At 51.7% G+C, this 57671-nt stretch carries 55 protein-coding genes, 1 other RNA gene, 1 pseudogene and 1 other annotated feature (2 of these 58 cut by a window edge); of the genes and pseudogenes, 26 read left to right on the top strand and 31 right to left on the bottom strand.

The genetic code is table 11. From position 1 onward, the window contains the following. The 3 genes from AACS05_RS05030 to amtB form a co-directional block, all read left to right on the top strand. Positions 1-658: the end of a SmdB family multidrug efflux ABC transporter permease/ATP-binding protein gene (locus tag AACS05_RS05030; protein WP_045440582.1), read on the top strand. 1121 nt of this gene lie to the left of the window's left edge; 658 of the gene's 1779 nt are visible here — the last part of the coding sequence; the start codon falls outside the window, past its left edge; the stop codon is at positions 656-658. A 244-nt stretch (positions 659-902) separates the two neighbouring features. Continuing rightward, positions 903-1241, top strand: a complete 339-nt coding sequence (gene glnK, locus AACS05_RS05035; protein WP_002891893.1) for a P-II family nitrogen regulator — start codon at positions 903-905, stop codon at positions 1239-1241. A 31-nt stretch (positions 1242-1272) separates the two neighbouring features. Continuing rightward, entirely contained in the window at positions 1273-2559 is a 1287-nt protein-coding gene (gene amtB / locus AACS05_RS05040) for an ammonium transporter AmtB (RefSeq protein WP_045440589.1), read from the top strand. A 60-nt stretch (positions 2560-2619) separates the two neighbouring features. Here the strand turns inward: amtB and tesB are convergent, their stop codons facing one another. Next, complete coding sequence (tesB, locus tag AACS05_RS05045) at positions 2620-3480, bottom strand: acyl-CoA thioesterase II (RefSeq protein ID WP_045440591.1); 861 nt, start codon at positions 3478-3480, stop codon at positions 2620-2622. Positions 3481-3692: 212 nt separating this feature from the next. On the opposite strand from tesB, the gene AACS05_RS05050 reads away from it, so the two are divergent. Beyond that, positions 3693-4262: a YbaY family lipoprotein gene (locus tag AACS05_RS05050; RefSeq protein WP_045440593.1), complete on the top strand. Its 570-nt coding sequence runs from the start codon at positions 3693-3695 to the stop codon at positions 4260-4262. A 32-nt stretch (positions 4263-4294) separates the two neighbouring features. Here the strand turns inward: AACS05_RS05050 and AACS05_RS05055 are convergent. After that, positions 4295-4684 (bottom strand): annotated as a pseudogene (locus tag AACS05_RS05055) (MGMT family protein). A gap of 84 nt (positions 4685-4768) precedes the next feature. Between AACS05_RS05055 and ffs the strand changes: the two are divergent. From ffs to AACS05_RS05070, 3 genes are all read left to right on the top strand, one after another. Then, an RNA gene (gene ffs / locus AACS05_RS05060) (signal recognition particle sRNA small type) lies at positions 4769-4865 on the top strand. A gap of 198 nt (positions 4866-5063) precedes the next feature. Then, on the top strand, positions 5064-5315 hold the full coding sequence (locus AACS05_RS05065) for a hypothetical protein (RefSeq protein ID WP_045440598.1): 252 nt from the start codon (positions 5064-5066) through the stop codon (positions 5313-5315). After that, positions 5312-5530: a hypothetical protein gene (locus AACS05_RS05070; protein WP_045440600.1), complete on the top strand. Its 219-nt coding sequence runs from the start codon at positions 5312-5314 to the stop codon at positions 5528-5530. Before AACS05_RS05065 ends, AACS05_RS05070 begins: the two co-directional genes overlap by 4 nt. Positions 5531-5583: 53 nt before the next feature. Here the strand turns inward: AACS05_RS05070 and yczR are convergent, their stop codons facing one another. Beyond that, complete coding sequence (gene yczR, locus AACS05_RS05075) at positions 5584-7011, bottom strand: MocR-like transcription factor YczR (RefSeq protein WP_045440602.1); 1428 nt, start codon at positions 7009-7011, stop codon at positions 5584-5586. 88 nt (positions 7012-7099) lie between these two features. Between yczR and yczE the strand changes: the two genes are divergently transcribed. Continuing rightward, the gene (yczE, locus tag AACS05_RS05080) at positions 7100-7711 is read left to right on the top strand and encodes a membrane protein YczE (protein WP_045440605.1); all 612 of its coding nucleotides are present in this window, start codon (positions 7100-7102) and stop codon (positions 7709-7711) included. 82 nt (positions 7712-7793) lie between these two features. Next, positions 7794-8147, top strand: a complete 354-nt coding sequence (locus AACS05_RS05085; RefSeq protein ID WP_045440607.1) for a DUF1428 domain-containing protein — start codon at positions 7794-7796, stop codon at positions 8145-8147. 82 nt (positions 8148-8229) lie between these two features. Here AACS05_RS05085 and AACS05_RS05090 read toward each other — a convergent pair whose 3' ends face one another. After that, positions 8230-9783, bottom strand: coding sequence for an EAL domain-containing protein (locus tag AACS05_RS05090; protein WP_045440617.1), 1554 nt, complete (start codon positions 9781-9783; stop codon positions 8230-8232). A 187-nt stretch (positions 9784-9970) separates the two neighbouring features. Between AACS05_RS05090 and AACS05_RS05095 the strand changes: the two genes are divergently transcribed. Both AACS05_RS05095 and ykgO read left to right on the top strand, forming a co-directional pair. Beyond that, the gene (locus tag AACS05_RS05095; RefSeq protein ID WP_045440619.1) at positions 9971-10231 is read left to right on the top strand and encodes a type B 50S ribosomal protein L31; all 261 of its coding nucleotides are present in this window, start codon (positions 9971-9973) and stop codon (positions 10229-10231) included. Between the two features lies 1 nt (position 10232). Next, positions 10233-10373: a type B 50S ribosomal protein L36 gene (gene ykgO / locus AACS05_RS05100; RefSeq protein WP_005125190.1), complete on the top strand. Its 141-nt coding sequence runs from the start codon at positions 10233-10235 to the stop codon at positions 10371-10373. Between the two features lie 66 nt (positions 10374-10439). Here the strand turns inward: ykgO and AACS05_RS05105 are convergent, their stop codons facing one another. The 6 genes from AACS05_RS05105 to acrA all read right to left on the bottom strand — a co-directional run bounded on the left by AACS05_RS05105 (position 10440) and on the right by acrA (position 17238). Next, positions 10440-10910: a YlaC family protein gene (locus AACS05_RS05105; RefSeq protein WP_045440622.1), complete on the bottom strand. Its 471-nt coding sequence runs from the start codon at positions 10908-10910 to the stop codon at positions 10440-10442. Positions 10911-11026: 116 nt separating this feature from the next. Beyond that, positions 11027-11578, bottom strand: a complete 552-nt coding sequence (gene maa / locus AACS05_RS05110; protein ID WP_045440624.1) for a maltose O-acetyltransferase — start codon at positions 11576-11578, stop codon at positions 11027-11029. Between the two features lie 187 nt (positions 11579-11765). Beyond that, positions 11766-11984: an HHA domain-containing protein gene (locus tag AACS05_RS05115; protein WP_002892050.1), complete on the bottom strand. Its 219-nt coding sequence runs from the start codon at positions 11982-11984 to the stop codon at positions 11766-11768. Positions 11985-12011: 27 nt separating this feature from the next. Continuing rightward, positions 12012-12386 carry an Hha toxicity modulator TomB gene (tomB, locus tag AACS05_RS05120; RefSeq protein ID WP_003021733.1) on the bottom strand — a complete coding sequence of 125 codons (375 nt, stop codon included), beginning with the start codon at positions 12384-12386 and terminating at the stop codon, positions 12012-12014. A 486-nt stretch (positions 12387-12872) separates the two neighbouring features. Continuing rightward, the gene (acrB, locus tag AACS05_RS05125; RefSeq protein ID WP_045440626.1) at positions 12873-16022 is read right to left on the bottom strand and encodes an efflux RND transporter permease AcrB; all 3150 of its coding nucleotides are present in this window, start codon (positions 16020-16022) and stop codon (positions 12873-12875) included. A gap of 22 nt (positions 16023-16044) precedes the next feature. Next, entirely contained in the window at positions 16045-17238 is a 1194-nt protein-coding gene (acrA, locus tag AACS05_RS05130) for a multidrug efflux RND transporter periplasmic adaptor subunit AcrA (RefSeq protein ID WP_045440628.1), read from the bottom strand. Positions 17239-17379: 141 nt separating this feature from the next. Here acrA and acrR point away from each other — a divergent pair, with 141 nt between their 5' ends. Together acrR and mscK are read left to right on the top strand one after the other, a co-directional pair. Beyond that, positions 17380-18024 (top strand): multidrug efflux transporter transcriptional repressor AcrR, encoded by a 645-nt coding sequence (gene acrR / locus AACS05_RS05135; RefSeq protein ID WP_045440631.1) that lies wholly within the window; start codon positions 17380-17382, stop codon positions 18022-18024. Between the two features lie 125 nt (positions 18025-18149). Further along, on the top strand, positions 18150-21512 hold the full coding sequence (gene mscK / locus AACS05_RS05140) for a mechanosensitive channel MscK (RefSeq protein ID WP_045440633.1): 3363 nt from the start codon (positions 18150-18152) through the stop codon (positions 21510-21512). Positions 21513-21589: 77 nt separating this feature from the next. Here the strand turns inward: mscK and rsmS are convergent, their stop codons facing one another. Beyond that, positions 21590-21745 (bottom strand): pleiotropic regulatory protein RsmS, encoded by a 156-nt coding sequence (gene rsmS / locus AACS05_RS05145; protein ID WP_071828900.1) that lies wholly within the window; start codon positions 21743-21745, stop codon positions 21590-21592. Between the two features lie 13 nt (positions 21746-21758). Continuing rightward, positions 21759-22286 (bottom strand): primosomal replication protein N'', encoded by a 528-nt coding sequence (priC, locus tag AACS05_RS05150; protein ID WP_045440636.1) that lies wholly within the window; start codon positions 22284-22286, stop codon positions 21759-21761. A 69-nt stretch (positions 22287-22355) separates the two neighbouring features. Here priC and AACS05_RS05155 point away from each other — a divergent pair, with 69 nt between their 5' ends. The 8 genes from AACS05_RS05155 to hemH all read left to right on the top strand — a co-directional run bounded on the left by AACS05_RS05155 (position 22356) and on the right by hemH (position 30609). Then, positions 22356-22733 carry a DUF454 family protein gene (locus tag AACS05_RS05155; RefSeq protein WP_045440638.1) on the top strand — a complete coding sequence of 126 codons (378 nt, stop codon included), beginning with the start codon at positions 22356-22358 and terminating at the stop codon, positions 22731-22733. Between the two features lie 276 nt (positions 22734-23009). After that, a complete protein-coding gene (gene apt / locus AACS05_RS05160) occupies positions 23010-23561 on the top strand; it encodes an adenine phosphoribosyltransferase (protein ID WP_045440640.1) in 552 nt (183 codons plus the stop codon). 119 nt (positions 23562-23680) lie between these two features. After that, entirely contained in the window at positions 23681-25606 is a 1926-nt protein-coding gene (gene dnaX / locus AACS05_RS05165) for a DNA polymerase III subunit gamma/tau (protein ID WP_045440644.1), read from the top strand. Continuing rightward, positions 24939-25003: a sequence feature (DnaX frameshifting element), on the top strand. It overlaps the preceding gene by 65 nt. Before the next feature lie 62 nt (positions 25607-25668). Then, positions 25669-25998, top strand: a complete 330-nt coding sequence (locus AACS05_RS05170; protein ID WP_003021764.1) for a YbaB/EbfC family nucleoid-associated protein — start codon at positions 25669-25671, stop codon at positions 25996-25998. Then, on the top strand, positions 25998-26603 hold the full coding sequence (recR, locus tag AACS05_RS05175; RefSeq protein ID WP_045440647.1) for a recombination mediator RecR: 606 nt from the start codon (positions 25998-26000) through the stop codon (positions 26601-26603). Before AACS05_RS05170 ends, recR begins: the two co-directional genes overlap by 1 nt. A gap of 107 nt (positions 26604-26710) precedes the next feature. Continuing rightward, a complete protein-coding gene (gene htpG, locus AACS05_RS05180; RefSeq protein WP_045440650.1) occupies positions 26711-28585 on the top strand; it encodes a molecular chaperone HtpG in 1875 nt (624 codons plus the stop codon). Positions 28586-28820: 235 nt separating this feature from the next. Continuing rightward, entirely contained in the window at positions 28821-29465 is a 645-nt protein-coding gene (gene adk, locus AACS05_RS05185) for an adenylate kinase (RefSeq protein ID WP_045440652.1), read from the top strand. Between the two features lie 181 nt (positions 29466-29646). Then, entirely contained in the window at positions 29647-30609 is a 963-nt protein-coding gene (hemH, locus tag AACS05_RS05190) for a ferrochelatase (RefSeq protein ID WP_045440655.1), read from the top strand. On the opposite strand, the gene aes is transcribed toward hemH, so the two are convergent. Then, positions 30606-31565 carry an acetyl esterase gene (gene aes / locus AACS05_RS05195; protein ID WP_045440657.1) on the bottom strand — a complete coding sequence of 320 codons (960 nt, stop codon included), beginning with the start codon at positions 31563-31565 and terminating at the stop codon, positions 30606-30608. The genes hemH and aes overlap by 4 nt on opposite strands. Before the next feature lie 152 nt (positions 31566-31717). On the opposite strand from aes, the gene AACS05_RS05200 reads away from it, so the two are divergent. Beyond that, positions 31718-33022, top strand: a complete 1305-nt coding sequence (locus AACS05_RS05200; protein ID WP_045440663.1) for an inosine/guanosine kinase — start codon at positions 31718-31720, stop codon at positions 33020-33022. Positions 33023-33086: 64 nt separating this feature from the next. Here the strand turns inward: AACS05_RS05200 and ybaL are convergent, their stop codons facing one another. Together ybaL and AACS05_RS05210 are read right to left on the bottom strand one after the other, a co-directional pair. After that, a complete protein-coding gene (gene ybaL, locus AACS05_RS05205; RefSeq protein WP_045440666.1) occupies positions 33087-34763 on the bottom strand; it encodes a YbaL family putative K(+) efflux transporter in 1677 nt (558 codons plus the stop codon). A gap of 226 nt (positions 34764-34989) precedes the next feature. Then, positions 34990-36210: an MFS transporter gene (locus AACS05_RS05210; protein WP_045440668.1), complete on the bottom strand. Its 1221-nt coding sequence runs from the start codon at positions 36208-36210 to the stop codon at positions 34990-34992. Between the two features lie 161 nt (positions 36211-36371). On the opposite strand from AACS05_RS05210, the gene ushA reads away from it, so the two are divergent. Then, positions 36372-38024, top strand: a complete 1653-nt coding sequence (gene ushA, locus AACS05_RS05215) for a bifunctional UDP-sugar hydrolase/5'-nucleotidase UshA (protein WP_045440670.1) — start codon at positions 36372-36374, stop codon at positions 38022-38024. Positions 38025-38139: 115 nt separating this feature from the next. On the opposite strand, the gene ybaK is transcribed toward ushA, so the two are convergent. The 10 genes from ybaK to AACS05_RS05265 all read right to left on the bottom strand — a co-directional run bounded on the left by ybaK (position 38140) and on the right by AACS05_RS05265 (position 49625). Continuing rightward, positions 38140-38619 (bottom strand): Cys-tRNA(Pro)/Cys-tRNA(Cys) deacylase YbaK, encoded by a 480-nt coding sequence (gene ybaK, locus AACS05_RS05220; protein WP_045440673.1) that lies wholly within the window; start codon positions 38617-38619, stop codon positions 38140-38142. Between the two features lie 201 nt (positions 38620-38820). Next, positions 38821-39615, bottom strand: a complete 795-nt coding sequence (locus AACS05_RS05225) for a TraB/GumN family protein (RefSeq protein ID WP_045440675.1) — start codon at positions 39613-39615, stop codon at positions 38821-38823. A 99-nt stretch (positions 39616-39714) separates the two neighbouring features. Then, positions 39715-42216, bottom strand: a complete 2502-nt coding sequence (gene copA / locus AACS05_RS05230) for a copper-exporting P-type ATPase CopA (protein ID WP_045440677.1) — start codon at positions 42214-42216, stop codon at positions 39715-39717. 137 nt (positions 42217-42353) lie between these two features. Continuing rightward, positions 42354-43124 carry a heme ABC transporter ATP-binding protein gene (locus AACS05_RS05235; RefSeq protein WP_045440679.1) on the bottom strand — a complete coding sequence of 257 codons (771 nt, stop codon included), beginning with the start codon at positions 43122-43124 and terminating at the stop codon, positions 42354-42356. Beyond that, a complete protein-coding gene (locus AACS05_RS05240; RefSeq protein WP_045440681.1) occupies positions 43121-44113 on the bottom strand; it encodes a FecCD family ABC transporter permease in 993 nt (330 codons plus the stop codon). Before AACS05_RS05240 ends, AACS05_RS05235 begins: the two co-directional genes overlap by 4 nt. A gap of 51 nt (positions 44114-44164) precedes the next feature. Further along, complete coding sequence (gene chuY, locus AACS05_RS05245) at positions 44165-44788, bottom strand: anaerobilin reductase (RefSeq protein ID WP_045440683.1); 624 nt, start codon at positions 44786-44788, stop codon at positions 44165-44167. Continuing rightward, positions 44788-45282, bottom strand: a complete 495-nt coding sequence (gene hutX, locus AACS05_RS05250; protein WP_045440686.1) for a heme utilization cystosolic carrier protein HutX — start codon at positions 45280-45282, stop codon at positions 44788-44790. Before hutX ends, chuY begins: the two co-directional genes overlap by 1 nt. A gap of 12 nt (positions 45283-45294) precedes the next feature. Continuing rightward, the gene (gene hutW, locus AACS05_RS05255; RefSeq protein WP_045440687.1) at positions 45295-46632 is read right to left on the bottom strand and encodes a heme anaerobic degradation radical SAM methyltransferase ChuW/HutW; all 1338 of its coding nucleotides are present in this window, start codon (positions 46630-46632) and stop codon (positions 45295-45297) included. A gap of 6 nt (positions 46633-46638) precedes the next feature. After that, positions 46639-47475 carry a heme/hemin ABC transporter substrate-binding protein gene (locus AACS05_RS05260; RefSeq protein WP_045440690.1) on the bottom strand — a complete coding sequence of 279 codons (837 nt, stop codon included), beginning with the start codon at positions 47473-47475 and terminating at the stop codon, positions 46639-46641. Between the two features lie 2 nt (positions 47476-47477). Further along, the gene (locus AACS05_RS05265; RefSeq protein WP_045440692.1) at positions 47478-49625 is read right to left on the bottom strand and encodes a TonB-dependent receptor plug domain-containing protein; all 2148 of its coding nucleotides are present in this window, start codon (positions 49623-49625) and stop codon (positions 47478-47480) included. Between the two features lie 292 nt (positions 49626-49917). Here AACS05_RS05265 and cueR point away from each other — a divergent pair, with 292 nt between their 5' ends. Continuing rightward, positions 49918-50328 carry a Cu(I)-responsive transcriptional regulator gene (gene cueR / locus AACS05_RS05270; protein ID WP_045449474.1) on the top strand — a complete coding sequence of 137 codons (411 nt, stop codon included), beginning with the start codon at positions 49918-49920 and terminating at the stop codon, positions 50326-50328. Here cueR and AACS05_RS05275 read toward each other — a convergent pair. From AACS05_RS05275 to AACS05_RS05290, 4 genes are read right to left on the bottom strand one after another with little or no spacing between them, the layout of a single operon-like run. Next, complete coding sequence (locus tag AACS05_RS05275; RefSeq protein ID WP_045440694.1) at positions 50325-51041, bottom strand: DUF3142 domain-containing protein; 717 nt, start codon at positions 51039-51041, stop codon at positions 50325-50327. The two genes, cueR and AACS05_RS05275, sit on opposite strands and share 4 nt — an antisense overlap. Beyond that, the gene (locus AACS05_RS05280) at positions 51011-53155 is read right to left on the bottom strand and encodes a hypothetical protein (protein WP_045440697.1); all 2145 of its coding nucleotides are present in this window, start codon (positions 53153-53155) and stop codon (positions 51011-51013) included. Before AACS05_RS05280 ends, AACS05_RS05275 begins: the two co-directional genes overlap by 31 nt. Positions 53156-53175: 20 nt before the next feature. Next, positions 53176-53634 (bottom strand): NfeD family protein, encoded by a 459-nt coding sequence (locus AACS05_RS05285; protein ID WP_045440699.1) that lies wholly within the window; start codon positions 53632-53634, stop codon positions 53176-53178. Beyond that, positions 53631-54548 (bottom strand): SPFH domain-containing protein, encoded by a 918-nt coding sequence (locus tag AACS05_RS05290; RefSeq protein ID WP_045440701.1) that lies wholly within the window; start codon positions 54546-54548, stop codon positions 53631-53633. Before AACS05_RS05290 ends, AACS05_RS05285 begins: the two co-directional genes overlap by 4 nt. Before the next feature lie 227 nt (positions 54549-54775). On the opposite strand from AACS05_RS05290, the gene fetA reads away from it, so the two are divergent. Together fetA and fetB are read left to right on the top strand one after the other, a co-directional pair. Further along, positions 54776-55453, top strand: a complete 678-nt coding sequence (gene fetA, locus AACS05_RS05295) for an iron efflux ABC transporter ATP-binding subunit FetA (protein WP_045440710.1) — start codon at positions 54776-54778, stop codon at positions 55451-55453. Next, complete coding sequence (gene fetB, locus AACS05_RS05300; protein ID WP_045440713.1) at positions 55440-56219, top strand: iron efflux ABC transporter permease subunit FetB; 780 nt, start codon at positions 55440-55442, stop codon at positions 56217-56219. Before fetA ends, fetB begins: the two co-directional genes overlap by 14 nt. 66 nt (positions 56220-56285) lie before the next feature. Here the strand turns inward: fetB and AACS05_RS05305 are convergent, their stop codons facing one another. Both AACS05_RS05305 and AACS05_RS05310 read right to left on the bottom strand, forming a co-directional pair. Further along, positions 56286-57140, bottom strand: a complete 855-nt coding sequence (locus AACS05_RS05305) for a co-chaperone YbbN (RefSeq protein WP_045440715.1) — start codon at positions 57138-57140, stop codon at positions 56286-56288. Between the two features lie 59 nt (positions 57141-57199). After that, positions 57200-57671, bottom strand: the 3' portion of a protein-coding gene (locus AACS05_RS05310; RefSeq protein WP_045440718.1) for an SDR family oxidoreductase. The gene runs 299 nt beyond the window's last position; only the last 472 of its 771 coding nucleotides appear in the window; its start codon lies off the right edge, out of view; its stop codon occupies positions 57200-57202.

Consider the following 57671-nt stretch of genomic DNA (forward strand, 5'->3'; position numbering starts at 1 on the left):
ACATACCGGAAGCGGCAAGAGTACGCTCGCCAGCCTGCTGATGGGCTACTACCCGCTGACTCAAGGGGAAATCCGTCTTGATGGACGGCCTCTCTCCTCATTGAGTCATGACGTCCTGCGTCAGGGTGTAGCGATGGTGCAACAGGATCCGGTGGTGATGGCAGATACCTTTCTGGCTAACGTCACGCTGGGGCGTGATATTTCAGAAGATAGGGTCTGGCAGGCACTTGAGACCGTGCAACTGGCGGAACTGGCTCGTGGCCTGAGTGATGGCATTCACACCCGACTGGGTGAGCAAGGGAATAATTTGTCCGTCGGGCAGAAACAGCTGTTAGCGCTGGCGCGGGTACTGGTTGAAACGCCGCAGGTACTGATCCTGGATGAAGCCACCGCCAGTATTGACTCGGGAACGGAACAGGCAATTCAGCAGGCGCTGGCGGCGGTACGTGAACACACTACGCTGGTGGTGATTGCGCACCGGTTATCAACGATTGTGGATGCAGACACTATTCTGGTGCTGCACCGTGGTCAGGCCGTTGAACGCGGTACGCATCAGCAATTACTGGCGGCGCAAGGGCGATACTGGCAGATGTATCAACTGCAGTTAGCCGGTGAAGAGCTGGCGGCCAGCGCGCAAGAGGACTCGCTTATCGCCTGATGCACCAGCTTCGCTGTAGCCAACGCTGTTGGTGCAAAAAAATAACGCATCATGCACTGTCATGGTGCGTTTTTCTTTCCATTTATTGTTTCTGATGTACATCACGTTTCAGCCTTTCAACTCGATCCCCTGTTTTCTGCACTAAATAACGGTCCATTTCTGTTTTTTCGATTCCTGGCACACCCCTTGCAATATTCATCCCGTGTATCTGCAGCCACTACTGAATTCTGACTGGAGGGGATCTATGAAGCTGGTTACCGTGGTAATCAAACCGTTCAAACTGGAAGACGTCCGTGAAGCACTGTCGTCTATTGGTATTCAGGGGCTGACCGTCACCGAAGTGAAGGGCTTTGGACGACAGAAAGGCCATGCCGAGTTGTACCGGGGGGCCGAATACAGCGTCAATTTTTTACCGAAGGTGAAGATTGATGTGGCAATTGCCGACGACCAGCTTGATGAAGTTATTGATGTCATCAGTAAGGCGGCCTACACCGGAAAAATTGGCGACGGCAAAATATTCGTCGCCGAGCTGCAACGTGTGATTCGCATTCGTACCGGCGAAGCCGACGAAGCCGCACTGTAACTTCTGGCACACAGTGATAGGAAACCAAAAAATGAAGATAGCAACGATGAAAACGGGTATTGCTTCACTGGCGTTGCTGCCGGGGCTGGCGATGGCGGCACCGGCAGTCGCAGATAAAGCCGATAATGCCTTTATGATGATTTGCACCGCATTGGTGCTGTTTATGACCATTCCGGGCATCGCGCTGTTCTACGGCGGTTTGATTCGCGGTAAGAACGTCTTATCGATGCTGACTCAGGTCACAGTGACGTTCGCGCTGGTCTGCATTTTATGGGTTGTTTATGGCTACTCGCTGGCTTTTGGCGAGGGGAATAATTTCTTCGGTAACTTCAACTGGGTAATGCTGAAAAGCATCGCGCTGACGGCGGTTACGGGGAGTTTCTATCAGTATATCCACGTTGCTTTCCAGGGCTCGTTCGCCTGCATTACCGTTGGGCTTATCGTTGGTGCACTGGCTGAACGAATCCGCTTCTCTGCGGTACTTATTTTTGTGGTGGTGTGGCTAACGCTTTCCTACATCCCTATCGCGCATATGGTATGGGGCGGTGGACTGCTGGCTTCCCATGGCGCTCTGGATTTTGCTGGCGGAACGGTTGTACATATTAACGCGGCGATTGCCGGTTTAGTTGGGGCTTATCTGATTGGCAAACGTGTTGGGTTTGGCAAAGAAGCCTTTAAACCGCATAACCTGCCAATGGTCTTTACCGGTACCGCTATCCTCTATATCGGCTGGTTTGGTTTTAATGCCGGTTCTGCAGGAACGGCAAATGAAATCGCTGCGCTGGCATTTGTGAATACCGTTGTTGCCACTGCTGCTGCCATCCTGGGGTGGATCTTCGGTGAGTGGGCATTGCGTGGCAAACCATCTTTATTAGGTGCATGCTCCGGTGCTATTGCAGGTCTGGTTGGCGTGACGCCTGCCTGTGGCTATATCGGAGTTGGTGGTGCGCTGATCATCGGAGTCATTGCCGGTCTGGCTGGCTTGTGGGGGGTGACGATGCTGAAACGTTTTCTGCGTGTCGATGACCCCTGTGACGTGTTCGGTGTCCACGGTGTCTGCGGCATTGTTGGCTGTATCCTGACCGGGGTATTTGCAGCCAGCTCGCTGGGGGGAGTGGGCTTTGTTGAAGGCGTTACAATGGGGCATCAGCTACTGGTTCAACTGGAAAGTGTAGCGATTACCATCGTCTGGTCCGGCGTGGTAGCGTTCATCGGTTATAAGCTGGCAGATATGACCGTGGGGCTGCGTGTACCGGAAGAGCAGGAGCGTGAAGGGCTGGATGTTAACAGCCACGGTGAAAACGCCTACAACGCGTGATCCCTCGACTGCTGGTTTCGGCCTACAAAGAGTATGCTTGTAGGCCGAAACCGGCATTTATTAATTACGGTTACGCATGACCCCTTCCTGTACGGTAGAAGCTACCAGCACGCCGTCCTGAGTATAAAACTCCCCACGAACAAAGCCCCTGGCTCCGGAGGCGGAAGTGCTCTCCACGTTATACAGCAACCATTCATTGATATTGAAAGGACGATGGAACCACATCGAATGGTCGATAGTGGCTATTTGAATACCTTTCTCCAGGAAACCAATACCGTACGGTTGCAGCGCAACGGGCAGGAAATTCAGATCAGAAGCGTAGCCAAGGAGGTATTGATGTACGCGCAAATCGTCCTGCAGCGTGCCGTTGGCACGGATCCACACCTGACGGGTTGGTTCGGCAACATGACCTTTTAACGGGTTATGAAACTCTACTGGACGAACCTCCAGCGGACGGTCGTTGATAAACTTTTCTTTCAACAGCGGCGGCAGCAGATGAGCCACAGAGCGGGCAATTTCCGTTTCCGATTTCAGCTCTTCTGGGCCCGGTGCGGCAGGCATGGTTTTTTGATGTTCAAACCCCTCTTCCGGCGCCTGAAAAGAGGCGGTCATATAAAAAATGGGTTTCCCGTTCTGAATAGCGGCAATGCGGCGAGCGCTGAAGCTGTTACCATCGCGCAGAACTTCTACATCGTAGATTATCGGTTTTTGGCTATCTCCCGGGCGTAAAAAGTAGCTATGGAAAGAGTGCACCAGACGTTCTTCCGGCACGGTCTCTTTTGCGGCGTACAGCGCCTGGCCGACGACCTGTCCCCCAAAAACCTGACGCAACCCTAAGTCTTCACTTTGGCCCCGAAAGAGTCCTTCTTCAATTTTTTCCAGATTCAACAATGTCAGCAAATTTTTCAGTGCCAGACTCATACGTGCTCTCCAGGTGATATCGATGTCGCAGCGAGGTAGGCAGAGTATAACGCAATTTTGAAAGTGGTCCGATGGGTGCAATTGTCTGAATAACAGGTCTATTACAGGCAAAAATAGCTGATTTGTGCCACACTTAGTCACGTTATGTTTTTGTTAACCACTCTTCTGGCGGGGAAAGTTCTCGCTGGTGCATAGATGATAAGGAGAATTTAATGAAACTCGTGCACATGGTAAGTGGTTTAGCGGTTGCGGTCGCGCTGGCGGCCTGTGCTGATAAAAGTGCAGATATTCAGACACCTGCGCCAAGCCCTAATACGTCAATTGCTGACACACAGTCAAAAATTCAACAGCCGAATGTTTCTGGTACAGTTTGGATCCGCCAGAAAGTCGCTTTGCCACCGGATGCTGTGCTGACCGTCACGCTGTCGGATGCTTCACTGGCCGATGCTCCGTCAAAAGTGCTGTCACAAAAAGCGGTTCGAACCGAGGGCAAGCAAGCGCCATTCAGCTTCGTGCTCCCGTTTAACCCGGCAGATATTCAGCCCAATGCACGCATCCTGCTGAGTGCGGCTATCATGGTGAATGATAAGCTGGTCTTTATTACCGATACTGTTCAACCAGTCATCAATCAGGGCGGAACTAAAGCCGATCTGACGCTGGTTCCTGTTCAGCATACGGAAGTACCGGTGCAGGCAGGTGGCGGGGCAGCGACTACGGTTCCTTCGACTTCTCCGACCCAGGTGAATCCTTCTTCTGCCGTTCCTGCTCCCACGCAGTATTAATGCAGTTTATAACCCTCTCCGTCAGGAGAGGGTTAATACACCCAGCGATACCGTTGCAAATCGATTTGCCCGCTACCTGAAACCACCACACCTTCCGCCAGCAATGCCTGACGCTGTCGTTGTAGATCGGGACCGGTCAGGGATATTGCGCCATGGCGATTGACAACTCGATACCAGGGCAGGGTGCTGCCTTCCGGGAGTCTCTTTAGCACACCTCCCACCTGGCGCGCTGCTCGCGGTGAACCGGCGAGCCGGGCGACATCACCATAAGTGGTGACAAATCCTTCCGGGATTGAGGCGACGATTTGCCAGACGCGTTGGGGGAAAGAGTCTTGTATATCCATCATTTATTCCTGCAATAATCTTCCAGCATAATCCGGAATGGCGAGGGAGTGAAGCCTCATTGAGCAAGAAAACAGCATCCGATGCTGGATGGGTTGCAATTACAGGGTGCAGCAGTGATAATGCGCCTGCGCGTTGGTTAACAACGCTCTCAATGGGGGCTCTGTTGGTTCTCCCGCAACACTACTCTGTTTACCAGGTCAGGTCCGGAAGGAAGCAGCCAAGGCAGATGACGTGTGTGCCGGGATGTAGCTGGCAGGGCCCCCACCCAATTCTGCTTTACTGCAATCTCCTTCTCTTAATCTTCTCTTTCTTGTCATCGTAATGTCATTTTATTGTCATCAAATGCTGTCACTGTGTTTCAGGGATGTTATTTGATGTTTTTACTGCCTCAATCTCGCCGGAAAGATATGGGTCTTGTACCCGCTATGCTTTGGCTGACCACAAGGATTTATTACGATGCCTACCACAGTATTGAACGTCAAAATTGAAGAAGCGCTAAAAGAAAAACTTCGCCATTACGCTGAAGTGAATAATGAAAATTTAAGTATATCAACGGAAAAGCTGCTGCTTATTGCATTTTCCGCAGTAGAAGAGGCGGGAGTCTCCGCGGATGATATTGACAGCCAGCATACGGAAGAATCCGTGGTTGATGCACTGACTCCTAAAGAAATCAAAGCATTGCGCAGATTACTGAAGAAGAAAAAATGAAACAACAACCGCTCTCAAGCGCCTGTAATTATGGCGAAGCCTGTGAATTGCTGCGTTCCGGTTATGTGAAGCATGTTCGCCTGAGCTGGAATGTCGGCAGTGATGAATTTTTCCGTATCGCTTCTGACTGGTGTGATGCCGGGGCAAAGATTAAAAAAGACGGCGATAATTTTATTATCTCCCTGAAAGGCTTCCCGGTTCCCCGCCAACAGTAATGTTGTCTGCCTCTAATGGGCAATGGCAAGTAACGAGCCTTTAGGCTCGTTACTTAGATTATTTTGCGTAGTTTTCCACTACTGGCCTGTAAGCGCAGGTCATCCCAAATTGGTTGTAACGTCTTAAAGGCTGAACGCATTGTGTCATCCGGTAGCGCGAAAGGCATGCGTAAGAAGCGATCGAATGCGCCAGCCAGACCGAAACGCGTTCCGATACCAAGCTGAATGCCTGCATTTTCTGCACGAGTGGCAAATAATGTCGCCAGCGTGTCAGGTAATTCGACCCAGAAAGATAATCCTCCCTCTGGGTGGGTAAAACGCCACTCCGGGAAATGCGAGCTCATCAGAGCGCGGCACAAATCACGTCTTGTCGTGAGCAACTGTCTTCTGTCGGGAAGAAAAGAGGTTGCGTTATCCAACAGCCAGCCGGTGGCGAGTTGCTCAAGAACGGGTGAACCCAGATCAAATGTATCGCGGGTCTGTACCAGCGCGGCAATAGTACGTGACGATGCGCGAACCCAGCCCAGACGTAGTCCTCCCCAGAAGCTCTTACCCGCGGAACCCAGCAGAATGATGGGGGCGTCGCGATTGTATGCGGCGAGCGGAGGTGGCGGTGGTGCGTCGTACCACAGGTTGACCATGGTTTCGTCTACCACCAGTGTTGTATGTGTTCTGGCAGCGATATCGGCCACGACCTGGCGAGTTGCAGCATCCATACAGCGTCCGGTTGGATTGTGAAAATCTGGCATCAGGTAGGCCATTCTCGGGGCAGTTTGCGCGATAGTGGCGACCAGACCGGCTGTATCCCAGCCGTGTTCAGGCAGTGACACACCGACGGGGCGGCAGGATGCACCCTGAATCGCAGCAATGGCAAGCGGATACGTGGGATGATCAACCAGTACGCGATCGCCTGGCCCCGTGAGCAATCGCAGGATCAACGCCAATCCGCTGACCGCACCATTCACTACCATTATCTCATCAGCCTGCGTGGGTAATCCGCGTTCGCAATAATGTTGGGCGATGGATTCACGCAAAGAAGGTAATCCCTGCGGCAGATAGCCCGAACTCAGCAGGTGTTGCGGCATAGCAAACAGCGCCTGCTGGTAAGCCTGATGAATTTCCGGACCGGCGCTGAGCGCCGCGGTAGAGAGATCGAGCGCTGTACTGGTGTGCATCCTTGTTGGGACCAGGCGAATATGTTCCGGTAGGATCACCCTTGAACCACTACCGTGGCGGCTTTCGAGATACCCTTCTTCACGTAGCTGCGCCAGGGCGCTGGCGATGGTTGTCCGGCTCACTTCCAAAACGGCAGCGAGTTCGCGTTCGCCGGGCAATCGACTATCCAGTGCCAGCCGACCATCGAGTATCAGTAGACGCAGTGCTTCTGCCAGCTGCCGCCAGAGAGGCATCCGCGAAGGGACTTCCTGCCAGTGACCAAGCAGGCGTTGAAGAGACTGACTTCCGTAGCGGCGAGATGACATAGCAGTCCACTTTTTGAAAACTGGACATTAATCATAGTGCCAATTGCAGCGAAGATGAAGGTTATCTGAGCGGAGACAGGGGAAAAGTATGCTGCGTCGTTTACTTCAACTGTATATAGGGCTGGCGCTTTATGGTGTGTCGACAGCCATGTTTGTGCGTGCGGATTTAGGGGCCGACCCCTGGAACGTTTTCCACCTTGGTGTGGCGAATTTACTGAAGATGAATATCGGTGTGGTGATCATTGCCGTTGGAGTTCTGGTGCTCCTGCTGTGGATACCACTGCGTCAGCGCCCGGGGTTTGGCACACTGAGTAATGTCATTATGATCGGACTGGCTGCAGATGTGGCGCTGATGGTTATTCCGCAATTTGAATCTCTTCTTACGCGCAGCGGGTTGTTAGTTTCCGCAGTGATACTGAATGCGCTGGCGACCAGCCTGTATATTGGCGCTGGTTTTGGTGCTGGGCCGCGTGATGGTCTGATGACGGGTATTCATGCGCGTACTGGCTGGTCAGTCCGAACCATTCGTACCGCAATCGAAGTGTCGGTTTTGCTCACAGGCTGGCTACTCGGTGGGACCGTGGGGATAGGGACGGTATTGTATGCGCTGGCTATTGGTCCGTTAATTCAGCTTTGCCTGCCGTGGTTTCGGCATCAACCGCAATCACGTATTCGGGTTCGCGATGAGCCTGCGGCATGATCCCTCGTGGGCGACTAAACTTAACCTCTACTGACGCGGTCGGAATCGGCTTGCCGCGCAGTACACTTCGGAGGTTTTTCTCATGAAGTATGTCGATGGTTTTGTTGTTGCCGTACCCGCTGAAAACAAGGAGGCGTATATCGCGATGGCGGCAAAAGCTGCTCCGCTTTTCAAGGAGTTCGGTGCATTGCGCGTTGTGGAGTGCTGGGCGGATGATGTCCCCGACGGCAAGTTGACCGATTTTCGCATGGCAGTGCAAGCGCAGGATCATGAAGAAGTGGTATTTAGCTGGATTGAATATCCTTCAAAAGAGGTGCGTGACGCGGCGAATCAGAAGATGATGTCCGATCCCCGTATGAAGGAGTTCGGTGAGTCCATGCCATTTGATGGCAAACGCATGATCTACGGTGGATTCTCGCCCATTATGGATGACTGACGTGACTGACGTGACTGACGTGACTGACGTGACTGGCTGTGCGGCGTGCCGCCAGCCATCTCAACCGCTTATCAGCGCCACGCTAAAGCCGCTTTTCTGCCCACAATATAAATTCTTGTTTCACCAGAGCTTTGCTGTAAAGCCAGCCCTGACCGTACTGCACGCCATGATCACGTAACCAGCTTTCCTGATTTGCGGTCTCAATACCTTCCGCCACCATTTCCAGCTTCAGCGTTTTGGCTATCTCGATAATATGCGGAGTCACGTTATTGTATTCCAGTGCATCCACGAACGATTTGTCTATCTTCAGAATATCCACATCCAGATCTTGTAAATAACTTAGGCTGGAGTAGCCGGTGCCAAAGTCATCAATGTAAATAGAATGCCCCGCCTGGCGGTATCTGGCGATAAACGGTGCACTGGTTTTCGGATCGGCAAATGCGCGTTCGGTCAGTTCCAGGGCGATTTGCGAAGGTTTGATCTGCCAGTGATTTACCTTCTGGCTTAACAGGGTTGGGAGGGTTTCTGATGTCAGGTTGTCTGACTCAAGATTGATGGATATATGCTGTTCTGGATGCTGGTGTAGCCATTTACCCAAATCGTCGAATACGCTTTCAATAATCAACTGAGTAAGTTGCTTTGACAGCCCGGTTTGCTCCGCCAGTCCGACGAAAATCTCCGGTGAGAGGAAACTCCCGTCAGCCTGTGGCCAACGGGCCAGCGCCTCGGCTCCGACCACTTTTCCGGTCCTGAGCGAAATAATCGGCTGATAATAAACTTTAATATCCCGATGACGGATAGCTTCCTGCAGCTGGTGACGAGGGGACTGTAAGCGACGAAAAATGCTCAGAATAAATGCGGCAGTTAACAGACCAATAATAATCCCCGCCGGGAGCCAGATAAGCGCCTGTCTGTGCCATATTTTTTGCAGAGGCAGTGTCGATGCCCAGCTTACGATAGTGATGCCTAATTCGGGGAAGGGGCGGGCATTATAGATAACGCCATTTTTTTCTAAGTGCGTAATGGCATTATCTATTTGAAGGTTATGCAAGATGTCTGGTGGGAGATTATCGCTACTGGCGACGACCGTTTTGCGCGTGGTGCCAATTATGGCGACATCAATCGGCCATGAGCCAAACGGAATGACGTCAATGAAGGAATTGGGATCGATCATCACAACATAATGCTCGCTGCCTAATGCCGCCATAAAACGCTGGATGCCCAAATCGTTTTGGGTGGTTAACCATGCCTGGTAACCATCACGCGTGATTTTCATTGCCGGTGGGAATGCGGCAGCCCGACTCCTTTTCTCCAGGGAAGAGCATTGTGGAACGTTGTTCTTGAGATACAGCACTTCCTGAATATAACGGTAGCTGTATGACAATCGACGCATTTCCAGCAAATGTTCTTCTCCGCAAGGTACTCCCTGAAAAGTTTCAATTTTGCGTAATGCTTTTTTCGCCTGATCGCCGACTCTTTCCGTACGTAAAGCGACCCTGTTGGTGAAGGAGTCAAGTTCATCAATGAATTTCGTTTCGACCTGACGATGCGCCAGCCACAGGCTTAAACCAACAGGCGCAAGGATGGACAGAATAAGCACACCTGTCATCAGACCTATCAGATATCGTGTTGTCACAGTGATGTCCTTATTAACACAGCGTATGGAAAGTATATCTGAAAGCCAAAAAACCTATTCGATGGGTATCATATATTTAGGGCCATTTATCATCTTGTTAATTACCCATAGTACAAATCAGGTTGAGATATGTGCGGGAGTGGTGTATTTTGTCAGTTATGTTATAACGTAACAATTTGAGGTAATCATGAAACCGGATATCCATCCTTTTTATCGTACCGTGGTGTTTCACGACACCAGTGCCAATGAGTACTTTAAGGTTGGTTCGACCATTAAAACAGAACGTGAGATTGAGTTTGAGGGCCAGGTGTACCCATACGTTACCCTTGATATCTCTTCTAAGTCTCACCCGTACTATACCGGAAAACAAAAAACCTTCGATAACGAAGGTAGCGCGGCGCGTTTCCAGAAACGTTTTGGCCATTTCATTGGTGCTAAGCGAGGTTAAGATGCAGGTACTCAATTCACTTCGTAGCGCAAAACAACGACATCCTGACTGCCAGATTGTCAAACGCAAAGGGCGCTTGTACGTCATCTGCAAAACGAATCCGCGATTTAAAGCGGTACAGGGTCGGAAGAAAAGACGTTAGTTATTTTGCCAACATCACTGGGACTCAAGTGCGTGCCATTCGGGTACGCACTTTTTTTATCAGCGATTACTGACTGGTCTGTGCACGGGTCAGGGTGAAGATGTCGTAGAAAGAGAGTTCGCCTTTACGTGTCATCATTTTTTGCAGTTGTGCTTTATGCTCACTATCTACCCGAGGAGAGTGCAGTATGGTATCGATGAGTGAGGATGGAACAAAACGTGTGTTGTACCATTCGCCGTTATAGCAGACTCTGAAATCCAGTACGTCAATATCCTCAAAGCGATAACGCGGTGCCACGTCAAAAAAGAAAAAACCATTCAGTATTACGAACAGTACCACCAGCAACCATACTGAATCGACCAGTGTTTCTGATTGCAGCATAACCGCCAGCGTAGCAAACCAGGCAATATACATGCCGATAAATAACCCAGGATGTTTGCGAATGAAGCTGATGCTAAAGCGCGGTCTGTTGTCGCGCTTCTCGCGAATATTTAAGTCGTCGATTGTTTCGGTAAGCAGGCGCTGTATTTCTGTCATTTCTTGCCTTCGTGATGTCTTCAATAATCAGGAGGGATCGGCCTATTTTAAGAGGGGATCCTGTCTGAAAAAAGTAACAGATTAACCACAATTTAGCATAACAGTTACATTTCTGTTCACAGCGTTTTGATGACCCGCGCAGGATTACCCCCAACTACGGTATTTGCCGGGACGCTTTTGGTTACTACGGCACCTGATGCAACAACGACGTTGTCACCCAGAGTTACGCCAGGATTTATCACGGCTCGCCCACCTATCCAGACGTTATTCCCGATAGTCACCGGTTTTCCCAGTTCCTTACCACTGTTGCGCTCATCGGCATCCAGCGGGTGGGTTGCGGTATAGATATGGACTCCTGGTGCAAGCATACAGTTATTGCCAATATGGATCGGGCAGACATCAAGCATGACGCAGTCGAAATTGGCATAGAATTCTTTGCCGAGGTAGATGTTATAGCCGTAATCGCAACGAAATGTAGGTTCGATATAAGCTCCCTCGCTTTGACCCAACAGGTCATGCAGAATAGCCTGCCGCTCATGTTGTTCATCGGGGGCGGTGAAATTATATCGATGGATCAGTTGGCGTGCGCGAAGCCGATCTTTGCGTAAAGTATCGTCTGCCGGGCGATACAATTCGCCGGCGATCATCTTTTGCTTTTCCTCACTCATTGCGCATTTTCCTGTTTGCTGATGGTTAATCTCAGTACACTAAAACGCAATGCAATTAAGGGGAACGTTCCCGACACTTCTGTGTGATCACTGTCACATGATTAGAGTTAAGTAATAGTTAGAAACGAGAAAACGGTCAGTCAGACAAACAAATGTACCGCTATACCTGACTTAACCTCGTGAGCAATTAGCGAATGAATTTCCAAACGGAAGTTGGGATCTTGTCGTACAGCTTATTCATGGTCAATTCAGCAAGACGATGATCTGCTGCTGAGTAAAATACAGCCAGTTCATTGTCAGACAATTCATATTTATTTTTCTCAATAACGCGTTCAAGTGTGTCTATTGTCTGGCAGCGTCGCAGGCGCATCAAATAATCAGTTTTAGTTAATGGTTTATCGGACATAACTCTTACCTATGATTGTAATAATTTTTAACAAGACAAACTTACAGGATTAGCCCTGGTGGCATTGACAAAACAGCGAAACAACCGATTACCGGACTTTCGCCATTTCTGTAGATCCTGCGTATTAATACCATAACTGCTGAACAACATAAAAGTGTCATCCAGGTATTCATCAATCTGAGCGATCAGCTTATTGTCCTCATTGTACTTAATTTTATAATTAAGTGCGAAGGTTGCAATATGCTCTATCAGTTCATTGAGCTGCAAGCTGGTTGCTGAAGTCGGGTCATTAACCCAACCATGGTTGCTTTGTTCAAGGTTTGCAAGACAGTCATGATACAGGGTTTCACAGAGAAATTTAAGCTGTGCGATATCATGTCTTTTGGGTGAGTATTCATCCATAACGCATCCCCTTCTTAGAGGCTTAACTAACCGAACACCTTTCGGGATGGATACAACAAACTACCTGGAACTTGCCCGCGACTCCTGATGGTTTAACTATAATCTACTCTAAAAAAGATTTCATCGTCGTATCACGAAAAATTACATTTACGGCAAATTATGATGCAGTTCCATTTTTACACTTTAACTGATAAATACAGGTATTCGAAATGGAACAATTTCTTTATTGTTCGGGCAATCATCAGGTTATCTTGTTTAGGTTTAGCAACAAAAGGCAACAGTCTACAATGCAATGAGTGACTAGGATTAATCTTAATATTTATTAAAGTAAATAAGAAACCTCAGGATTCTTTAAGAATAGCCTTTAAGCCTACAGGGATTATATCGCTTATTTACCTTACAGAAAATAAACGAAATCACAATAAGCTCAATTTATGATTTTTTCAAAAAAAAGGCCGCTTGCGCGGCCTTATCTTTAGCAATGAATCAATGATGATCAACCGGGTGGCTGTGTTCAACATCTTCATTCTTGCGGCTAAAGCGGCGGCGGACCACCACAAAGAACACCGGAACGAAGAAGATAGCCAACACGGTTGCAGTGACCATCCCGCCCATTACACCTGTACCAACGGCGTTCTGCGCGCCACTACCCGCGCCAGAGCTGATAACCAGCGGCATAACACCCAGAATAAAGGCCAGTGACGTCATCAGGATCGGACGTAAACGCATACGAACAGCATCCAGCGTCGCCTCAACCAGACCTTTACCCTCTTTATCCATCAAGTCTTTGGCGAATTCGACGATAAGTATCGCGTTCTTCGCCGACAACCCAATGGTTGTGAGCAGGCCTACCTGGAAGTAAACGTCGTTGGTTAAGCCGCGCAAAGTCGCTGCCAGCAACGCACCGATAACCCCCAGTGGAACCACCAGCATAACAGAGAACGGAATTGACCAGCTCTCATACAGCGCCGCCAGACACAGGAAGACGACAATCAGTGAAATGGCATACAGGGCAGGGGCCTGGTTGCCAGACAGTCGTTCCTGGTAGGACATACCAGTCCAGTCATAACCGATACCGGATGGTAATTTGCTGGCCAGTTGCTCCATCATCGCCATAGCTTCACCCGTACTTTTACCTGGTGCGGCCTGGCCCAGAATTTCCATGGAAGGCAGACCGTTATAGCGTTCCAGACGCGGCGAGCCATATTCCCAACGCGAGGAAGAGAACGCGGAGAACGGTACCATTTGTCCATCGCTACCGCGGACATACCAGTTTCCAATATCTTCCGGCAACATACGGTATTTGGCTTCAGACATGACGTAAACTTTCTTCACACGACCACGGTCGATGAAGTCATTCACGTAGCTTCCGCCCCATGCTGCACCCAGTGTTGTATTAATATCACTAATGGAAACACCCAGAGCCTGCGCTTTTTCCTGATCGATATCGATCTTGAATTGCGGAGTATCTTCCAGACCGTTAGGACGTACGCCAACTAACAGATCAGGATGTTTCGCCACTTCACCGAACAGCTGGTTACGAGCCTGGGTCAGTTTTTCATGGCCCAGTCCGGCCTGGTCAATTAACTGGAAGTCAAAGCCTGTTGCTGTACCCAGCTCAACAATCGCCGGCAGGTTAAAGGCAAAGACCATTGCGTCTTGAATCTTCGAGAATGCCGCCATCGCACGACTTGTAATCGCTTCGACCTTATTCTCTTCGCCTGGACGTTCACTCCAGTCTTTCAATGACACGAACGCAATACCGGTGTTCTGACCACGTCCCGCAAAACCGAAGCCGTTAACGGCAAAGACCGATTCAACGTTCGCTTTTTCTTTGGTCAGATAGTAATCCGTCATTTCGTCCAGCACTTTCTGGGTACGCTCTTGCGTTGCACCCGCAGGCAACTGAGCCATGGACAGGAATACCCCCTGGTCTTCATCCGGCAAGAAGGAGCTTGGCAGACGAACGAACAGATAGGCCATGCCCACCACGATGATCAGATACAGCGCCAGATAACGACCCGTGCTGCGCAGAATGCCGCCTACGCTGTCGGTATAGTGGTTCGTGCTCTTGTCGAACATGCGGTTGAACCAACCGAAGAAACCTTTCTTGCCTTCTCCGTGATCGCCCTTAGCAATCGGTTTGAGCATGGTTGCGCAAAGAGCAGGGGTCAGGATCAGTGCCACCAGTACCGACAACGCCATTGCAGAAACAATGGTGATGGAGAACTGACGGTAAATCGCCCCGGTAGAGCCACCGAAGAATGCCATCGGAATAAATACCGCTGACAGCACCATCGCGATACCCACCAGTGCGCCCTGAATCTGGCCCATTGATTTACGCGTCGCTTCTTTTGGCGGTAGTCCTTCCTCGGACATGACACGTTCAACGTTCTCGACCACAACGATGGCATCATCCACCAGCAGGCCGATGGCGAGCACCATCCCGAACATCGTCAGGGTATTTATCGAGAAGCCGAAAATGGCAAGGACCGCAAAGGTACCCAACAATACGACCGGTACGGCAATAGTCGGAATCAACGTCGCGCGGAAGTTCTGCAGGAACAGATACATAACCAGGAACACGAGGATGATTGCTTCTGCCAGTGTTTTCACTACTTCGTGAATAGAGATTTTTACGAACGGTGTAGTGTCATACGGGTAAACAATTTTCAGGCCTGATGGGAAGAACGGTTCCATCTTCACCAGTTCAGCGCGAATAGCCGCAGCAGTATCCAGAGCGTTCGCACCGGTTGCCAGTTTGATACCCAAACCAGACGCAGGTTTACCGTTGAACTTCGCAATGATGTCGTAGTTTTCACCGCCCAGCTCAATCTTCGCTACATCGCGCAGACGAACCTGGGAACCGTCCTGGTTCACTTTCAGCAGAATTTTGCCAAACTCATCGGTAGAGGTCAGACGCGTTTGAGCAATAATAGAGGCGTTCAGTTGCTGGCCTTTCACCGGTGGCGTACCACCAAGCTGACCGGCTGCAACCTGGGCGTTCTGTGCTTTAATCGCGGTAATCACATCAACCGGCGTAAGCTGGTATTTGTTCAGCTCAGTCGGATCCATCCAGATACGCATTGCGTACTGAGAACCGAACAGCTGTACGTCACCAACACCCGAGGTGCGGCTGATAGCGTCTTTCATGTTAGCGGCGACGTAATCCGAAATATCTTCCTGCGTCATCGTGCCGTTGGTGTTGATAACACCAACAACCATCAGGAAGCTACTGGATGACTTCTCAACGCTAACCCCTTGCTGTTGTACTTCCTGAGGCAGCAACGGCATCGCCAACTGCAGTTTGTTCTGCACCTGTACCTGTGCGATATCCGCATCAGTACCAGACTGGAAGGTGAGGGTGATCTGCACGGTACCCGTGGAGTCACTGTTTGAGGACATGTACATCAGGTTATCGATACCGTTCATGTTCTGTTCGATAACCTGCGTAACAGTATCCTGTACTGTTTTTGCATCAGCGCCAGGGTAGGTCGCGGAGATCGTCACTGCAGGTGGTGCAATAGTAGGATATTGCGCCACCGGCAATTTGAGGATCGCGAGCCCCCCTGCCAACATGATGATTATGGCGATCACCCACGCAAATATGGGGCGATCGATAAAGAAATTAGGCATGTCTTAACGGCTCCTGTTTAAGTTAAGACTTGGACTGTTCAGGCTGGTTACCGCTTGCGGCTTGCTGGTTATTATCAGCGGTGACTTCCTGCGCTTTTACCTGTGCGCCAGGACGTACTTTTTGCAGCCCACTTACAATCACGCGGTCGCCCGGCTTAAGTCCTTCAGTGACCAGCCATTTATTGCCAATCGCTTGTGCTGCCACAATTTGGCGGGTTTCCACTTTGTCATCCGCACCGATAACTAATGCGCTGGCATCACCACGCGGCGTACGGGTAACGCCCTGCTGAGGTACAAGTAATGCGGTCGGATTGGTCCCTTCTTCCAGACGTGCACGGACAAACATACCCGGCAGTAAGGTGTGATCCGGGTTAGGGAAGATTGCGCGTAACGTAATTGACCCGGTGGTTTGATCAACCGTCACGTCAGAAAACTCCAGCGTACCGGACTGCGGGAATTTAATTCCGTCGCTGGTGACCAGTTCGACTTTTGCTTTACCGTTCTCTTGTTTCAGCGTGCCATTCGCCAGCTCTTGTTTCAGGCGCAGGAAATCGTTGCTTGACTGCGTCACGTCGACATAGATTGGATCCAACTGCTGAACGGTTGCCAGTGCGGTCGCCTGACCGTTTTGCACCAGAGCACCTTCAGTGACCGATGACTTACCAATGCGGCCGCTGATTGGCGATGTGACTTTGGTATAGGCCAGATTGATACGAGCAGTTTCTACTGCCGCTTTAGCTGCAACAACGGCGGCATTCGCCTGTTGTGCATCTGCCTGCGCGCTATCGTAATCCTGTTGACTGATGTACTTGGTACCCAACAATTTCTGATAACGTTTAACCGTCAGCTGAGCGATATTTGCCGCTGCTTGTGCTTTGGCCAGATCGCCTTTTGCGCTTTCATACGCGGCCTGGTAAGTAGCAGGATCAATCTGATAGAGAGACACACCCGCTTCGATATCACCACCTTCTGTGAAATTACGCTTCAGGATAATGCCGCTGACCTGAGGGCGAACTTCCGCAATGCGGTAAGCACTGGTGCGACCCGGGAGTTCAGTTGTGATCTGTAGAGGTTCAGTTTTGAGCGTCACAACTCCAACTTCTGGCATCTGCTGGCCCCCTTGTTGGGCCTGTTTGTCGTCACATCCTGTTAGCGCTAAGCTGCCTGAGAGCATCAGAACGACTGCCAGAGGCGTTAACCCTCTGTTTTTGTTCATATGTAAACCTCGAGTGTCCGATTTCAAATTGATCAATGGCTTAAAGCCCATAAACCCATTGCTGCGTTTATATTATCGTCGTGCTATGGTACATACATTCACAAATGTATGTAAATCTAACGCCTGTAAATTCACCGACATATGGCACGAAAAACCAAACAACAAGCGCAGGAAACACGTCAGCACATTCTGGATGTCGCTCTGCGTCTGTTTTCGCAACAAGGGGTATCATCCACCTCGCTCGCGGAGATCGCAAAAGCTGCTGGCGTCACTCGCGGTGCAATCTATTGGCATTTCAAAAACAAGTCGGATTTATTCAGTGAAATCTGGGATCTGGCAAAACCCAATATTGATGAACTAGAGACTGAGTATCAGGCAAAATTCCCCGACGATCCACTATCAGTATTAAGAGAAATTTTAGTTTACGTTCTTGAAGCTACCGTGACAGAAGAACGCCGGCGTTTATTGATGGAGATTATATTCCACAAATGCGAATTTGTCGGGGAAATAGCTGCTTTTCAAATGGCGCAACGCAGCCTGTGTCTTGAAAACTATGACCGTATTGAACAAACGCTACGTCACTGTATGAACGCAAGAATGCTGCCAGAGAATCTGAACACGCGCCGTGTAGCGGTCTTAATGCGCAGCTACCTTTCCGGGATTATAGAAAACTGGTTGTTCGCCCCGGAATCTTTTGACCTGAAAAAAAACGCACGTGAATACGTCGCAGTGCTGCTGGAAATGTGCCTTCTTTGCCCAACGCTGCGAGTGCCGGAAACAAGCTAACCCCTCGATTTCAGTCCAGGAATTTTCCTGGACATTTTCCCTGGCGCTATTCTGTCTGTCAGCGCCGTGATATTCTAGCCGCTTGACTATTTTCGGTCACTTTCCGGTTAGAAACGTTCATTCTCATGACTATGTTGCAGCTTTATAAACGCTCAAAGCATCTTATTGCTATTACCACTTTATTCTTCATTATTTTGCTGTCTTGTCAGTCATCCGCATTTGCGCGAGCGCAACAGAATGGTGAACTGCCGACGAAAGCGGATATCCAGAGCCAACTGGATGCGCTGAGTAAGCAAAAAGATCTTTCCGCGCAGGATAAACTGGTTCAGCAGGATCTTATCGAGACCCTCGTCACGCTGGATAAGATTGACCGCGTGAAGGATGAGACCGTTCAGCTTCGCCAGAAAGTTGCCCAGGCGCCAGAGAAAATGCGCCAGGCGACGGAGGCGTTAAATTCGCTCAGTGATGTCGATAATGACGATGAAACGCGAAAAACGCTGAGCACGCTCTCTTTACGACAACTTGAAACACGCGTCGCTCAGGTGCTGGATGACCTGCAAAGCTCGCAAAACGATCTGGCGGCTTACAACAGCCAACTGGTCTCGTTGCAGACGCAGCCTGAGCGTGTACAAAATGCGATGTACACCGCATCACAGCAAATGCAGCAAATCCGCAATCGCCTGGATGGTACCAACGTCGGTGAAGCGGCATTACGCCCCAGCCAGCAGGTTCTGCTGCAGGCGCAGCAAGCGCTACTCAATGCGCAGATCGATCAGCAGCGTAAAAGTCTGGAAGGCAACACGGTTTTGCAGGACACCTTGCAGAAACAACGTGATTATGTGACCGCCAACAGCAACCGACTTGAACATCAGTTACAGCTCCTGCAGGAAGCGGTGAACAGCAAACGGCTGACGCTCACCGAAAAGACGGCGCAGGAAGCGGTAACGCCCGATGAAGCTGAACGTATCCAGACCAATCCGCTAGTCAAACAGGAACTTGAGGTCAACCATCAGCTAAGCCAGCGTCTGATTTCCGCCACCGAAAACGGCAATGCGCTGATGCAGCAAAATATCAAGGTCAAAAACTGGCTTGATCGGGCGATGCAGTCTGAACGCAACATTAAAGAACAAATTGCTGTTCTGAAAGGTAGTCTGCTGCTGTCGCGTATTCTGTATCAACAACAGCAAACATTACCCTCAGCGGATGAACTTGCTGATATGACCAATCGGATCGCCGATTTGCGTCTGGAACAATTCGAGGTTAACCAGCAGCGTGACGCGCTGTTCCAGAATGACGCTTTTGTCGCCAAACTGGAGGAAGGGCACACCAGCGAAGTGAACACTGAAGTTCATGATGCCTTGCTCCAGGTCGTGGATATGCGCCGTGAGCTGCTGGACCAACTGAATAAGCAATTGGGTAACCAACTGATGATGGCCATTAACCTGCAGATTAACCAGCAGCAGTTAATGAGCGTATCGAAAAATCTGAAAGGGATCCTGACCCAGCAAATCTTTTGGGTTAACAGTAACCGTCCGATGGACTGGGACTGGATCAAAGCCTTCCCTCAAACGTTAAAAGATCAGTTCAAGTCGATGAAAATCACGGTGAACTGGGAGAAAGCCTGGCCAGCGGTATTTATTGCTTTTCTGGCGGGGCTACCGCTGCTGTTGATTGCCGGACTAATTCGCTGGCGTTTGAAATGGTTGAAAGCGTACCAGGAAAAACTCGCTGCTGCGGTAGGTAACTTGCGTAATGACAGTCAGCTCAACACGCCAAAAGCGATACTGATTGATCTGATTAGAGCGTTACCTGCGTGCCTGATTATCCTTGCCGTTGGTCTGATCCTGCTTACCATGCAACTGAACGTCAGCGATCTGTTGTGGGCATTCAGTAAGAAAATGGCTATTTTCTGGCTGGTGTTTGGTTTGTGCTGGAAAGTACTGGAAAAAGATGGCGTGGCGATCCGCCACTTCGGTATGCCTGCGAAACAGACCAGCCACTGGCGTCGCCAGATTGTGCGCATTAGTCTGGCATTATTGCCGCTGAACTTCTGGTCAGTGGTTGCTGAACTCTCGCCGCTTAATCTGATGGACGACGTTCTCGGACAGGTCGTCATTTTCCTGAACCTGTTGCTGATCGCCTTCCTTGTATGGCCAATGTGTCGCGAAAGCTGGCGTGATAAAGAGTCGCATGGTCTGCGCCTGATCACTATTACCGTGCTGTCGATTATCCCGATTGCGTTAATGGTGCTGACGGCTACCGGTTATTTCTATACCACGCTGCGCCTGTCTGGGCGCTGGATTGAAACGGTCTATCTGGTCATTGTCTGGAACCTGCTGTATCAGACTGTACTGCGTGGGCTGAGCGTGGCCGCACGTCGCATTGCCTGGCGCCGTGCATTAGCGCGCCGTCAGAACCTGGTAAAAGAAGGGGCCGAAGGCGCTGAACCGCAGGAAGAACCGACCATTGCGCTGGAGCAGGTTAACCAGCAAACGCTGCGTATTACGATGTTACTGATGGTTGCTCTGTTTGGCGTTCTGTTCTGGGCAATTTGGTCCGATCTGATCACCGTGTTCAGCTACCTCGACAGCATCACGCTCTGGCATTACAACGGTACAGAGGCCGGGGCCGCAGTCGTGAAAGATGTCACCATGGGCAGCCTGCTGTTTGCGATAATTGCGTCAATGGTGGCATGGGCGCTGATCCGCAACTTGCCCGGACTGTTAGAAGTGTTAGTGCTCTCACGACTCAAAATGCGTCAGGGCGCATCTTATGCCATCACTACGATCCTCAATTACGCGATCATTGCTATCGGCGCGATGACGGTGTTCGGATCGCTCGGGGTATCGTGGGATAAACTACAGTGGCTGGCTGCGGCCTTGTCGGTCGGTCTCGGTTTTGGCTTGCAGGAGATCTTCGGTAACTTTGTCTCGGGCCTGATCATTCTGTTTGAACGCCCGGTCCGTATTGGCGATACGGTCACGATTGGGACGTTCTCTGGTACGGTAAGTAAGATTCGCATTCGTGCAACCACCATCACCGACTTTGATCGCAAAGAGGTGATCATTCCGAACAAAGCGTTTGTAACGGAACGTCTGATCAACTGGTCGCTCTCTGATACCACCACACGCCTGGTGATCCGTATTGGGGTTGCTTATGGCTCAGATCTGGACAAGGTGAAGAAGGTGCTGCTGCAGGCGGCGCAGGAACATCCGAAAGTGATGCATGATCCGGAACCGGCGGTGTTCTTTACCGCCTTTGGTGCCAGCACGCTGGATCATGAGCTGCGATTATATGTTCGTGAACTGCGCGATCGCAGCCATACGGTGGATGAACTTAACCGCGCGGTTGACCGTCTGTGCCGTGAAAACGATATTGATATCGCCTTTAACCAACTCGAAGTTCACCTGCATAACGCCAAAGGTGACACAGTGACTGAAGTTAAACGTGACTTCAAAGGTGATGACCCGACACCGGCTGTGGGGTGATAAGTAAACGCCTTATCTGGCCTACGAAGTGCAATAATTCTGGACTCGTAGGCCGATACCAACAGATTCAGCTCTTTTTATGATGCAGGGAGCTGCTGTATTTTCTTTTCGTAATCCCGCTTAACAATCTCCAGCGCTTTCAGTACGGTTTCAGGCGCAACCTGATGCTCTTCCAGAAGCATAATTAAATCGACAGCCAGTTTGATGTCGTCCGGGGCGTTCTCAAGTGACATAATTTCTCCGGGGTTAACGGGTTAAACGCGCCAGCACGTTTTCTATTCTTTCCAGCGCATGACGACAGCGCGCCAGACGCGCTTCGAAAGCTTCCACTTCACGATGCAGTTTTTGCTGTTCTTCAAAGCCTGTAGCCTGAGCCAGACGCTCTTTGCGTTCACGCGTCATCTCGATCAGACGGCGCTCAAACTCCTGGTGCTGGACGCGCTTGCGCTGCCAGCGAGCGAGCCCAGGGGAGGCACTGTCCCACTCCCTGAGCGACCAGGTAGCAGTTTCGCGCATAATAGCCTCTAACTGTGAGGCAAGGTGTTCCGCAAGCCAGGTAATTTGTGGTAGTTGTTGCTGTTCAACCGCGTGGCGCAGTGCGATGAGATTCGCGCTAGCTTCATCCAGACAGGCCTGCAACAGCGTACTGCGCGTGCGAAAAAGATGGCGATCAAAACGGGCGCTGAGTGTTGCGTGGTGCGCCAGTGGTGCGCAAAGTTGTTGCAGGCTGTTGAACTGGCTTTCGAGCTTCTGTAACAGCATGACGGTTTTCACGATAACACTCCGATGAAAATGAGAACTGTTATGCTAAAGTAGCGATTCTCTGTGTTAAGTACTTAAACTATGCAACGCATTATTCTAATCATCATTGGCTGGATAGCGGTAGTGCTGGGAACGCTGGGTGTGGTATTGCCATTGTTGCCCACTACGCCGTTTATCCTGCTGGCTGCCTGGTGTTTTGCCCGCTCATCGCCGCGTTTTCACGACTGGCTGCTCTACCGTTCATGGTTTGGCGGCTATCTGCGCCACTGGCAAAAACACCATGCGATGCCTCCGGGGGCAAAGCCGCGCGCTATATTGTTGATATTGGTTACATTTGGCATCTCGCTGTGGCTGGTTAATATGATGTGGGTGCGTGGATTACTGTTGGTTATTCTCGCCTGTTTATTGATTTTCATGTGGCGGATACCGGTGATTGATGAAAAGCAACAAAAGCACTGAAGCGCAATAATGCCAGTTGCAATTGTCTCACGCAGCCAGTAAATTTGACCGTTTTCGAGCACAGGCGCAGGCGGTCAAAGGTTAAACAAATGTAACCTTTGCTCTTATATAGACACAAAATCATTCAAGTTGCGTCGAAACGGCAACTGAATGAATCCCCGAAGCTTACCTCAGTAAGTGCCTGGGATGAATGAAGGCAGCCAACAAAGAGGCAGCTTGAAGGATAAAGTGTATAGTGCGCCGTGAAGCAATACTGTATTTATCAGGCACAAACTTATGACCGCGACTGCACAGCAGCTTGAGTTTCTCAAAAATAGCATCAAAAGCATCAACGACTACCCAAAACCTGGCATTCTTTTTCGTGATGTCACCAGCTTGCTGGAAGACCCGAAAGCGTATGCACTCAGCATTGAACTGTTAGTTGAACGCTACAAAAATGCGGGCATTACTAAAGTTGTCGGCACCGAAGCGCGTGGCTTCCTGTTTGGCGCACCGGTAGCGTTGGGGTTAGGCGTTGGTTTTGTACCCGTACGTAAACCGCGTAAGCTTCCACGTGAAGTGATTGCTGAGAGCTATGAGCTTGAATACGGCACCGATCAGCTGGAAATCCATGTTGATGCCATCAAGCCGGGTGACAAAGTACTGGTAGTGGACGATTTGCTGGCAACCGGCGGAACAATTGAAGCAACAGTGAAGCTGATCCGTCGTCTGGGTGGTGAAGTCACCGATGCGGCTTTTATCATCAACCTGTTCGATCTGGGCGGTGAACAGCGCCTGGAAAAACAGGGATTGACCTGCTACAGCCTGGTTCCGTTCCCGGGACACTGATTTCGGACGATCTTTTATCGGCCAAAGTAATACCGAGACACACAACCTCGCCGTCTGCGCGAGGTTGTGTTAGCATTACCCCCTTGTGAATCCACCCTCCAGCCTTTCAGAGCCTGCCAATGAGTTATCAGGTCTTAGCCCGAAAATGGCGCCCACAAACCTTTGCTGACGTCGTCGGCCAGGAACATGTGCTGACGGCACTGGCGAACGGCTTGTCGTTAGGGCGTATTCATCATGCTTATCTTTTTTCCGGCACCCGTGGCGTCGGAAAAACCTCTATCGCCCGTCTGCTGGCGAAGGGACTCAACTGTGAAACTGGCATTACCGCTACACCTTGCGGTGTGTGTGACAACTGCCGTGAAATTGAGCAGGGGCGTTTTGTCGATTTGATTGAAATTGACGCCGCGTCTCGTACTAAGGTCGAAGACACTCGCGATCTGCTGGATAACGTTCAGTATGCGCCGGCGCGTGGCCGCTTTAAGGTCTATTTGATCGATGAAGTGCACATGCTGTCGCGCCACAGTTTTAATGCGCTACTTAAAACGCTCGAAGAACCGCCTGCACACGTTAAGTTCCTGCTGGCGACTACCGATCCGCAGAAGTTGCCGGTTACTATTCTGTCTCGCTGCCTGCAATTCCACCTTAAAGCGCTGGATGTCGAACAAATTCGCCATCAGCTTGAACATATCCTCAATGAGGAACACATCACCCACGAACCACGCGCGCTGCAGCTGTTATCTCGTGCTGCAGACGGTAGCCTGCGCGATGCGCTGAGTCTGACCGATCAGGCGATTGCCAGCGGTGATGGGCAGGTCACAACTCAGGCAGTGAGCGCGATGCTCGGCACGCTTGATGACGACCAGGCGCTTTCTCTGGTTGAAGCTGTTGTGGCAGGGAATGGCGAGCGTGTTATGGCGCTGGTGAATGATGCCGCCGCTCGCGGAATTGAATGGGAAACGTTGCTGGTTGAGATGTTGACCCTGCTTCACCGTATTGCGATGGTTCAGCTATCGCCTGCGGCATTGAGCAGCGATATGGCTGCCATTGAACAGCGTATGCGTGATCTGGCACGCACTGTACCGCCGACCGATGTGCAGCTTTACTACCAGACCCTGTTAATCGGGCGCAAAGAGCTTCCGTATGCGCCGGACAGACGAATGGGTGTAGAAATGACGCTGCTGCGTGCGTTAGCTTTTCATCCGCGAGTTCCGTTACCGGAACCTGAAGTGCCGCAACAGTCATTTGCGCCCGCTGCACCTACCGCGGTGATGACACCGACGCAGGTCCCTGTACAGCAGCCTGCACCTGCACATTCGGATGTACCGTTATCTGACGCTACCAGCCGGGTTCTTGCCGCGCGCAACCAACTGCAGCGAGCTCAGGGAGCAACCAAAACAAAAAAGAGTGAACCGGCAGCCGCTCCCCGCGCGCGGCCGGTGAATAATGCTGCGCTGGAAAGACTGGCTTCGGTGTCGGAACGTGTTCAGGCTCGTCCGGCAGCGTCTGCGCTGGAGCAGACTCCGGCGAAAAAAGAAGCCTATCGCTGGAAAGCAACCAATCCGGTAGCAGAAGTAAAAGAGGTTGTTGCCACACCGAAAGCGTTGAAAAAAGCGCTGGAGCATGAAAAAACGCCGGAGCTGGCCGCTAAGCTGGCAGCAGAAGCGATTGAGCGCGACCCCTGGGCCGCGCAGGTTAGCCAGCTTTCGCTACCCAAGCTGGTAGAGCAGGTGGCGCTTAATGCCTGGAAAGAAGAGAATGGCAATGTCGTTTGCCTGCACTTGCGTTCCACGCAGCGGCACCTCAATTCCAGTGGCGCACAGCAGAAACTTACGGAAGCATTGAGCGCCTTAATGGGCTCAGCGGTTGAATTGACCATCGTTGAAGATGATAATCCTGCGGTGCGAACGCCGCTGGAGTGGCGTCAGGCCATTTATGAAGAGAAACTCGCGCAGGCGCGTGAGTCGATTATTGCGGATAATAACATTCAGACGCTGCGTCGTTTTTTTGATGCGGACCTGGACGAAGAGAGTATTCGCCCCATTTGATCGTAAGCCATATCTCATGGTTTTATGGTCGTCATCCCTTAACGTGATTGAGAGAGAAGCCTATGTTTGGTAAAGGCGGTCTGGGTAACCTGATGAAACAGGCCCAGCAGATGCAAGAAAAAATGCAGCAGATGCAGGAAGAAGTCGCCAAGCTGGAAGTGACTGGCGAATCAGGCGCAGGTCTGGTTAAAGTGACCATCAATGGCGCGCACAACTGCCGTCGCGTGGAAATCGATCCTAGCCTGCTGGAAGACGACAAAGAGATGCTGGAAGATCTGGTTGCTGCGGCATTCAATGATGCGGCACGTCGCATTGAAGAGACCCAGAAAGAGAAAATGGCCTCTGTTTCTTCCGGTATGCAACTGCCTCCTGGCTTTAAGATGCCGTTCTGATGCAAACCAGCCCGCTGTTAACTCAGCTTATGGAAGCACTGCGCTGTCTGCCGGGCGTAGGTCCGAAGTCAGCGCAGCGCATGGCGTTCACGCTGCTACAGCGCGATCGCAGCGGCGGGATGCGTCTGGCGCAGGCGTTAACGAAGGCGATGTCGGAAATCGGTCACTGTGCTGATTGCCGCACCTTCACAGAGCAAGAAGTATGTAGCATCTGCGCGAATCCGCGTCGCAAGGAAAATGGTCAAATTTGCGTGGTTGAGAGTCCGGCGGACATCTATGCCATTGAGCAAACAGGGCAATTTTCCGGGCGTTATTTCGTGCTGATGGGACACCTGTCGCCGCTGGATGGTATCGGGCCTGATGATATCGGGCTTGACCGTCTGGAACAGCGTCTGGCGTCTGAGCAAATCAATGAAGTTATCCTTGCGACCAATCCGACGGTCGAAGGAGAGGCTACCGCCAACTATATTGCCGAGCTTTGCATGCAGTATGACGTTGAAGCCAGCCGTATCGCTCATGGCGTACCGGTAGGCGGCGAGCTGGAAATGGTTGACGGCACTACGTTGTCCCATTCTCTTGCCGGACGGCATAAGATTCGTTTTTAATCAATCGGGAGCAAAAATTTTTGCTCCCGCTTGAAATACCCCTCCGCTATCCCCATCTCCCTCTCAACGCTTTTTTACCTTGTAATTGGCATTGAGGTATTTTCGACATGAAAGGACAAGAAACTCGTGGTTTTCAGTCAGAAGTAAAACAGCTTCTGCACCTGATGATCCATTCTCTGTATTCCAATAAAGAAATCTTCCTGCGTGAGCTTATCTCTAACGCCTCTGATGCGGCAGACAAGCTGCGTTTTCGCGCGCTGTCTAACCCGGACCTGTATGAAGGTGACGGCGAACTGCGTGTGCGTGTCTCCTTCGATAAAGATAAGCGTACGTTGACCATTGCCGATAACGGCGTGGGGATGAACCGTGATGACGTTATCGATCATCTGGGGACCATTGCTAAATCCGGTACCAAGTCTTTCCTCGAATCCATGGGGTCCGATCAGGCTAAAGACAGCCAACTGATCGGCCAGTTCGGGGTGGGCTTCTACTCTGCATTTATTGTTGCTGACAAAGTTACCGTGCGGACCCGTGCGGCGGGCGACAAACCGGAAAACGGCGTGTTCTGGGAATCTGCTGGCGAAGGCGAGTATACCGTTGCGGACATTACCAAAGACGATCGCGGTACGGAAATCACTCTGCACCTGCGTGAAGGTGAAGATGAATTCCTTGATGACTGGCGCGTGCGCTCCATCATCAGCAAATATTCCGACCATATCGCACTGCCGGTAGAGATTGAGAAACAGGAAGAGAAAGACGGTGAAACCGTCGTTTCCTGGGAGAAAATCAACAAGGCGCAGGCGCTGTGGACGCGTAACAAGTCGGAAATCAAAGATGACGAGTACAACGAATTCTACAAGCATATCGCGCACGATTTCACTGACCCGCTGACCTGGAGCCACAACCGTGTGGAAGGTAAGCAGGAGTACACCAGCCTGCTGTATATCCCGTCTCAGGCGCCGTGGGATATGTGGAACCGCGATCATAAACACGGTCTGAAGCTGTACGTCCAGCGTGTATTTATCATGGACGACGCTGAGCAGTTCATGCCGAACTACCTGCGTTTTGTGCGCGGTCTGATAGATTCCAACGATCTGCCGCTCAACGTTTCCCGTGAGATCCTGCAGGACAGCAGCGTCACCCGTAACCTGCGCAGTGCGCTGACCAAGCGTGTGCTGCAAATGCTGGAAAAACTGGCGAAAGACGATGCAGAAAAATACCAGACCTTCTGGAAACAGTTTGGCCTGGTACTGAAAGAAGGTCCGGCGGAAGATCACGCCAATCAGGAAACTATCGCTAAACTGATGCGCTTTGCGTCCACACATACCGATTCCTCTGCACAAACGGTGTCGCTGGAAGACTACGTGTCACGCATGAAAGAAGGGCAGGAGAAAATCTACTACATTACTGCAGACAGCTATGCGGCAGCGAAGAGCAGCCCGCACCTGGAACTGCTGCGTAAGAAAGGCATCGAAGTCCTGCTGCTTTCTGACCGCATCGATGAGTGGATGATGAACTACCTGACCGAGTTCGACGGTAAAGCGTTCCAGTCTGTGGCTAAAGCTGACGAGTCCATCGACAAGCTGGCGGACGAAGTTGACGAATCGGCAAAAGAGGCGGAAAAAGCGCTGACGCCGTTCGTTGAGCGCGTGAAAACCCTGCTGGGCGATCGTGTAAAAGAAGTGCGTCTGACGCACCGTCTGACCGACACTCCGGCGATTGTCACTACCGACGCGGACGAAATGAGCACTCAGATGGCGAAATTGTTTGCCGCTGCGGGCCAGGCCGTACCGGAAGTGAAATATATCTTTGAACTCAATCCGGATCACGTGCTGGTAAAACGCACGGCAGATACCCAGGACGAAGCACAGTTTAAAGAGTGGGTTGAACTGTTGCTGGATCAGGCGCTGTTCGCTGAGCGCGGCACGCTGGAAGATCCTAACCAGTTTATCCGTCGTATGAATCAGCTGCTGGTTTCCTGATAGCTGTTCTTTAGTGCCGGATGGCGATTATCCGGCACAATGCCGAGTATTTTTGTAAGCCGGATTAAGGTGCGAGCACCTTAATCCGGCTTTTTACCTTCTGAAACCGCTCTTTTCTTAATTTTCCCGCCATTAACCGTTTCAGCGGCAAGCACCTTTCTTGAGCCAATTGCGTGATGGTGGTATCGTTTAGCGCTTTTTAAAAATATCGACAACCTTTAAGGGGATTTTCGTAATGCGTATCATTCTGCTTGGCGCTCCGGGCGCGGGTAAAGGAACTCAGGCTCAGTTCATCATGGAGAAGTACGGTATTCCGCAGATCTCCACCGGTGACATGCTGCGTGCTGCCGTGAAATCTGGCTCCGAGCTGGGCAAACAAGCGAAAGACATCATGGATGCCGGTAAACTGGTAACTGATGAGCTGGTGATCGCGCTGGTAAAAGAGCGTATCGCTCAGGAGGACTGCCGTAATGGTTTCCTGCTGGACGGCTTCCCGCGCACTATTCCGCAGGCTGATGCCATGAAAGAAGCGGGTATTGTTGTTGATTACGTTCTGGAATTCGCTGTACCGGACGAACTGATCGTTGACCGTATCGTAGGTCGTCGCGTTCATGCGGCCTCTGGTCGTGTCTATCACATCAAATTCAACCCGCCTAAAGTTGAAGGTAAAGACGACGTGACCGGCGATGAGCTGACCACCCGTAAAGATGACCAGGAAGAGACTGTGCGTAAGCGTCTGGTTGAATATCATCAGATGACTGCTCCGCTGATTGGTTATTACCAGAAAGAAGCGGAAGCGGGTAATACTAAATATGCGAAAGTAGACGGTACTCAGGCTGTTGCCGCCGTTCGCGCTTCTCTTGAAAAAATCCTCGGTTAAGTTTTACTGCAGTCAGTGCCGGATGGCGGTGTGAACACCTTATCCGGCCTACCGTTTTCGTGTAGGCCCGATAAACGTAGCGCCATCAGGCATATTCTTATTTTACCTCTTACAGCAATTAGTTCTTCTTCCTCGCTTTTCCGCTACAATTATCAACAATTTGAATCGATAAGAGGCGGTAATGCGTCAGACGAAAACCGGTATCCTGCTGGCTAATCTTGGCACCCCCGATGCCCCAACCCCCGAAGCCGTTAAACGCTATCTTCGTCAGTTTTTAAGCGATAAACGCGTGGTCGATACTTCCCGCCTGTTATGGTGGCCATTGTTGCGCGGTGTGATCCTGCCGCTGCGCGCGCCGCGCGTGGCAAAGTTGTACCAGTCCATCTGGATGGAAGATGGCTCGCCGTTGATGGTATACAGCAGGGCGCAGCAGCAGGCTCTGGCTGCACAGTTGCCGGATACCCCCGTAGCCCTGGGTATGAGCTACGGTTCCCCCTCGCTGGAAAGTGCAGTAGATGAACTGCTGGCGAATGGGGTCGAGCACATCGTAGTTTTAACGCTTTACCCGCAATATTCCTGCTCTACGGTGGCGGCGGTGTGGGACGAACTGGCGCGAATTTTAGCGCGTAAGCGGGGCATTCCCGGTATCTCCTTTATTCGCGATTATGCCGATGACAGCGCCTATATTGATGCGCTGGCTAAAAGCGCCCGTGACTCGTTTGCACGACATGGCGAACCCGATTTGCTGCTGCTTTCATACCACGGTATTCCGCAACGTTACGCCGATGAAGGTGATGATTATCCGCAACGCTGTCGCGACACCACGCGTGAGCTGGTGTCGGCCCTCGGTATGGCGCCGGAAAAAGTGATGATGACTTTCCAGTCCCGTTTTGGCCGGGAGCCGTGGCTGACGCCCTACACCGACGAAACGCTAAAAATGCTGGCGGAGAAAGGTACCGGTCATATCCAGGTTATGTGTCCGGGATTTGCGGCAGATTGTCTCGAAACGCTGGAGGAGATCGCGGTGCAAAACCGGGAAATATTCCTCGAGGCAGGTGGTAAGAAATATGAGTATATTCCGGCGTTGAATGCCGCACCGGAACATATCGAGATGATGCTGAAACTGACTGAAGCGTACCGCTAAAGCTGCGCCCTAAAGAAATGCGCGCCATCCTGCAGGGCATCGTCGGCGGTTTTCATCATCCGCGAATAGTGCAGGAAGGCGTGCAGCATGCCGGGGTACATTTTGTACTGACAAGGCTGCTGGTGCGCCTGTAGCGTCTGATAGAGTAACCGACTGTCGTCGATCAGCGGGTCGAACTCCGCACCTGCGATAAAACATGGCGGCACGTGGCGCGTCAGGTCATTGTTAAACAGGCAATAATAGGGTGATTCACGATCTTCAGTGCTACGCAGATACGCGTTCTCGTACATCTCCAGATCCTGATGAGTTAAGCCATCCCACTCTCCCCCCATCAGCCGGCGGCTAAGTGAATCGCGTAAACCGTAAAGCCCGTACCACAGCAGCACGCCTGTCACCTTGCCACATTCTATCTGCTTATCACGCAACCATAGCGCACTGGCGAGCGCCAGCATTGCGCCGGCAGAATCACCAGCAAAACCGATGTTACTCACATTAAGTGAGTACTCACGGGCGTGAAGATGGAAGTACTGACATACGGCGACAATTTCTTCGATGGCCTGCGGGAAGCGAGCCTCCGGTGACAGCGAATAGTCGATACCAATCACGGTACACTGGGTGTAGTGCGCCAGCAGACGCATAATGCGATCGTGTGTGTCGAGGTTGCCAAGTATAAAACCCCCGCCATGCAGGTAGTACAGCGTGGCCTTGCTATAGGACTGCGGCGAATAGATGCGTGTGGTAACGGGGCTTTGTGCGGTAGAAATGACACACTCTCTGGTACTCATTTGTGGACCATCGGCATTCCAGAACTGCCGTTCATGGATATAATGCTGACGTTGGGCCACAAAATCATCGGCGGCGGGCCACGGCGGCAGATCATCACGATGAAAATTCACCACGGCTTTCATTTCGTCTGAAATTCTGTCAAGTACGGGGATCTTGTTATCTGGCTTCATAAAACGCTCCTTGTGAAGGGTGATTTATTGTAGAAACTGATGCCGGATAAACTGAGATCTCACCGTCTGATATTGAAACTTATGCCTCATCGCATGCGCAGTCAGGAATGTGCTACCATGCACCGCTTAGTTAACCACCCGTAAAATCGACCATGAAATTTCCCGGTAAACGTAAATCCAAACACTATTTTCCTGTCAACGCGCGCGATCCGTTGCTGCAACAAATTCAAACTGAAAACGAGACCAGCGCAGCCTGGGTGGTCGGTATTGATCAAACGCTGGTGGATATTGAAGCCAGAGTTGATGACGACTTTGTGAAACGTTATGGATTAAGCGCCGGGCATTCTCTGGTGATTGGTGATGATGTCGCAGAAGCGCTCTACCAGGAGCTGGTACGTGAAAATTTGATCACCCATCAGTTTGCAGGTGGAACCATCGGCAACACTATGCACAACTACTCGGTGCTGGCGGATGATCGCTCAGTACTGCTGGGCGTCATGTGCAGCAATATCGAAATTGGCAGCTACGCGTATCGCTATTTATGCAATACCTCCAGCCGCACAGATTTGAACTACCTCCAGGGTGTTGATGGCCCTATCGGTCGCTGCTTCACTCTGATTGGCGAATCCGGTGAGCGTACCTTTGCAATAAGCCCCGGGCATATGAATAAGCTGCGTGCGGATAGCATTCCTGAATCAGTGATTGCCGGTGCTTCTGCGCTGGTGCTGACATCGTATCTGGTGCGCTGTGAGCCGGGTGAGCCGATGCCGGAAGCAACCATGAAGGCGATTGAGTTTGCTAAAAAGCACAATGTTCCGGTGGTACTGACCCTGGGAACGAAATTCGTTATTGCTGATAACCCGCAATGGTGGCAGGAATTCCTGAAAGAGAATGTCTCGATTCTGGCTATGAATGAAGAAGAGGCTGAGGCGCTGACCGGTGAAAATGATCCGCTACTGGCTTCTGACAAGGCGCTGGACTGGGTGGATCTGGTGCTGTGTACTGCGGGACCTGTGGGGCTGTATATGGCCGGCTTCACGGAAGATGAGGTCAAACGCAAAACTCAGCATCCGCTGCTGCCGGGGGCCATTGCCGAATTCAATCAGTACGAGTTCAGCCGTGCGATGCGCTATAAAGATTGTACGAATCCGCTGCGCGTTTATTCGCACATTGCGCCGTACATGGGCGGGCCGGAAAAAATCATGAACACCAACGGGGCTGGTGATGGTGCATTGGCGGCATTGCTGCATGATATTACCGCCAACAGCTACCACCGCAGCAATGTACCGAACTCGAGTAAACACAAATACACCTGGCTGACTTATTCATCGTTAGCTCAGGTATGTAAATATGCTAATCGCGTGAGTTATCAGGTGCTGAATCAGCATTCTCCGCGCCTGACGCGGGGTCTGCCTGAACGTGAAGACAGCCTCGAAGAGTCTTACTGGGATCGTTAAGCGAAGGGCCCGGTAGCGTTGAGTTTACCGGGCCTGCGTGTTTAACTGACTGACATCCGGAGCATTAACCCGTGACCATTTCACCGGCAGGCGGCGTTTCGATCAGTTCCAGCATCGTACGTGCAATTTCACGCTCGCCCATCACTACCTGATTGGCTCCGCGCTCGGTGATGTACTCTACTTCATCGTCATAATGTGCGCGGGCGATAATCTCAATCGTCGGGCATTTCTCACGCGATGAAGCGACAATTTCACCCGCTTCATAACCATTCGGGATCGTCAGCAACAGCCAGCGAGCACAATCCAGGTGCGCCAGATTCATAATCTCTTCGTTAGCAGCATTTCCGAGAACGGCGCGGATCCCTCGTGCACGAAGTTCATCCACGCGGGTACGAGAGGTTTCGATAACTACCAGAGGAATACCCGCTGCCATCAATTTGTCACCCAACAGACTGCCGACGCGGCCATAACCAACCAGCAGGGCATGATTACAGATATCGACCGGGATTTGTTTCTCTTCTTCGATAGCTTCTTCGAGTGTCTGCTCTTCCAGCGTTTCGGTTTTTGCGAGGTATTTTTCCAGCACGGCGAACAGTACCGGGTTGAGCATAATGGAGAGGATCGCCCCGGCCAACACCAGGTTTTGTCCGGCCTGCGGCAACAGGTTAAGCGCCATTCCCAGCCCTGCCAGGATAAAGGCGAATTCACCAATTTGCGCCAGGCTTGTGGCAATGGTTAATGCCGTGCGCTGTGAGTGACCAAACAGGCGTACCAGGAAGTATGCGGCAACCGATTTACCAAATATGATAATGGCCAGGGTACCCAGTACCGCCAGCGGCTGTTGGATCAGAACTAATGGGTCAAACAGCATCCCGACGGAAACAAAGAACAGCACAGCAAATGCATCGCGCAGCGGCAGGGTGTCGTGCGCCGCACGGTGGCTCAATTCAGATTCGTTCAATACCATCCCGGCGAAGAACGCACCAAGCGCAAAGGAGACATCAAACAGCTCCACGGCACCAAAAGCGATACCCAGGGCGAGAGCCAGTACTGATAAGGTGAACAGCTCACGTGAGCCTGTTGCGGCACTGCGGGCCATAATCCACGGCACCAGGCGACGGCCAACCAGCATCATAATCGCGATAAACGCCACTACTTTGCCGATGGTGATGCCCATATCTACGGCCAGCGAAGCAAAGCCGACATTGTCTTTTTCCAGCATTCCGGCGACGGCTGGCAGGAGAACCAGCGTCAGAACCATCATCAGATCTTCTACAATAAGCCAGCCGATGGCGATTTGCCCGCGCTGGCTGTCAATCAGTTGTCGTTCTTCAAGAGCACGCAGTAGCACCACGGTACTGGCGGTTGAAAGACACAGTCCAAAGACGATACCGACCATCAGCGACCAGCCCAGCACAGCTGAAAGCGCCATACCCAGCAGCGTCGCCACGGCTATCTGGGCGATCGCGCCGGGAATGGCGATGGACTTTACCGCCATCAAATCCTTCAAAGAAAAGTGCAGCCCGACGCCAAACATCAGCAAAATAACGCCAAGTTCCGCCAGCTCCGGCGCAAGCTTGGTATCAGCAACAAAACCAGGTGTAAATGGACCGGCCAGAACGCCCGCTAACAGATATCCCACCAGAGGAGAAATACGCAGTTTATTGGCAAGCATGCCGAATATAAAAGCGAGCACAAGGCCGCCAACAATGGTGGTGATAAGCGGGGTGGCGTGATGCATTCCGTCTCCTTTGATTGCTGTGTTGATCCTGAAAAAAACTAACTCCGGGTAATAGTTTATGACAATTTTGATGATTATGTTTATGAATAATTATTGAATTTTGATGAAAACAGGATTTTAGACATAAAAAAGCACGGATCGGAAAAGCTGAGGGGTATATTCGGGGTAAAGGCTGATGGTCTCTGTAAGTGTGAGCGGCCAAAAAGCACTTTTGGCCGCAGGAAAATCAAGCTTTATGTCGGTTATCAGGCAAGAATATGGTCAGTATCCCAAGAAGTGGAAGGAAAGCACATATTTTATAGACCAAATCGATACTGGTATGGTCGGCAACCAGCCCCAACACCGCAGCGCCGAGGCCCCCCATGCCAAAGGCAAATCCGAAGAATAGCCCAGAAACCATGCCGATACGCCCTGGAAGTAGCTCCTGCGCATAGACCAGAATGGCCGAAAAGGCCGATGCGAGGATAAAACCAATAATCACGGTTAAAATCCCGGTCCAGTGGAGCGTTGCATAGGGTAAAACGAGGGTAAATGGCGCTACACCAAGGATAGAGCCCCAAATAACATATTTTCTGCCAATCTTATCGCCTAATGGTCCACCAATAACCGTTCCGGCCGCAACGGCAAACAGGAAAGCAAACAGGTGAAACTGGGCATTTTGTACCGATAATCCGAATTTTTGCATCAGATAAAAGGTGTAATAGCTGCTGATGCTCGCCATATAGAAGTATTTGGAGAAAATCAGCACCAACAGAATGCCAACGGCCAACACCACCTTATTACGTGGTAGTGGATTCACAATAGCGACTTTCGGCTTACCTTTACTCATTCGATGCTGTGCTGCATACCAGCGGCTGATTTGCGCCAGTACCACAATCGCTAATAATGCCGCCAGAACAAACCACGCCACATTACCTTTTCCATATGGCGCGATGATGACAGCCGCCAGTAAGGGCCCCAGAGAGCTCCCGAAGTTGCCCCCGACCTGGAAGATCGACTGAGCAAGTCCATGGCGACCACCGGAGGCCATACGCGCCACACGGGACGATTCTGGGTGAAATACCGATGAACCGGTACCGACCAGCGCTGCGGCAAGCAACACCATGTGGAAACTGCCCGCCATGGCCAGTAAGACGAGCCCGCTGAGTGTGAAGCACATTCCAATGGGGAGCGACCACGGCATCGGGTATTTATCCGTCCAGTAGCCGACAACAGGCTGAAGCAGAGAGGAGGCCAGCTGGAAGGTCAGAGTAATCATCCCGATCTGCATAAACGTCAGCGAGAACTCTGACTGCAACAGCGGGTAAATCGCCAGGATCAGCGACTGAATCATATCGTTAAGCAGGTGGGAGAGGCTGATGGCACCTAAAATGCCAAATGAGGTGCGTGCTTTTTGCGACGGCGCAGCGGAGCCGGGGATCGGTTGAGCGGTTTGATTCGTTGCCATAGGTTCACTTCAATGATTATTAGAGGGTGCAGATGAAATTATTATCCGACTAACATACCTGCGGTTGGTGTTTGAAGGAAGTCTCATTTCTGAAAACATTTTCGGCTATTATTTCATATCATTGTAATTTCAGCGGTTGATATTGAGTCAGGGAGAGAAACATGAAATTTTTGCAACGGGGCGTGGCGCTGGCGTTATTGGCCGCATTTGCGGTGGCAGGTCAGCCTGCTCAGGCTTACGAAAAAGATAAAACCTACAAAATTACTATTCTGCATACCAACGATCACCACGGCCATTTCTGGCGCAGCGAATATGGTGAATACGGACTTTCAGCGCAAAAAACGCTGGTGGATGGCATTCGTAATGAGGTTGCTGCAGAAGGCGGTAGCGTACTGCTGTTATCCGGCGGCGATATAAATACCGGCGTACCGGAGTCTGATCTCCAGGATGCGGAGCCTGATTTTCGTGGTATGAACCTGATTGGTTATGACGCAATGGCGGTGGGAAACCACGAATTTGATAATCCATTGACCGTATTGCGACAGCAGGAAAAATGGTCAAAATTCCCGTTTCTTTCTGCCAATATTTACCAGAAAAGTACCGGTGAGCGTTTATTCAAGCCGTGGGCCATTTTTAAGCGTCAGGATTTAAAAATTGCCGTTATTGGTCTGACTACTGACGATACGGCGAAAATTGGTAACCCGGAATTTTTCACCGATATTGAGTTTCGTAAGCCTGCGGACGAAGCCAAACTGGTGATCCAGGAACTCAATATGGGTGAAAAGCCAGATGTCATTATTGCTACCACACATATGGGGCATTATGACAACGGCAACCATGGTTCAAACGCTCCAGGTGATGTGGAAATGGCGCGCAGCCTGCCTGCGGGAGCGCTGGCGATGATTGTGGGTGGTCACTCACAGGATCCAGTGTGTATGGCGTCGGAGAATAAAAAGCAGGTTGATTACGTGCCGGGAACACCATGTGCGCCAGACAAGCAAAATGGTATCTGGATTGTACAGGCGCATGAGTGGGGGAAATATGTTGGTCGTGCAGACTTTGAATTCCGTAACGGCGAAATGAAAATGGTGAACTACCAACTTATTCCGGTAAACCTGAAGAAAAAAGTCACCTGGGATAACGGTAAAAGTGAGCGCGTACTTTACACCCCGGAAATCGTTGAAAATCAGCAGATGCTCTCTCTGCTGACGCCTTTCCAGAATAAAGGCAAAGCGCAACTGGAAGTTAAAATTGGTAGCGTAAATGCGCGTCTCGAAGGTGACCGTAGCAAAGTGCGGTTTGTGCAGACCAATATGGGGCGTTTGCTTCTGGCCGCACAAATGGCGCGTACCAGCGCTGATTTTGGTGTGATGAGCGGGGGGGGAATTCGTGACTCCATTGAAGGCGGTGATATTACTTATAAGAGCGTGCTGAAGGTACAACCGTTTGGCAACATAGTGGTGTATGCCGATATGAGCGGTAAAGAGGTCATTGACTATCTGACCGCGGTAGCGCAAATGAAGCCTGACTCCGGTGCTTATCCTCAGTTTGCTAACGTCAGCTTTGTGGCGAAAGATGGCAAGCTGAATGATTTGCAGATCAAGGGCGAACCTGTTGATCCGGCAAAAAACTATCGCATGGCAACGCTAAGCTTCAACGCCACGGGGGGAGATGGGTATCCGCGAATTGATAACAAACCGGGATACGTGAATACCGGGTTTATCGATGCGGAAGTGCTGAAAGAGTTCGTACAGAAGAATTCACCGCTGGATGCCAGCGCGTATGAACCGAAAGGTGAAGTGAGCTGGCAGTAACAGGGCTATTTTGTTCGCCATTTTGAACCCGGGCACTGCTCGGACAGAATGTGCAGAGTTGCGCCCTGTATCAGTAGCAGGCCCGATAAACGTTGCGTTACCGGGCAAAAGAGAGTTAGTCACGACGTGCGATATCAGCGAATTTAGCATCCAGAATTTTTGCCAGATCGCTTGCGGCCAGTTCGATGTCCAGCCCGCGTTTACCACCGGAGACATAAATGGAGTCAAAGGTTTGGGCTGGTGCATCGATCACCGTAGGCAGGCGTTTTTTCTGTCCCAGCGGACTAATGCCGCCAACCAGATAGCCGGTAACGCGCTGTGCGACCATGGGGTCGGCCATATCGACTTTTTTAGCCCCTAACGCTTTCGCGACTTTTTTCAGATCCAATTGTCCGGCGACCGGCGTGACGGCGACCGCCAGCTGTTTCATATCGCCATTCATAGCAACCAGCAATGTCTTGTAGACCTGATCTGCATTCAGACCTAATTTACGTACCACTTCGTCGCCAAAGTTTGTCTCCGACGGATCGTGATCGTAGGCGTGGATCTGAAAAGAAATCTTGTTTTTTTCGAGTAATTTAACGGCGGGTGTCATAGCAATTATTCCTGACTAACACTAAATACGCTTTAAGCATACGCCTGATGATGGTGTAAAAAATAGTACCATCTTGCGCAATAGTATTGGCAGGATGCTGACTTTGAGCGACAATCAACCTGGATCGATGCATTAAGCATCGGCATAATAATAACGATGAAATTCCTCTTTGACGGGCCAATAGAAATATTGGCCATTTTTTTATCGCAACATCTCCGGCAAATTTCCTTCCCCATATAGATGAAGCGCGCCCACAGCCACCACATAGCGGCCAGCTGGCATTGCACAGAGTCGATCCCGCCAGGCTTCATTTCGCTGGTGCATCAGTACGTCATACAACGACTGGCTGAAGGTATTGGGTAGCTTAAGATCGCTATTCTCCGGTGGCGTTTTTAGCCACCACCCCATCATCTGTTGCAGCAGTCTGGCGTTGGTATGCCAGTGTGTCAGGGTGTCGTCCAGTAAAGCCAGACCATTATCCGGTAACTGACACAACAGATCGATTTGGCTGGATGCGCCTTCCAGCTCAACGATTGGCCTCTGCTCCCGTTTTGCCGCCTTTAGCAACTGGTAATCAATTCCGTATTCTGCTCGTAGCCCCAACTGTTGCGCTTGTGTTGCCTGTAGCACCATAGCGATTTGCCATAACGGTTGAGTCGAAAAGAGGGAAGGGGAAATACCCAGTTCATCGGTAATTTTATGCAGTTGCTGACGTTGATCTTCACTTATCCGCTCGTCAAGCGGCGCAAAGGAGGGGAGATCGCTAAAAGGGGAATCGTTGCCGGAAACGTCGGCTTCAACGATCAAGGCATCTGCTTGCTGAAGTTTTTTGAGCAGTTTTGCCGGGAGTGGGGCCATATCGCGGGTGCCCATATGGATACTACCCACGAGATGAAAATGGCGATTGCCGGGCAAAGAGATGTCAATGGCAGGCCAGGTATAATGGTTGCCGCGTAGTGCAGACCATAATGCTTTTACCCGGTATAACAGATCCATACGACCTCCCGTTGAAAAATCTCATGCTAGCGCGTGGTCATGGAAGGTGCAATGAGTGAAATGCCGGATACGTGTTGCTAATGGTATCCGGCAAGGCGATTACTCTTTGGGTTTAAAGCGCAGTAATCGGTTAGCGTTGCTCACTACGGTAATCGAAGAGAGCGCCATCGCAGCACCGGCAACCACAGGATTAAGCAAGGTTCCGGTGAAGGGCCACAAGATCCCGGCGGCAACGGGGATGCCGATGCTGTTGTAGATAAATGCGCCGAGCAGGTTTTGTTTCATGTTACGCAGCGTCGCCCGCGAAATTGACAGCGCATCCGCAACGCCCATCAGACTATGGCGCATTAGCGTAATTGCTGCGGTTTCAATGGCGACATCGCTACCGCCACCCATCGCAATCCCCACATCGGCCTGGGCCAGTGCGGGTGCATCGTTAATACCGTCACCAACCATGGCAACCTGACGCCCCTGGCTTTGCAGGCGTTTAATCGCATCGGCTTTGCCGTCAGGCAGGACGCCCGCAATCACTTCATCAATACCCGCTTCTTTAGCAATGGCGTTGGCGGTGGTCGGGTTATCCCCTGTGAGCATTACCAGACGATACCCAGCGCGGTGCAGACGCTGAAGTGCCGCCACGCTGTCACTGCGCAGTGGGTCACGTACTGCCAGCAGAGCTGCCGCTTTCCCGTCAATGGCCAACAGCACAGGGGTTGAACCCTGAGAGGCCTGTGCTGTGATTTCGGCGTCCATTGCTGTGGTGACGACCTGTTGTTCATTGAGCAGGGCCTGGTTCCCCAGAAGTAGTGAATGACCTTCCGCTTCGCCGCTGACCCCTAATCCGCGCAGCGTTCTGAAGCCATTCACCTGTGGCAGCACGGCATCACCGGCTTTGTCCAGAATTGCGCGGGCCAGCGGGTGGCTGGAACCTTGTTCAAGGGCCGCTGCCAGACGTATCACCTGAGCTTCATCGATATCACCGAACGTTTTGATGGCAACAACCTGCGGTTTACCTTCGGTCAGCGTCCCGGTCTTATCAAACACGACGGTATCAAGTGTGCTGGCACGTTGTAGTGCATCGGCATCACGTACCAGGACGCCAAACTCTGCGGCACGACCGACCCCCGAAATAATTGACATCGGCGTTGCCAGGCCCAGCGCGCAAGGGCAGGCGATAATCAGTACGGTGGTGGCAATGACCAGCGTATATACAATCTGCGGCGCCGGACCGAAGAAGTACCATATAGCGGCACTTACCAGTGCGATGACCACCACAACCGGCACAAATACGGAGGAGATTCTGTCGGCAAGTTTGCCAATTTCTGGCTTACTGCTTTGTGCCTGACGCACCATGCGAATAATGCGTGACAGCGTGGTGTGACTGCCAACGGCACTGGCGCGGAACAGTACACTGCCATCCTGAACCACGGTACCCGCGTGGACACTGTCGCCTTCTCCTTTTTGTTGCGGGATCGGCTCACCGGTCAGCATGGCTTCATCCATCCAGGCTTCACCCTGGGTGATTTCGCCATCTACCGGAACACGGTCGCCAGTGGTCAGGCGCAATAGCATTCTTGTTTGAACATCTGCCAGAGGGATACTTTTTTCACCTTTCTCAGTGACCACGCGTGCTGTTGGTGGGGTGAGGTCGAGCAGTTTTTCCAGTGCTTTAGAGGAGCGCTGACGAGCGCGCGCTTCCAGCATATGTCCGAGGTTAATCAGACCAATAATCATCGCACTGGCTTCATAATAGAGGTGTCGCGCTTCCATCGGGAACCATTGCGGCCAGAGGTTAACGCTCATGGAATAGAGCCATGCCACACCTGTACCCAGCGCCACCAGCGTATCCATTGTCGCGGTGCCGTTCATCAGGCTTTTCCACGCGCTGCGGTAAAAATGGCCGCCTGCAAATACCATTACGGCGAGCGTGGCGAGGCCAATTACCAACCACAGGCTGCGGTTGTCGGCGGTGACCATCATGTTATCGCCAATCATTCCCCATACCATGACAGGTATGCCCAGCAGTAGTGCGACCGCAGCCTGCCAGCGAAAGCGTTTCATAGTGGCAACGGCTGTTTCCTGCTGGCGCTCACGACGTTTAACATCATCTTCAATGGCTTCTGCGCCGTAGCCCGCTTTTTCCACGGCCTGAACTAATTGTTCGGCGGACGCACTGCCCATGACCAGCGCAGTACGTTCCGCCAGGTTCACCCGTGCCTGCGTGACGCCCGGTACGTTTTGCAACGCATTTTGTACACGAGAGACACAGCTGGCGCAGCTCATGCCGCTTAACAGCAACTGTTGGCTGTCATCTTCAGCCGTAGCTGCCGGAAGCTCAGGAGGGACCGCTGCCAGCGCTTCCGACGGGATTGATGACTCCGCCAGCGGTTTAGCCTTTGGGTGGCTTAACTCTGCGCCATAACCGGCTTGCTTGATGGTTTCAATCAGTGCTTCAGCGCTGGCGCTACCAGTGACGTGCGCTTCAGTCACGGTGACATCCGCTTGCTCAACGTCCGGACGTTGTTCCAGGCTTTCTTTTACGCGTTTAACGCAATGACCACAGGACAAACCGTCCAGGGTCAGGTCGATCGTTTGAGACATAACAAACTCCTTTCTTGCGGGATTAACTGACTGTGATAAAGGTTAAACCTTCCAGCAAGGGGAAGGTCAAGGGAGTTTTTAGAAAAGATGAAAAAAGGCAGAAAGTCGGGAACGCAGCGACCGGCGTTCCCGGTAAGTTATTGATTGAGTACGATGAGTGGCGTTTGATTTGCCGGTTCATTTATCACCGTGAGATCGGCGCCGTAAAGCGCATTCAACGGCTGCTGTTTCAGTACCTCCTGCGGGCTACCGTTATCGACTATCTTGCCGTGTTCCATCAGCACGACACGGTCGGCATAGCGTGCAGCAAGATTGAGATCATGCAGTACGCAGCAGACATTAAACTGCCGTTCACGTACCAGATGCCGCAGTAAACGAAAAAGGTGCTGCTGGTGGTGAATATCCAGTGCGGAAGTAGGTTCATCCAGAAACAGCCACTTTGGTGCAGGTTCCGGCTCCCAAAGCTGTACCAGCAGACGCGCTAACTGTACTCGCTGCTGCTCTCCTCCCGACAAGTGTCGATAATCGCGTGTAGCCAGGTTCTGGCAATCACATAAGTTCATGATATGGTCAGTTTCATCACCCGTGTTGCGCGTGCGATACGGATGCCTGCCCATACGAATGACTTCCTGAACGCTAAACGGGAACGCCATATGGCTGTTCTGGCGCATCACCGCGCGAGTTTTTGCCAGCTCGGTTATTGACCATTCATTCAGCGGTTTGCCGAGCAGCGAGCAGCGTCCACTTTGTGGCTTCAGATAACCCGTGAGCTGACGCAACAACGTTGATTTCCCTGCTCCATTGGGACCAAGTATGGCGATGATTTCGCCGCCTGGTAGCGTCAGAGAGACGTTATCAGTGAGTCGACGCCCATGAATGCTGTAAACCAGATTCTCGGCGATAATCATGACACCCTCCGGCTGCGCAGTATCAGCCACAGAAAATATGGTCCGCCAATCAGGCTGGTCAACAAACCGACGGGCATTTCTGCTGGCTGCACCAGTGTACGGGCCAGGGTGTCGGCAACCAGTAATAAACATGCGCCTGCCAGTGTGGAGCAGGGAATAAGCCAGCGATGATCGGCACCAGTGGTCATTCTGATCAGATGTGGAATCACCAGACCAATAAAGCCAATCACTCCGCTCACCGAAACGGCTGCGCCCACCAGCAGTGAGCTTAGCAACAGCAGCTGTTGCCGTTTACGTTTTACGTTCACTCCCAGGTAGTGTGCCTCTTCATCACCTAACTGCAGCAAATTTAGCGTTCCGGCGAGACAGGCGGTTACCGCAACGGCAGGAAGTACAAAGGAGCTGGCTACCAGCAGCGTTGGCCACTGCGCCTGCCCGAGATTACCCATCATCCACAGTGTCAGCTGGCGTAACTGCTGTTCATCGCCAATGTAACTCAGCACGCCGATTGCCGCGCCGCACAGGGCATTGATGGCGATCCCGGCTAACAGCAGTTGCATCATACCGCCGTGGTGGTGGCGCTGGCTTATCAGGAAAATTATCGTGCAAACCACCATGCTGCCTGCAACGGCAAAAATCATCTGCTCATACAGCACCAGCACAACAGGGAACGAAAACGGAATCACAATCGCGATGCCAACCATCAGCGCAGAGCCACTGCTGACGCCCAGCAGACCAGGGTCGGCCATCGGATTGCGAAAAAGTCCCTGCATGATGACACCTGCTGTTGCCAGCGCACCACCAACGAGGACGGCCAGTAAGACGCGCGGCAGGCGAATATTTAACCAGATATCACGATATTCTTCATCGAACAGAGCGCTGAAGCTAATGTTCAGCGCTCCCTGGCTGGCACCGAAAAGCATCAGCGCGAGCAATAATAGTGACAGGCCCGTCAATATGCTGACGGACGAAAGTGAGTCCTTGAGCACGCAAAACTCCATAACGTCTTTGCGGCGCGGAGCTCCCGCGCCGTGAGGGGATTACGCAGGTTTCAATTCAGGTTCAACCAGACTGTAGATCTGATTGTTAAGTGCAGGCGCATTGGCCAGTTCGCGAATATGTGCGGCAACATCCGCACGCATTACAAACCCGTGGCACTCCTGGCCTTGTATTCGCTGCGCCTTGCCTGTTGCTTCACCATTAAGCAGTCCGCCAGGGCGGAGAATGGCGTAGTCCAGTTGACTGGTTTGCAACCAGCTTTCAGCCAGCGATTTTTCCCGTACGGCCTGACCAAAGGCGGCCTTTGCCCGGGCGGATAAAAAAGGCCAACTGTCACCGCAGCCCAGCGATGTCACGAGGATCATCCGTTTGATGCCCGCTTTCTCGGCTTCATCAATCACGGTTCTGTGCGCCAGATAATCCTGAGTGCCGCCCATTGAGGAGATCAGCGTGGCATGTGGACCTGCAGCGCGGCAGGCGCAGGCGACTACCTGGCTATCGCAGGCATCGCCAATAAAAACCTGCACACCTCTTTCCTGTAATCCGGCAGCAACCTGTGCGTTGCGAATAACAGCAATCACCGGGCGTTGCTCTGCCAGCGCCAGTTCAAGTGTTTTTGCTCCGACACCGTTACCACCCGCGCCGAAAATAAGCCATGGAGACATCAGGCAAGTTCCTTTAGCGTTGAAGCCAGCGCGTGAAAGGCGCTGACCTGTTCGGCCAGTAGCTGGCGATGCTCATCCCTGCCGAGGAATATCTTGAACATTGCGCTACCCGCCTGGTTAAAGAAGAGGATGGACGCGGTGTCCATACCCATAAATTTGCGTTCAATCAGGGCAATATGCGTGCAGTTTTCTGCCTTGATATGACCGGTCATTCCTTTTTTCCCGCGCAGGTTGAAGTAGCCGTGACGGTGAAATCCGGATGGCAGTTCGCCAGTGAATTCCAGAATGACATCAGCAGTATGGACCAGGGTTGTGACTTTTCCCCATTCGCTGACCGTTTCCCAGACGGTATCAAACTTATCGCCGGAAACCAGCGTCAAGGAAGGGAGGTTTTTCACTACTTCCAGCAGCGTGGTGTTGTACTGGGCGGCGATGGCTTCCAGCGTACCGTCCGGCTCAGTTTTTAAAAAATCCTGTAAAGAGACATGGCTCATAAATCACTCCTGTTATGGTTGCTCTACCGCAATACGCGGTGCGTTAAGTTCCTGAATAAGCTCATCAAGGGACTGTAAAATATTGCTTGCCCAAAAGCGTCCTTCATTGGTCAGGCGCAGACAGGTGCTGGCATCGCGCGTCAGGCCAGCCTGGTGCCATTGGCTCAGTAAGGGGAGTAGTTTCTGAGCATGAGGCGTGAGTTCATCCAGCGGGACGCGGGCTGTTTCAATGCCTGCCTGTAGCGTATGTCGCCACTGGAAACCGCGCTCGGCGGTACGCATCATCATCATTAGCGGCTTTTTCCCGGCGGCAATGGATTCATGCCAGGTGGTCAGATTGCGTTCGACCATCCAGGAGTAGCCATTAACCGATCCCCCCGCGCCAGAGCCAAACGCCAGGCAGTCGGCCCCCTGTTTAATCAGCAGGTTGTACAGGTTGCGCTCGCGCGTTGTACGCGCCCAGTGGCTGTTGCTGATGCAGCGCCAGCCCGCGTTATCCATAAATTCACAGCCCTGTAGATAGAGATCGCGGCGCTCGGCTGGGGAGGGCACGGTCGTACGTCCGGTGTCAACCGCTTTGCCAAGAGGGGTATTAGGAATGAGGTTTAGTGCATAGAGGTCAACACCGTCGAGACCGATATCACGTGCGATTGCCAGATCTTCGCCCCACAGTTTTGCGTCCTGTCCCGGCAGACCAAACAGCAGATCGCATACCACGGCAGCACGATCCCGCTGAACCAGCCCTTGCATAAATGCAATGGCGGTTGGGCCATCTGAGGTTCGGGCCATTTTTTTGCGGATCCGGCTATTAAAAGACTGAATACCGATCGAAAACCGGTTAGCCCCGGCATCCAGGCAGGCATCGATTCGGGCATCGTCAAAGTTGAGTACCCGACCTTCAATCGTTATTTCACAATCCGGAGCCAGAGGTAGCTTTTCACGCAGCGCAGTGATGATTCTGGCCAGATCCCGTGCCGACAGCGCCGATGGTGTACCGCCGCCAAAATAGACGGCGTGAATCGGGGCTGACTGGTGTAATGGGCTGTCGGCCTCCATCTCTATTTCACGCAATAGTGCGTTGGTATAGCGAGTGCAGTGATCTTCTTCAAACCGGTTTTGATAAAAACCGCAGAAAGTACAGTGTGTTGCACAAAAGGGGATATGCAGGTACACCAGTCGTTTACGTGGAGGGACGGTCTGGCTGATGACATTCTGCCAGGTTTGTGACAACAACTCTTTTGCAACAGGGATAGCCCCGCGCCACGGCATCGTGGCGCGGCGATCCTTAAATGGTTGGTTTCCCTCCAGAGCAAAATGTGGGGTGAGATCCAGCGTGTCTTGAGTTTTCATACTTCTTTATAAATCCCTTTCGTGTGGCCAGAATTGCTGGTGTAGCGCTTCAACCGCGTCAGCGACGCGAGGACCCATGCCCAGGATCAGCGCCTGGTCTATCGTCACAATGCGCTGATTTTTCCAGGCGGCGGTGCGGGTAATACCGGCAATAGCGCTGAGACGATTAAGATCGCCATCCACCATTTGTGACGTCACGACGATGACCTGCGGATTTGCGGCAATCAACGACTCTGCGCTGTAGCTTTTATACTGGGCATGTGAGGCGACATTCTGTGCCCCGGCAAGCGTCAAAATGGCATCGGCAACGCTGCCTTTCCCGGCGACCTGTGGCGCGCTGCCACCGGCGGAGAGGATAAACATGACTTTAACCGGCGCTTTTTTTGCCGCCACACTCTGCTGAACGCGATCCAGACGCTGATGAATACGCTTGACCAACGCATCGCCTTGTTCAGGCATTCGCAGTGTTTTTGCCAGCTCATGGATATTGGCGTACATCTGCTCAACCGTGGCCGGTACACGCGGCAAGGTGACAACATTCACTTTTTGTGCCCGCAGTTGATCCAGTACGATCTGTGGGCCAGCGTCCTGCCAGGTGATAAAGCTGTCCGGATGCAGCGATAAAATGCCTTCGCTGCTCAGTTGCTTCCAGTAACCGATATGTGGAAGCGCTGCAGTTTCTGGCGGATAAGAGGTGGTTTCATCGACGCCAACCACGTAGTTCCCGGCACCTATGGCGTAGATCAGTTCGGTCAGCGATCCGCCCGCCGCCACCAGACGTTCGGCGGACTGCGCGTTGAAGATGCAGGCGAGGCTCAGTAAACCAATAATGAGTTTCTTCATTGTCAGAAATTCCACGCAAAGCCAACCGCGGCATTGAAACCCGCTTCCGGAATAGATTCATGTGCGGTTCTGTAACGCTTATCGGTCAGGTTATTGAGTGCCAGATTGACCTGATACTGATCCTGCGGACCGAATTCGGTATTGAAGGCGAGATTAAGCGTTGCCCAGCCCGGATAATTTATTTCCGTACTTCCGGTGTTATCTTTGGCGCTGGAGGCCGCGCGGATAAACACATCTGAGGTCACGTTAGCGGCATTCAGCAGCAAGGTATGTTTCAGACCCACGCGTCCAGTCAGTGTTGGTTCGCCGGTATCCCAGGTTTTCATGGTGTCGCCTTCATACTGGCGGCGAATAATGTTGCCGCTCAGATAGGGGGAAACTGCCCATCCGTTGTATTCTGCGCTTAACTCCATGCCCCAGGTTTTGGCGCGATCGATGTTGTCGTAGTAGAAATAGCCTCCTCGTGAAGAGTTGCTATTGCCGTTGCACACGGGGTTGCCGGCACAAGCCAGGCTGGCGATATAGTCTTTGGCTTCTGAATAGTAAATCGCGCCGTCAATCAGCCACATCCCCCCTTTATAACGGGCTCCCAGCTCATAGTTATTGGAGTGTTCCGCTTTCAGGTCTGGATTACCGTAGGTGACGCTGCCACCCGCAGATGTCTGCATAAACAGCTGAGTGAGCGTCGGGAAGACATAACCCTGCGCATAGGCCGCACGTAGCTCGAGATCTTTAAAGCCGGAATAACGCAGGCTGGTAGAGGTGACCAGTTCATCGTCATGTACTGAGTTTCCTCCTGCTGATTGCCATGTGGTCCCGCTGCTTTGCGTCGTTTGCGTATCGTTACGATTGAGTTTTGAAGAGAGCCAGTATTGGCGAGCACCAACGGTCCACGTCCAGTTATCGGCAAAACGCCAGTCGTTTTGTGCAAACAGAGAGGTGTTGCTTTGTTCGGCTTCAATATGAGATAGCGTCCGGGTTTGTGTATCAAAGTTGCCAGTCGCCGCCGTCTGACGCGTATTGCCGTCTGTGTCTTGTTTCACTTTGTCGTGTTGATACTGAGTACCAATGACCAGTTCGTTGTTCGCCGGAAGGGAGATATTTCCCTGAAACGTGACACCCTGGGTATATTGTTTATCGTTGGTATAAGTCTGCTTATTCACCGTCAGCGCTTTGATCGCTGGGTTGGGAATAACCTGAGTGGTTTTGACCCGGTTCTCAAACTTACGCTCTATCGTCTGATTGTATGCGTCAATATGGATTTTCTTCAGGTAATCCCCGTCTGCCGCGTAGTCATAGAACAGACCTACTTTTTCGCGTTCCAGTTTAGGTATTTTGACGCTGAAGTCGTCGAACTGACCTTCCGGATCGTTAAACCAGGTTTGTGTGGACAGTTTGTAACGGTCGAGTGACAGACCGATTTTATGGCGATCGAGGTTATAGCCAAGCCAGACGCCCTGGCCGTTATTGCGGAAGTTGGTATTCGATAACCTTCCGTCAGGCGTATCGCGATCGCCCTGATCGGAATAGCTACCATTGATACGGTAATCAAAATTTTCAATGCTACCCCAGGCGGCTGCCGATTCTTCCCATCCTGCCGTCGCGGAGTTGTAGACTGCTTTAATGCTCCCGGCAAGGGGCTTATCGCCGCCTTTTTTCGTAATAAAGTTCACCACCCCGCCAATAGCCTGCGAACCATAGAGTACGGAGTAGGGGCCTTTGACAACCTCAATACGTTCCAGGGCTGATTCGTCAATAAGCAGGCCAGCGCCGTAGTTTTGACCGGCGCGCTGGTAGCTGACGACCTGACCGTCTATGAGTATCAGTACGCGTGAAGAGGCTTCACCGCGGATGCGGATTTGTTTTCGGCCTGCAAGGGCGTTATCAGTGACTTCAACGCCGGGTATATCCTTTAAATCGTCGGCAATAGAAACGTTGGTGGAGTTTTGCAACGTCTGGCGGTCAATAACCTGAATCGTCGCCGGGCTTTCCCAGAGACTGCTTTCCGAACGGTTTGCCGTGACGATCACCGTGTCGTCGGCTGATGCTGATGTGTGTGTGGTCGTAGTTGTCGATGCTGAAACAGCCCCTGAAACACATAATGTCAGAGCTGAAAGAATAAACGGCCTTTGGCTAATCCGTGGCAACATAAGAGAACCTTTTATTGAATGTTAATGATCATCATTATCATTCGCGTTTGTATATAAAATTGTATCCAGATGTTCAATATCAAAGGTGTAAAACCAATGCATCTTTTGATTTGAATCAATTTTGTATCGTTGATGCGGGTGGAATTGTGATCGGGATGGCGCATAACCTTGTGAATAGGCTGGCTTTTTAAATTAATCGTTGATGTACCTGTTGGGGCGTTTCGCCGGATAAGGGATTACTGCAATCTGGGCTATAATGTGGCTCTGCATTGAGAGAGCTGTGGGGGATGATGTGAATATTAGTGATGTGGCGAAAAAAACCGGATTAACCAGTAAAGCTATTCGCTTTTATGAAGAGAAAGGGCTGGTGACTCCGCCGCTGCGTAGCGAGAACGGATACCGCACTTATACCCAGCAACATCTGAATGAACTGACGTTGTTGCGACAAGCGCGGCAGGTTGGGTTTAATCTCGAAGAGTGCGGTGAGCTGGTGAACCTGTTTAACGATCCGGCACGTCACAGCGCAGATGTAAAAAAACGTACTCTCGAGAAGGTGGCTGAAATCGAACGGCATATCAGCGAATTACAGGCGATGCGGGGACATTTGCTGGCGCTGGCAAACAGTTGCCCTGGCGATGACAGCGCCGAATGTCCAATTATTGATAATCTCTCCGGCTGTTGTCATCACAAAGCAAAGGTTTAGCGGCGAGAGGGATTGAGCATAAATACTACCGTACCGCGATACCACGGGGATTTTTCAAGCTGAGCTTCAGCCTGCGGATCCCGGCTACCGTTTTGCACCAGCCCAAGCTTAAATGGTATGCGTAACCGGATGAGCGCGGGCAAATACGCCTGATAATTTGCCACAGTGTGACGTCCCTGATAGCTCTGAACTACCAGTTCATCGACCGGCAATGCGTTCAGCGTGGCGATATCGCCGGTTTTCGCCCAGTCCAGCAGCCCGGTAACGCCAAGGGCGAACTCTGGCGGTAACTGTTGGCGAAGCTGACGCAGAAAGTGAGCGTAATCCGTGAGCTGATGAGTTGCGGCGTCAAAATCAACCTGCAAACCGACGACGTGATTCCCTGCAGACTGCCAGCGTTGCAACAGCCGTATGATACGCGCCGGAATCTCTTCCGGCACGTCGAGGGTGGTGAAGCGTACGGTCAGCCAGATTGTTGGAAATGTCAGACGACTGACCGGCAAGCCGAGCCGCTGAAAGATTACTTCCCCTGACTGAGTGACTACTTCACCCTGATGCAAATAGACCGTTTGCGCGTTCTGGAGTTCGTTGCTGGCTTTCACTCCTGACCACAACCAGAAGGCCGGATGGTCGCGGGCGGTGACAATTTCCGTAGCCTGTACCTGTCCGGCCAGCAGCGCAGCTACCAGTAATATTTGAGTTTTTGCGCCCACGGGCTTCCTGGATACTGTGTCTTCAGTTGCGTGAACCACTCTTTACGCTGTGATTTATCCACCTCTGCGCCACCGCATTCGTTCGAACCTGATGGTGCATAGCACATGATGGCGCGATACAACGCAAAGCTTTTATCCTCGAGTTCCGCTTTTGGTGCAGCGATAACCTGCTGATAGTAGCGCTGTCTGTCGTACTGACCGAACGGTTCTTTACGTGAAATTGCCACTTCCAGCACATCATTGCCTGTACTGTTTGCCCACAGATCAACACGGGTTTGCGTGGTACGGAAAAACTCACCCAGACAGTTCAGAGCGTGGGCATCATCCGCTTTTTTGCTTAGCACTGTGACTGTTTCAGTCAGGCTACGGCATGCGTAACCGGCCTGAGCGGCATCGCCGTTCCAGTCAAAGGTGTTCAGATTGACATCAGCAAACGCATCTGCGGATACCGGTTGCGTAATTGCGCTGGCAAGTTTTCTGTCATTCAGCCAGTCGCCAAAGCGATTCTCGGTTAAATCCCGCACCAGTAGCGTATGCAGCGCGATGGTACGCTCTTCATTATTTGGTCCGTGGGTTGCCTGCTGGCGCAGTAGTTCAGGAGAGGCTTGTGTTTTCAGCACCTGTGAACGAAAACGCAGGTTTGTAACCATGCTGTTCGGGGCGAAAACTGCCGCCACATCGCCGCTGTAGACCAGCGTTGCCGCCAGTTTAGCCTGCGCATATTGTTGCTGTTCGTTATTCTGGCTATGTTTCAATAGTTGCTGCCAGAACTCACGCGCCGCAGACCACTGCTTTTGCCCCATCAGTGCTTCGCCATAAAGCACTTGTTCGCTGAAGGCGAGAGTGTCGTTTGCGGGGAGTTTCTGCGCCGGGGTTACTGCCTGAACAATGGCTGTGTAGTTGCCAGTCGCCATCCACAGATTTAGTTGCAGGTTGTGCCACAGCGGCAGTTTTCCGCTCTTCTCGAAAACGGGCTTGCTGGCGTCGAGCTGCGCCTGCGTCAGCGTCGGTTTGTCGTCGTTGTTTAGTCGCAGGGCGCGCAGCAGTTCGATATAGCTGACCCATGGGGCGTCAGGGAAGGTCTCAACTGCGGATTGCTCCAGGAACTGCATGCCAAAAACATTATCGTATTCGATGACCGTGTTACGCAGTTGCGGTGCGTCGGCTGCCTGCTGGAAGCCTTGCTCATACAGTGTTGCCAGCGGCGCCCACGATTGCAGATACCAGTTAATACGGCGCAGCATACCGCGCGCAGAATCGGCGTAAAGTCCCTGCGGGAAGTGTTGCAGATAAGTTTGTGCCAGAGTCTGTGCCTGAGCGGCATCCTGGCGGTTGATTCTGGCGATATCAAAATCACCGTATTCACCGACGCTGTTCTGGCTACTTTTATTCAGCGCCGTGCGCATCAACATGTATTGCGCGGTTTCTGCCAGCCACGGACGATCGCTGGTGGCAAGCTGCGTGAAATTCTGTTCCGCATTGACGTAGTCGCCTTCATAGAAACGCGCGGCGGCGATCAGATAGGTTTTATACTGTTGCGCGGATGAATCGGCTGGGATTGAGGTGAGGGAGGACGTAATCTGCTCGCCGGTCGCGCCGGACAATAACCCCAACCGCGCCCGGGCTAACGCCTGGCGTTGTTCAACCGTTAACGAGGTATCGGCCAGTAGCGCGGCAAAAAACTGACTGACGCTGTCCCTGTTATTTGAAACATGGCGGTTTTCATTCTCTGTGCCGTCGGCATTTATCTCTTCGGCGGCGATCTGCAGCTTGTCCATCTGGCGAGCAAGCGTGTCATCTGCACGTTGCTCCGGCGTAGCGGCGGCTGGCGACGTGATTTCATCCCACTGCGGGTGATACGCAAAATAGAAATCGCGGGAGCGGGTGATATCCTCAGGCATTGACTGAACGGGCAGGGCGAATGATTTTTCCTGGCTTAACAATCGCAGCAGGTTATCCCGGCTGTCGTTTTGCGGGCTGAATACCGGGATACCTTTTAGCAGACAGTGGTCATCACTCCATTTGCAATCTTCCATATCAAAAGAAGCAAATGCCTGAGGGGCTCCTGCCAACAATGAACAAAGGGCTAGAGCGAGGGATGTCTTCCTGACCATAATCTTATTTCCTGTATGATTTATTGTGATACGGCTTTGATAACCAGGGTGATACCCTCAATGGCAACCACTTCGACCTGCGTACCGGCAGTCAAATTATCGTTTGCACTGACCGGCCAGGAACTGTCGCCAACGCGCATATGCCCGCGACCATTCACCAGCGTGGTCTCCAGAATAAACCGGCGACCGACCAGCTGCTGCCCGCGCTGATTGAGGTGGCTGTCAGCTGGTTTCTGCTCCTGTACGCGCTTTGCCAGCCACTTCCACCACAGCCAGGCTGCCAGCAACGTTAACAAGGCGAACATCGCACCCTGCCACGCCCAGTCGAGCGGAAGTAGCCAGACCACCAGACCGGTGATCACCGCTGCTACACCGCTCCACAGCAGATAACCGTTACCGCCCAGCATCTCGGCGGCCAGTAACAGACCACCGAGGCTAAGCCAGAAGATATGTGGGTGAACCAGAATCATCGCTATCATGATTTTTTCCGTTCGCTGGCGCTGTCCTTAATTAATTCGCTGATGCCGGCAATCGAGCCCATCAGGCTGCTGGCGTCCAGTGGCATCATCACCACTTTACTGTTATTTGACGAACCGATTTGTTGCAGCGCTTCGGTGTATTTCTGAGCCACGAAGTAGTTCACCGCCTGAATATCCCCGGCGGCAATCGCCTCCGAAACCATCTGAGTTGCGCGAGCTTCGGCTTCGGCGGAACGTTCGCGCGCTTCTGCCTGTAAAAACGCGGACTGGCGTTCACCTTCCGCTTTCAGTATTTTCGACTGCTTCTCACCTTCCGCTTTGACGATCTCCGCCTGGCGGATCCCTTCGGCTTCAAGAATGTAGGCGCGTTTGGTACGTTCCGCTTTCATCTGGGCGTTCATCGCGTCGATAAGTTCAGCCGGTGGGCGTACATCGCGGATCTCAATACGGGTGATTTTGATGCCCCAGGGATTGGTGGCTTCATCAACGATATGCAGCAGACGTGTGTTGATGTTATCGCGCTGGGAGAGCATTTCATCCAGCTCCATGGAGCCGAGAACGGTACGAATGTTGGTCATGGTCAGGTTGATGATCGCCAGTTCAAGATTACTGACTTCATATGCTGCTTTCGGCGCGTCGATCACCTGAATAAAGCACACTGCATCGATAGAAACGTTGGCGTTATCTTTGGAGATAACTTCCTGCGACGGGATATCGAGAACCTGCTCCATCATATTGATCTTACGACCAATTCTATCCATGAAGGGCACTACGAGACTTAAGCCTGGCTGCAGGGTTTTGGTGTAACGGCCAAAACGCTCCACTGTCCACTGGTATCCCTGCGGGACGATTTTGACGCCTGCGCCGACGATTACCAGCGCGACAAAAATGAGAATGGGGATAAAAATGAGCATTGATGAAACCTCCTGTTGTGCTGTCCTTTACTACCTGATTAATCAAATTATACCCGATTAATCAGGGTGGGCTCCCCTATAATAAATTACAGGGATATATCCGTCATACTTCAAGTTGCATGTGCGTTAGCTACGTTCGTTCACCCCAGTCACTTGCCGCCTTCATGCAACTCGAATTATTTTGGGTATAGACTGTCTGCACGAAAGATGTAAAAAAGGGATCTGTAATGGAAGAAAGCAGAATGTTGCTTCAGTTAAAAAATGTCGCCTGGCAGGCGGGAACGACGAAAATTCTCAATAACATCAGTTTTAATCTCAACGCCGGGGAATTTAAGCTGATTACCGGTCAGTCCGGCTGCGGTAAAAGTACGTTACTGAAGATTGTGGCGTCGTTAATTAGCCCGAGTGCCGGTGAGATTATTTTTGAGGGAAAGGAGATAACTACCCTCAAACCCGAAGCTTATCGTCAGCAGGTTTCTTATTGCGCGCAAACCCCCGCTTTGTTTGGCGATACTGTCTACGATAACCTTATTTTCCCGTGGCAAATCCGCAATAAACGCCCTGAACCTGATACGTTTCTGGCCGACTTGGCCCGCTTTGAACTGCCTGAGGAGATCCTCAAAAAAAATATTAATGAACTCTCCGGAGGCGAAAAACAGCGTATCTCATTAATTCGCAATTTGCAGTTTCTGCCCAAAATCCTGTTGCTGGATGAAATAACCAGCGCACTGGATGAGGCCAATAAACGCAACGTGAATGAATTAATTCACCGTTACGTTCGCGAGAAAAATATCGCAGTGCTGTGGGTTACGCACGACAAAGATGAAATTAATCATGCGGATAATATCATTACCCTTCAGCCGCATGCCGGAGAGATGCAGGAAGCAAGCAATGAACGAGCATAATATTACCAATGAATCACTGGCGTTAGCGATGATGCTGGTGGTAGTGGCAATACTGATTAGTCACAAAGAAAAACTGGCGCTGGAAAAAGATATTCTCTGGAGCGTTTGCCGGGCGGTGATCCAGCTTATTATCGTCGGCTATGTGCTGAAATATATCTTTGGCGTTAACCACAGCATTCTGACTCTAGTGATGGTGCTGTTTATCTGCTTTAACGCTGCGTATAACGCGCAAAAACGCAGTAAATATATTGATAAAGCCTTTATCTCGTCGTTTATCGCCATTACGTCGGGAGCGGGGGTGACGCTGGCTGTTCTGGTTCTGTCCGGTTCCATCGAATTCGCGCCAATGCAGGTGATCCCAATTTCCGGCATGATCGCAGGTAATGCGATGGTGGCGGTCGGGTTATGTTACAACAACCTGGGGCAGCGGTTTAACAGCGAGCAGCAGCAAATCCAGGAGAAATTGAGCCTCGGTGCCACGCCGAAAGTGGCGTCTGCGCCGCTTATTCGCGACAGCATTCGTGCGTCATTGATCCCGACGATCGATTCAGCGAAAACTGTGGGACTGGTGAGCTTACCAGGGATGATGTCGGGCTTGATCTTTGCTGGTATCGATCCGGTAAAAGCAATTAAGTATCAGATAATGGTGACCTTTATGCTGCTTTCTACCGCCAGCCTGTCGACCATTATTGCCTGTTATCTCACTTACCGGAAATTCTACAATTCGCGCCACCAACTGGTGGTGACGCATTTGAAAAAGCCGTGATGTGATGCCGGATGCGTTTTTTCTAGGCCCGATGAGCGTAAGCGTCATCGGGCAAAATCACGCAGATTAGTACAACAACGCGTACAGCTGGCGACGATATTTCGATGCCAGCGCATCACCGGTTCCCAGCGCAGCGAGAATTTCCTGGAAGGTCTTACGAGCCTGACCGTCTGCGGCCGCAAGATCTTTTCTCAGGTGGCTGAACAGCAGTTCCAGCGCCTCTTCGTTACGTCCGACCTGGTGCAGTTGTAACGCCAACTGTGCTGCCAGTGCCGCATCCTGAGGGTTGCTCGCTACTTGCTGCTGTAACTGCTGGATTTCCGGCGTATCTGCCGCTTGTTTCAGTAGTTCAATCTGCGCGACCAGCCCCTGATAACGGGTGTCCTGATCCTGTAACGGAATGGTTTTCAGTACCGCTTCGGCATCCTCCGAACGGTTAAGCGCGATTTGTGTTTCTGCCAGCAGCAGGCCGATTTCGCTGCTTTGGTTAGATAACTGCCAGGCTTCTTTCAGCAACGGCAGCGCTTCGGCGTGATTGCCGGCTTCAATAAACTCAATGGCCTGGCGCGCTTTCAGCTCCTCTTCACTTGGGAGCACTTTATCGAGCAGTGCGCGAATGACTTCTTCCGGCTGCGGCCCCTGGAATCCGTCTACCGGCTGACCGTTCTGGAACAGATATACCGTTGGGATAGCGCGCAGGCCAAACTGGGAGGCGATCATCTGTTCAGCGTCGCAGTCCAGTTTGGCGAGAATAAACTGACCGTTGTACTGCGCGGCAAGACTTTCCAGTACCGGCGTTAGTTGCAGACAATGCTGGCTACGTTCAGACCAGAAATAGAACAGGACCGGTGTGGTCATCGACAGCTCAAGGGTCTGCTGCAGGTTAGATTCGTTAATATTGACAATATTTTGTACGGACATGGAGTCACTCTCTATTCGTCTATTTGTTTTTACATGGGGGCAGACGTGCTGGCTTCAACTCAGCCCTGTAAAATTTTGTCCATTACGCGACCTGGCAACAGGCGTTTCAGCAGCATAACTGCCCAGGTCACCAGGGTGACGGGGTAGCGCAGTTTCGGTTTATCACTTTCAAAAGCATGGCGCACTTTGGCGACAACAGCCTCTGGGCCCAGCGTAAAACGCGCGGCAATGCCGGGGTTTTCGACAGGAGAATCGCTTTGGGTCTGGTTAACGTTTTCGGTAAAACGGGTACGTATGGGGCCGGGTTCAATCAGGCTGACCTTGATTCCACTGTGGCGTAGTTCCATGCGCAGTGCATCGGACCACGCTTCCAGTGCGTATTTACTGGCGGCGTACGCCCCACGTCCAGGCGTGGAGATTAACCCCATTACTGAAGAGGTCATCACAATCCGCCCTTCGCCATGCGGTAACATGGCAGGCAGCAGGCGCATAGTGAGCTGATGCGCGCCAAAGAAGTTGGCGGAAAACTGT

The organism is Citrobacter sp. S-77, assembly GCF_963864895.1.
In the GTDB taxonomy this organism is placed as follows: Bacteria; Pseudomonadota; Gammaproteobacteria; order Enterobacterales; family Enterobacteriaceae; genus Citrobacter; species Citrobacter murliniae.

Excerpts from the sequence above, each read along its gene's own strand:
- glnK (WP_002891893.1), top strand. The coding sequence starts at position 903 with ATGAAGCTGGTTACCGTGGTAATCAAACCGTTCAAACTGGAAGACGTC.
- amtB (WP_045440589.1), top strand. The coding sequence starts at position 1,273 with ATGAAGATAGCAACGATGAAAACGGGTATTGCTTCACTGGCGTTGCTG.
- tesB (WP_045440591.1), bottom strand. The coding sequence starts at position 3,480 with ATGAGTCTGGCACTGAAAAATTTGCTGACATTGTTGAATCTGGAAAAA.
- AACS05_RS05050 (WP_045440593.1), top strand. The coding sequence starts at position 3,693 with ATGAAACTCGTGCACATGGTAAGTGGTTTAGCGGTTGCGGTCGCGCTG.
- AACS05_RS05065 (WP_045440598.1), top strand. The coding sequence starts at position 5,064 with ATGCCTACCACAGTATTGAACGTCAAAATTGAAGAAGCGCTAAAAGAA.
- AACS05_RS05070 (WP_045440600.1), top strand. The coding sequence starts at position 5,312 with ATGAAACAACAACCGCTCTCAAGCGCCTGTAATTATGGCGAAGCCTGT.
- yczR (WP_045440602.1), bottom strand. The coding sequence starts at position 7,011 with ATGTCATCTCGCCGCTACGGAAGTCAGTCTCTTCAACGCCTGCTTGGT.
- yczE (WP_045440605.1), top strand. The coding sequence starts at position 7,100 with ATGCTGCGTCGTTTACTTCAACTGTATATAGGGCTGGCGCTTTATGGT.
- AACS05_RS05085 (WP_045440607.1), top strand. The coding sequence starts at position 7,794 with ATGAAGTATGTCGATGGTTTTGTTGTTGCCGTACCCGCTGAAAACAAG.
- AACS05_RS05095 (WP_045440619.1), top strand. The coding sequence starts at position 9,971 with ATGAAACCGGATATCCATCCTTTTTATCGTACCGTGGTGTTTCACGAC.
- ykgO (WP_005125190.1), top strand. The coding sequence starts at position 10,233 with ATGCAGGTACTCAATTCACTTCGTAGCGCAAAACAACGACATCCTGAC.
- AACS05_RS05105 (WP_045440622.1), bottom strand. The coding sequence starts at position 10,910 with ATGACAGAAATACAGCGCCTGCTTACCGAAACAATCGACGACTTAAAT.
- maa (WP_045440624.1), bottom strand. The coding sequence starts at position 11,578 with ATGAGTGAGGAAAAGCAAAAGATGATCGCCGGCGAATTGTATCGCCCG.
- AACS05_RS05115 (WP_002892050.1), bottom strand. The coding sequence starts at position 11,984 with ATGTCCGATAAACCATTAACTAAAACTGATTATTTGATGCGCCTGCGA.
- tomB (WP_003021733.1), bottom strand. The coding sequence starts at position 12,386 with ATGGATGAATACTCACCCAAAAGACATGATATCGCACAGCTTAAATTT.
- acrB (WP_045440626.1), bottom strand. The coding sequence starts at position 16,022 with ATGCCTAATTTCTTTATCGATCGCCCCATATTTGCGTGGGTGATCGCC.
- acrA (WP_045440628.1), bottom strand. The coding sequence starts at position 17,238 with ATGAACAAAAACAGAGGGTTAACGCCTCTGGCAGTCGTTCTGATGCTC.
- acrR (WP_045440631.1), top strand. The coding sequence starts at position 17,380 with ATGGCACGAAAAACCAAACAACAAGCGCAGGAAACACGTCAGCACATT.
- mscK (WP_045440633.1), top strand. The coding sequence starts at position 18,150 with ATGACTATGTTGCAGCTTTATAAACGCTCAAAGCATCTTATTGCTATT.
- rsmS (WP_071828900.1), bottom strand. The coding sequence starts at position 21,745 with ATGTCACTTGAGAACGCCCCGGACGACATCAAACTGGCTGTCGATTTA.
- AACS05_RS05155 (WP_045440638.1), top strand. The coding sequence starts at position 22,356 with ATGCAACGCATTATTCTAATCATCATTGGCTGGATAGCGGTAGTGCTG.
- apt (WP_045440640.1), top strand. The coding sequence starts at position 23,010 with ATGACCGCGACTGCACAGCAGCTTGAGTTTCTCAAAAATAGCATCAAA.
- dnaX (WP_045440644.1), top strand. The coding sequence starts at position 23,681 with ATGAGTTATCAGGTCTTAGCCCGAAAATGGCGCCCACAAACCTTTGCT.
- AACS05_RS05170 (WP_003021764.1), top strand. The coding sequence starts at position 25,669 with ATGTTTGGTAAAGGCGGTCTGGGTAACCTGATGAAACAGGCCCAGCAG.
- recR (WP_045440647.1), top strand. The coding sequence starts at position 25,998 with ATGCAAACCAGCCCGCTGTTAACTCAGCTTATGGAAGCACTGCGCTGT.
- htpG (WP_045440650.1), top strand. The coding sequence starts at position 26,711 with ATGAAAGGACAAGAAACTCGTGGTTTTCAGTCAGAAGTAAAACAGCTT.
- adk (WP_045440652.1), top strand. The coding sequence starts at position 28,821 with ATGCGTATCATTCTGCTTGGCGCTCCGGGCGCGGGTAAAGGAACTCAG.
- hemH (WP_045440655.1), top strand. The coding sequence starts at position 29,647 with ATGCGTCAGACGAAAACCGGTATCCTGCTGGCTAATCTTGGCACCCCC.
- aes (WP_045440657.1), bottom strand. The coding sequence starts at position 31,565 with ATGAAGCCAGATAACAAGATCCCCGTACTTGACAGAATTTCAGACGAA.
- AACS05_RS05200 (WP_045440663.1), top strand. The coding sequence starts at position 31,718 with ATGAAATTTCCCGGTAAACGTAAATCCAAACACTATTTTCCTGTCAAC.
- ybaL (WP_045440666.1), bottom strand. The coding sequence starts at position 34,763 with ATGCATCACGCCACCCCGCTTATCACCACCATTGTTGGCGGCCTTGTG.
- AACS05_RS05210 (WP_045440668.1), bottom strand. The coding sequence starts at position 36,210 with ATGGCAACGAATCAAACCGCTCAACCGATCCCCGGCTCCGCTGCGCCG.
- ushA (WP_045440670.1), top strand. The coding sequence starts at position 36,372 with ATGAAATTTTTGCAACGGGGCGTGGCGCTGGCGTTATTGGCCGCATTT.
- ybaK (WP_045440673.1), bottom strand. The coding sequence starts at position 38,619 with ATGACACCCGCCGTTAAATTACTCGAAAAAAACAAGATTTCTTTTCAG.
- AACS05_RS05225 (WP_045440675.1), bottom strand. The coding sequence starts at position 39,615 with ATGGATCTGTTATACCGGGTAAAAGCATTATGGTCTGCACTACGCGGC.
- copA (WP_045440677.1), bottom strand. The coding sequence starts at position 42,216 with ATGTCTCAAACGATCGACCTGACCCTGGACGGTTTGTCCTGTGGTCAT.
- AACS05_RS05235 (WP_045440679.1), bottom strand. The coding sequence starts at position 43,124 with ATGATTATCGCCGAGAATCTGGTTTACAGCATTCATGGGCGTCGACTC.
- chuY (WP_045440683.1), bottom strand. The coding sequence starts at position 44,788 with ATGTCTCCATGGCTTATTTTCGGCGCGGGTGGTAACGGTGTCGGAGCA.
- hutX (WP_045440686.1), bottom strand. The coding sequence starts at position 45,282 with ATGAGCCATGTCTCTTTACAGGATTTTTTAAAAACTGAGCCGGACGGT.
- hutW (WP_045440687.1), bottom strand. The coding sequence starts at position 46,632 with ATGAAAACTCAAGACACGCTGGATCTCACCCCACATTTTGCTCTGGAG.
- AACS05_RS05260 (WP_045440690.1), bottom strand. The coding sequence starts at position 47,475 with ATGAAGAAACTCATTATTGGTTTACTGAGCCTCGCCTGCATCTTCAAC.
- AACS05_RS05265 (WP_045440692.1), bottom strand. The coding sequence starts at position 49,625 with ATGTTGCCACGGATTAGCCAAAGGCCGTTTATTCTTTCAGCTCTGACA.
- AACS05_RS05280 (WP_045440697.1), bottom strand. The coding sequence starts at position 53,155 with ATGGTCAGGAAGACATCCCTCGCTCTAGCCCTTTGTTCATTGTTGGCA.
- AACS05_RS05285 (WP_045440699.1), bottom strand. The coding sequence starts at position 53,634 with ATGATAGCGATGATTCTGGTTCACCCACATATCTTCTGGCTTAGCCTC.
- AACS05_RS05290 (WP_045440701.1), bottom strand. The coding sequence starts at position 54,548 with ATGCTCATTTTTATCCCCATTCTCATTTTTGTCGCGCTGGTAATCGTC.
- fetA (WP_045440710.1), top strand. The coding sequence starts at position 54,776 with ATGGAAGAAAGCAGAATGTTGCTTCAGTTAAAAAATGTCGCCTGGCAG.
- fetB (WP_045440713.1), top strand. The coding sequence starts at position 55,440 with ATGAACGAGCATAATATTACCAATGAATCACTGGCGTTAGCGATGATG.
- AACS05_RS05305 (WP_045440715.1), bottom strand. The coding sequence starts at position 57,140 with ATGTCCGTACAAAATATTGTCAATATTAACGAATCTAACCTGCAGCAG.